54 protein-coding genes and 3 tRNA genes are annotated in these 57404 nt (G+C 54.9%); 41 read left to right on the top strand and 16 right to left on the bottom strand.

Annotated features, from left to right (window positions below; all coding sequences use genetic code 11):
- Positions 1-323 precede the first annotated feature (323 nt).
- Positions 324-383: a protein YpfM gene (ypfM, locus tag FDW88_RS02270; RefSeq protein WP_001386977.1), complete on the top strand. Its 60-nt coding sequence runs from the start codon at positions 324-326 to the stop codon at positions 381-383.
- Between the two features lie 76 nt (positions 384-459).
- Here the strand turns inward: ypfM and acrD are convergent, their stop codons facing one another.
- Both acrD and narQ read right to left on the bottom strand, forming a co-directional pair.
- Positions 460-3573 (bottom strand): multidrug efflux RND transporter permease AcrD, encoded by a 3114-nt coding sequence (gene acrD / locus FDW88_RS02265; protein ID WP_096756209.1) that lies wholly within the window; start codon positions 3571-3573, stop codon positions 460-462.
- Between the two features lie 184 nt (positions 3574-3757).
- Entirely contained in the window at positions 3758-5455 is a 1698-nt protein-coding gene (gene narQ, locus FDW88_RS02260) for a nitrate/nitrite two-component system sensor histidine kinase NarQ (RefSeq protein ID WP_096756210.1), read from the bottom strand.
- A 261-nt stretch (positions 5456-5716) separates the two neighbouring features.
- On the opposite strand from narQ, the gene aegA reads away from it, so the two are divergent.
- The 3 genes from aegA (at position 5717) to FDW88_RS02245 (ending at position 9595) form a co-directional block, all read left to right on the top strand.
- On the top strand, positions 5717-7696 hold the full coding sequence (gene aegA, locus FDW88_RS02255) for a formate-dependent uric acid utilization protein AegA (RefSeq protein WP_137361932.1): 1980 nt from the start codon (positions 5717-5719) through the stop codon (positions 7694-7696).
- Between the two features lie 156 nt (positions 7697-7852).
- A complete protein-coding gene (nudK, locus tag FDW88_RS02250; protein WP_137361931.1) occupies positions 7853-8431 on the top strand; it encodes a GDP-mannose pyrophosphatase NudK in 579 nt (192 codons plus the stop codon).
- 120 nt (positions 8432-8551) lie between these two features.
- Complete coding sequence (locus FDW88_RS02245; protein WP_137361930.1) at positions 8552-9595, top strand: DUF1176 domain-containing protein; 1044 nt, start codon at positions 8552-8554, stop codon at positions 9593-9595.
- Here the strand turns inward: FDW88_RS02245 and tkt are convergent.
- Positions 9585-11579: a transketolase gene (gene tkt, locus FDW88_RS02240; RefSeq protein ID WP_115257812.1), complete on the bottom strand. Its 1995-nt coding sequence runs from the start codon at positions 11577-11579 to the stop codon at positions 9585-9587. The two genes, FDW88_RS02245 and tkt, sit on opposite strands and share 11 nt — an antisense overlap.
- 279 nt (positions 11580-11858) lie before the next feature.
- Between tkt and maeB the strand changes: the two genes are divergently transcribed.
- From maeB to eutR, 18 genes are all read left to right on the top strand, one after another.
- Entirely contained in the window at positions 11859-14138 is a 2280-nt protein-coding gene (gene maeB, locus FDW88_RS02235; protein ID WP_096756215.1) for an NADP-dependent oxaloacetate-decarboxylating malate dehydrogenase, read from the top strand.
- A 138-nt stretch (positions 14139-14276) separates the two neighbouring features.
- Positions 14277-14612, top strand: a complete 336-nt coding sequence (gene eutS, locus FDW88_RS02230) for an ethanolamine utilization microcompartment protein EutS (protein ID WP_096756222.1) — start codon at positions 14277-14279, stop codon at positions 14610-14612.
- 12 nt (positions 14613-14624) lie between these two features.
- Positions 14625-15104, top strand: a complete 480-nt coding sequence (gene eutP, locus FDW88_RS02225; protein ID WP_096756223.1) for an ethanolamine utilization acetate kinase EutP — start codon at positions 14625-14627, stop codon at positions 15102-15104.
- On the top strand, positions 15082-15795 hold the full coding sequence (gene eutQ / locus FDW88_RS02220; protein ID WP_137361929.1) for an ethanolamine utilization acetate kinase EutQ: 714 nt from the start codon (positions 15082-15084) through the stop codon (positions 15793-15795). The genes eutP and eutQ overlap by 23 nt, the downstream gene beginning before the upstream one ends.
- A gap of 9 nt (positions 15796-15804) precedes the next feature.
- Positions 15805-16608: an ethanolamine utilization cob(I)yrinic acid a,c-diamide adenosyltransferase EutT gene (eutT, locus tag FDW88_RS02215; RefSeq protein ID WP_137361928.1), complete on the top strand. Its 804-nt coding sequence runs from the start codon at positions 15805-15807 to the stop codon at positions 16606-16608.
- A complete protein-coding gene (gene pta, locus FDW88_RS02210) occupies positions 16605-17621 on the top strand; it encodes a phosphate acetyltransferase (protein ID WP_096756226.1) in 1017 nt (338 codons plus the stop codon). The genes eutT and pta overlap by 4 nt, the downstream gene beginning before the upstream one ends.
- A gap of 38 nt (positions 17622-17659) precedes the next feature.
- The gene (eutM, locus tag FDW88_RS02205) at positions 17660-17953 is read left to right on the top strand and encodes an ethanolamine utilization microcompartment protein EutM (RefSeq protein WP_005121908.1); all 294 of its coding nucleotides are present in this window, start codon (positions 17660-17662) and stop codon (positions 17951-17953) included.
- A gap of 121 nt (positions 17954-18074) precedes the next feature.
- Entirely contained in the window at positions 18075-18362 is a 288-nt protein-coding gene (gene eutN / locus FDW88_RS02200; protein ID WP_096756227.1) for an ethanolamine utilization microcompartment protein EutN, read from the top strand.
- An 11-nt stretch (positions 18363-18373) separates the two neighbouring features.
- Positions 18374-19777 carry an aldehyde dehydrogenase family protein gene (locus FDW88_RS02195; protein WP_096756228.1) on the top strand — a complete coding sequence of 468 codons (1404 nt, stop codon included), beginning with the start codon at positions 18374-18376 and terminating at the stop codon, positions 19775-19777.
- A gap of 12 nt (positions 19778-19789) precedes the next feature.
- On the top strand, positions 19790-20629 hold the full coding sequence (gene eutJ, locus FDW88_RS02190; RefSeq protein WP_096756229.1) for an ethanolamine utilization protein EutJ: 840 nt from the start codon (positions 19790-19792) through the stop codon (positions 20627-20629).
- Complete coding sequence (eutG, locus tag FDW88_RS02185) at positions 20619-21806, top strand: ethanolamine utilization ethanol dehydrogenase EutG (protein ID WP_115257818.1); 1188 nt, start codon at positions 20619-20621, stop codon at positions 21804-21806. The genes eutJ and eutG overlap by 11 nt, the downstream gene beginning before the upstream one ends.
- A gap of 27 nt (positions 21807-21833) precedes the next feature.
- A complete protein-coding gene (eutH, locus tag FDW88_RS02180; protein WP_096756231.1) occupies positions 21834-23081 on the top strand; it encodes an ethanolamine utilization protein EutH in 1248 nt (415 codons plus the stop codon).
- On the top strand, positions 23078-24481 hold the full coding sequence (gene eutA / locus FDW88_RS02175) for an ethanolamine ammonia-lyase reactivating factor EutA (RefSeq protein WP_115257819.1): 1404 nt from the start codon (positions 23078-23080) through the stop codon (positions 24479-24481). Before eutH ends, eutA begins: the two co-directional genes overlap by 4 nt.
- Before the next feature lie 11 nt (positions 24482-24492).
- Complete coding sequence (eutB, locus tag FDW88_RS02170; protein ID WP_096756233.1) at positions 24493-25854, top strand: ethanolamine ammonia-lyase subunit alpha; 1362 nt, start codon at positions 24493-24495, stop codon at positions 25852-25854.
- A gap of 20 nt (positions 25855-25874) precedes the next feature.
- Positions 25875-26771, top strand: a complete 897-nt coding sequence (gene eutC, locus FDW88_RS02165; protein WP_096756234.1) for an ethanolamine ammonia-lyase subunit EutC — start codon at positions 25875-25877, stop codon at positions 26769-26771.
- Positions 26772-26780: 9 nt separating this feature from the next.
- Positions 26781-27440 (top strand): ethanolamine utilization microcompartment protein EutL, encoded by a 660-nt coding sequence (eutL, locus tag FDW88_RS02160; protein WP_096756235.1) that lies wholly within the window; start codon positions 26781-26783, stop codon positions 27438-27440.
- An 11-nt stretch (positions 27441-27451) separates the two neighbouring features.
- On the top strand, positions 27452-27997 hold the full coding sequence (gene eutK, locus FDW88_RS02155) for an ethanolamine utilization microcompartment protein EutK (RefSeq protein WP_096756236.1): 546 nt from the start codon (positions 27452-27454) through the stop codon (positions 27995-27997).
- 48 nt (positions 27998-28045) lie between these two features.
- Positions 28046-29098 (top strand): HTH-type transcriptional regulator EutR, encoded by a 1053-nt coding sequence (gene eutR / locus FDW88_RS02150; RefSeq protein WP_096756237.1) that lies wholly within the window; start codon positions 28046-28048, stop codon positions 29096-29098.
- An 87-nt stretch (positions 29099-29185) separates the two neighbouring features.
- Here the strand turns inward: eutR and hemF are convergent, their stop codons facing one another.
- The gene (hemF, locus tag FDW88_RS02145; RefSeq protein ID WP_137361927.1) at positions 29186-30103 is read right to left on the bottom strand and encodes an oxygen-dependent coproporphyrinogen oxidase; all 918 of its coding nucleotides are present in this window, start codon (positions 30101-30103) and stop codon (positions 29186-29188) included.
- Between the two features lie 2 nt (positions 30104-30105).
- Entirely contained in the window at positions 30106-30975 is an 870-nt protein-coding gene (gene amiA, locus FDW88_RS02140) for an N-acetylmuramoyl-L-alanine amidase AmiA (protein ID WP_115257823.1), read from the bottom strand.
- A 212-nt stretch (positions 30976-31187) separates the two neighbouring features.
- Here amiA and FDW88_RS02135 point away from each other — a divergent pair, with 212 nt between their 5' ends.
- The 10 genes from FDW88_RS02135 to cysM all read left to right on the top strand — a co-directional run bounded on the left by FDW88_RS02135 (position 31188) and on the right by cysM (position 39671).
- Positions 31188-31613 carry a GNAT family acetyltransferase gene (locus tag FDW88_RS02135; protein WP_096756240.1) on the top strand — a complete coding sequence of 142 codons (426 nt, stop codon included), beginning with the start codon at positions 31188-31190 and terminating at the stop codon, positions 31611-31613.
- Complete coding sequence (locus tag FDW88_RS02130; RefSeq protein ID WP_115257824.1) at positions 31600-32049, top strand: DUF2919 domain-containing protein; 450 nt, start codon at positions 31600-31602, stop codon at positions 32047-32049. Before FDW88_RS02135 ends, FDW88_RS02130 begins: the two co-directional genes overlap by 14 nt.
- 60 nt (positions 32050-32109) lie before the next feature.
- Positions 32110-32685 carry an RpoE-regulated lipoprotein gene (locus FDW88_RS02125; protein WP_096756242.1) on the top strand — a complete coding sequence of 192 codons (576 nt, stop codon included), beginning with the start codon at positions 32110-32112 and terminating at the stop codon, positions 32683-32685.
- 93 nt (positions 32686-32778) lie between these two features.
- Positions 32779-33678: a porphyrinogen peroxidase gene (gene yfeX / locus FDW88_RS02120; RefSeq protein WP_096756243.1), complete on the top strand. Its 900-nt coding sequence runs from the start codon at positions 32779-32781 to the stop codon at positions 33676-33678.
- Positions 33679-33876: 198 nt separating this feature from the next.
- Positions 33877-34674, top strand: a complete 798-nt coding sequence (ucpA, locus tag FDW88_RS02115; RefSeq protein ID WP_137361926.1) for an SDR family oxidoreductase UcpA — start codon at positions 33877-33879, stop codon at positions 34672-34674.
- A gap of 157 nt (positions 34675-34831) precedes the next feature.
- The gene (cysP, locus tag FDW88_RS02110) at positions 34832-35845 is read left to right on the top strand and encodes a thiosulfate/sulfate ABC transporter substrate-binding protein CysP (protein ID WP_137361925.1); all 1014 of its coding nucleotides are present in this window, start codon (positions 34832-34834) and stop codon (positions 35843-35845) included.
- Complete coding sequence (gene cysT, locus FDW88_RS02105; protein WP_096756246.1) at positions 35846-36679, top strand: sulfate/thiosulfate ABC transporter permease CysT; 834 nt, start codon at positions 35846-35848, stop codon at positions 36677-36679. It begins immediately after the preceding gene.
- The gene (gene cysW, locus FDW88_RS02100) at positions 36679-37554 is read left to right on the top strand and encodes a sulfate/thiosulfate ABC transporter permease CysW (RefSeq protein ID WP_115257826.1); all 876 of its coding nucleotides are present in this window, start codon (positions 36679-36681) and stop codon (positions 37552-37554) included. The genes cysT and cysW overlap by 1 nt, the downstream gene beginning before the upstream one ends.
- On the top strand, positions 37544-38641 hold the full coding sequence (gene cysA, locus FDW88_RS02095) for a sulfate/thiosulfate ABC transporter ATP-binding protein CysA (RefSeq protein WP_137361924.1): 1098 nt from the start codon (positions 37544-37546) through the stop codon (positions 38639-38641). Before cysW ends, cysA begins: the two co-directional genes overlap by 11 nt.
- Positions 38642-38759: 118 nt before the next feature.
- Positions 38760-39671, top strand: a complete 912-nt coding sequence (cysM, locus tag FDW88_RS02090; RefSeq protein ID WP_137361923.1) for a cysteine synthase CysM — start codon at positions 38760-38762, stop codon at positions 39669-39671.
- A 91-nt stretch (positions 39672-39762) separates the two neighbouring features.
- Here cysM and FDW88_RS02085 read toward each other — a convergent pair whose 3' ends face one another.
- Both FDW88_RS02085 and ptsJ read right to left on the bottom strand, forming a co-directional pair.
- The gene (locus FDW88_RS02085) at positions 39763-40479 is read right to left on the bottom strand and encodes a type 1 glutamine amidotransferase (RefSeq protein WP_135911643.1); all 717 of its coding nucleotides are present in this window, start codon (positions 40477-40479) and stop codon (positions 39763-39765) included.
- Positions 40480-40492: 13 nt separating this feature from the next.
- A complete protein-coding gene (gene ptsJ / locus FDW88_RS02080) occupies positions 40493-41785 on the bottom strand; it encodes a transcriptional regulator PtsJ (RefSeq protein ID WP_137361922.1) in 1293 nt (430 codons plus the stop codon).
- Positions 41786-41867: 82 nt separating this feature from the next.
- On the opposite strand from ptsJ, the gene pdxK reads away from it, so the two are divergent.
- Positions 41868-42734, top strand: coding sequence for a pyridoxine/pyridoxal/pyridoxamine kinase (gene pdxK, locus FDW88_RS02075; protein WP_135911645.1), 867 nt, complete (start codon positions 41868-41870; stop codon positions 42732-42734).
- Entirely contained in the window at positions 42731-42970 is a 240-nt protein-coding gene (locus tag FDW88_RS02070; RefSeq protein ID WP_137361921.1) for a cytoplasmic protein, read from the top strand. Before pdxK ends, FDW88_RS02070 begins: the two co-directional genes overlap by 4 nt.
- Before the next feature lie 138 nt (positions 42971-43108).
- Here the strand turns inward: FDW88_RS02070 and crr are convergent, their stop codons facing one another.
- From crr to cysZ, 5 genes are all read right to left on the bottom strand, one after another.
- On the bottom strand, positions 43109-43618 hold the full coding sequence (gene crr / locus FDW88_RS02060; protein ID WP_049841435.1) for a PTS glucose transporter subunit IIA: 510 nt from the start codon (positions 43616-43618) through the stop codon (positions 43109-43111).
- A 40-nt stretch (positions 43619-43658) separates the two neighbouring features.
- A complete protein-coding gene (ptsI, locus tag FDW88_RS02055; protein ID WP_096756254.1) occupies positions 43659-45386 on the bottom strand; it encodes a phosphoenolpyruvate-protein phosphotransferase PtsI in 1728 nt (575 codons plus the stop codon).
- A gap of 45 nt (positions 45387-45431) precedes the next feature.
- Positions 45432-45689: a phosphocarrier protein Hpr gene (ptsH, locus tag FDW88_RS02050; RefSeq protein WP_002913505.1), complete on the bottom strand. Its 258-nt coding sequence runs from the start codon at positions 45687-45689 to the stop codon at positions 45432-45434.
- A 383-nt stretch (positions 45690-46072) separates the two neighbouring features.
- On the bottom strand, positions 46073-47044 hold the full coding sequence (cysK, locus tag FDW88_RS02045; RefSeq protein WP_096756255.1) for a cysteine synthase A: 972 nt from the start codon (positions 47042-47044) through the stop codon (positions 46073-46075).
- A 163-nt stretch (positions 47045-47207) separates the two neighbouring features.
- Positions 47208-47969, bottom strand: a complete 762-nt coding sequence (cysZ, locus tag FDW88_RS02040) for a sulfate transporter CysZ (RefSeq protein WP_115257834.1) — start codon at positions 47967-47969, stop codon at positions 47208-47210.
- Positions 47970-48199: 230 nt separating this feature from the next.
- Here cysZ and zipA point away from each other — a divergent pair, with 230 nt between their 5' ends.
- The 3 genes from zipA (at position 48200) to FDW88_RS02025 (ending at position 51496) form a co-directional block, all read left to right on the top strand.
- On the top strand, positions 48200-49189 hold the full coding sequence (gene zipA / locus FDW88_RS02035; protein ID WP_135911648.1) for a cell division protein ZipA: 990 nt from the start codon (positions 48200-48202) through the stop codon (positions 49187-49189).
- Positions 49190-49260: 71 nt separating this feature from the next.
- Positions 49261-51276, top strand: a complete 2016-nt coding sequence (ligA, locus tag FDW88_RS02030; protein WP_137361920.1) for an NAD-dependent DNA ligase LigA — start codon at positions 49261-49263, stop codon at positions 51274-51276.
- A 1-nt stretch (position 51277) separates the two neighbouring features.
- Entirely contained in the window at positions 51278-51496 is a 219-nt protein-coding gene (locus FDW88_RS02025) for a DUF3820 family protein (protein WP_045445890.1), read from the top strand.
- Here FDW88_RS02025 and FDW88_RS02020 read toward each other — a convergent pair.
- Positions 51493-52491, bottom strand: a complete 999-nt coding sequence (locus FDW88_RS02020) for a bile acid:sodium symporter family protein (RefSeq protein WP_137361919.1) — start codon at positions 52489-52491, stop codon at positions 51493-51495. The two genes, FDW88_RS02025 and FDW88_RS02020, sit on opposite strands and share 4 nt — an antisense overlap.
- 89 nt (positions 52492-52580) lie before the next feature.
- On the opposite strand from FDW88_RS02020, the gene FDW88_RS02015 reads away from it, so the two are divergent.
- The 4 genes from FDW88_RS02015 to FDW88_RS02000 all read left to right on the top strand — a co-directional run bounded on the left by FDW88_RS02015 (position 52581) and on the right by FDW88_RS02000 (position 56822).
- On the top strand, positions 52581-53507 hold the full coding sequence (locus FDW88_RS02015) for a LysR family transcriptional regulator (protein WP_115257838.1): 927 nt from the start codon (positions 52581-52583) through the stop codon (positions 53505-53507).
- 181 nt (positions 53508-53688) lie between these two features.
- Positions 53689-54522, top strand: coding sequence for a xanthosine phosphorylase (gene xapA, locus FDW88_RS02010; protein WP_137361918.1), 834 nt, complete (start codon positions 53689-53691; stop codon positions 54520-54522).
- Positions 54523-54581: 59 nt separating this feature from the next.
- Complete coding sequence (locus tag FDW88_RS02005; protein ID WP_137361917.1) at positions 54582-55838, top strand: nucleoside permease; 1257 nt, start codon at positions 54582-54584, stop codon at positions 55836-55838.
- Positions 55839-55937: 99 nt separating this feature from the next.
- The gene (locus FDW88_RS02000) at positions 55938-56822 is read left to right on the top strand and encodes a LysR family transcriptional regulator (protein ID WP_137361916.1); all 885 of its coding nucleotides are present in this window, start codon (positions 55938-55940) and stop codon (positions 56820-56822) included.
- Positions 56823-56991: 169 nt separating this feature from the next.
- Here the strand turns inward: FDW88_RS02000 and FDW88_RS01995 are convergent.
- The 3 genes from FDW88_RS01995 to FDW88_RS01985 form a co-directional block, all read right to left on the bottom strand.
- A tRNA-Val gene (locus FDW88_RS01995) sits at positions 56992-57067 on the bottom strand.
- 46 nt (positions 57068-57113) lie between these two features.
- Positions 57114-57189, bottom strand: a tRNA-Val gene (locus FDW88_RS01990).
- Between the two features lie 46 nt (positions 57190-57235).
- A tRNA-Val gene (locus FDW88_RS01985) sits at positions 57236-57311 on the bottom strand.
- Positions 57312-57404 lie beyond the last annotated feature (93 nt).

Below are 57404 nucleotides of genomic sequence, written 5' to 3'. Positions count from 1 at the left end.
GTCACTCAATCGTTATAGAAAAATATAACATTGTTGAACAACAGTGAATAATGATTCCTGAAAGTTCCAGAATCAGGGATGGCGTAAAATTCAGAATTTACTGCTTTGCATCTGACTGTTTTTCCATCAGACTTTATCAAAGTCGTAGATTATGTATGAATATTTCAAAATATTGCCGTAAGTCACATAAAATTTATGGGTATAGCGCATAGTGATGACATACACCCCACACACGGGAGGATGCAATCACAACCATTGGTTAAATTGTCTTCTTTTAATGATGATGATTTCGTAGAATGCCCATAATAATAAGAGAGGTTGTTATGATTGAACGTGAACTGGGGAACTGGAAAGATTTTATCGAAGTCATGCTTCGTAAATAAATTTCTGGCAGACATCCTGATCCCGCAAGGGATAAAAAAAGGCGACTCATAATAAGTCGCCTTTTTTGTGCCCTGATTATTCCGGGCGTGGCTTCAACGGGAAGCGCCTGCGTACCAGCACAAAAAACAGCGGCACGAAGTAAATGGCCAAAATGGTGGCGGATATCATCCCGCCCATCACGCCGGTCCCTACCGCATGCTGACCGCCGGAGCCTGCGCCGCTGCTGATGGTCATCGGCAGCACCCCGAAGATAAACGCCAGTGAGGTCATTAAAATTGGACGTAAACGCTGACGACAGGCGTGCAGTGTGGCGTCGAGCAAATCGTGTCCTTTTTCATTCATTTCATTGGCGAACTCAACAATTAATATCGCGTTTTTCGCCGACAGCCCGATAACCGTTAATAGCCCGACCTGGAAATAAACGTCGTTTTCCAGACCGCGCATCCAGGTCGCCAGCAGCGCGCCAATCACCCCCAACGGCACTACCAGCATGACGGAGAATGGTACCGACCAGCTTTCGTACAGTGCCGCCAGACACAGGAACACCACCAGCAGCGAAATAGCGTACAGGGCAGGGGCCTGAGAGCCCGAGAGCCGTTCCTGATAAGACATCGCCGTCCATTCGAGGCCAAATCCGGTCGGAAGCTGATGCACCAGCGATTCCATCACGTCCATTGCCGTCCCGGTACTGACGCCGGGCGCGGCTTCGCCGACGATCTCGACGGCAGAGTAGCCGTTGTAGCGTTCCAGACGCGGTGAACCGGTTTCCCAGCGCGAGGTGGCAAACGCCGAGAACGGCACCATACCACCGCTATTGTTGCGCACGTACCACAGGTTGATGTCGTCAGGGAGCATGCGATATTTCGCCGCCGCCTGCACGTAGACTTTTTTCACACGGCCGCGGTCCATAAAGTCATTGACGTAACTGGAGCCCCAGGCCGTTTGCAGCGTGTCGTTAATATCATCGATAGAAACCCCCAACGCCTGTGCTTTGCGCTGATCGATATCAATTTGCAGCTGCGGGCTGTCGTCGAGGCCATTATGACGTACGCGGGTGAGAGAGGTGTCCTTCCCGGCAAGTTCTATCAGTTTGTCCCGTGCGGCCATTAACGCGTCATGACCCGCACCGGCGTGATCCTGCAACTCCATATCAAAACCGGCAGAGCTACCCAGGCCGCTGATGGCCGGAGGGCTGCTGGCAAATACGCGCGCCTCTTTAATCTGGTTAAACGCTTTGGTGGCGCGTTCGATAATGGCAAATGAGGTGCCGGTGGTGGCGTCACGATCGTCCCAGTCTTTTAAGCGGACAAACATGCGCGCTACGTTCTGCCCGTTCCCACCAGGGCCAGAGCCGACTGTTGAGAAGACCGACATGATGTTGTCTTTTTCATGGGTGAAATAATACTTCTCGACTTCTTCCACCACTTTTAACGTCTGCTGCTGCGTGGAACCGCTGGGCAGCTGCACCGAGGTGGTAAACATGCCGCGGTCTTCCAGCGGCAGGAACGAGGTTGGCAGGCGCAGGAACAGGAATACCATGCCGCCGAGCAGTAAGCCGTAGATCAGGATCCAGCGCAGGCTGCGATGTAAAATTCGGGCAACGCCTTTTTCATAGCGTTCAGCATTGCGGTTAAACATGCGGTTAAACCAGCCGAAGAACCCGGTCTGACCGTGATGTTCGCCCTTATGCAGCGGCTTGAGCAATGTGGCGCACAGGGCCGGGGTCAGGATCATCGCCACCAGCACCGACAGCACCATTGCCGAGACGATGGTTATCGAGAATTGGCGGTAAATCGCCCCGGTGGTGCCACCGAAGAAGGCCATCGGGATAAATACCGCGGACAGCACCATGGCGATACCCACCAGCGCACCCTGGATCTGCCCCATCGATTTCCGCGTGGCTTCACGCGGCGAGAGGCCTTCCTCGCTCATGATGCGCTCGACGTTCTCCACCACCACAATGGCGTCATCGACCAGCAAGCCGATGGCCAGCACCATCGCAAACATCGTCAGCGTGTTGACGCTGTAGCCAAAGGCGTAGAGCACGGAGAAGGTGCCCATTAACACCACCGGGACGGCGATGGTCGGGATAAGCGTCGCACGGAAGTTTTGCAGGAACAGATACATGACGAGGAAGACCAGCGCGATGGCTTCCAGTAGCGTTTTTACCACGTCGATAATCGACGCTTTGACGAAGGAGGTGGTTTCATACGCCACCTTGTATTCCAGTCCGTGCGGGAAATATTGCGACAGCTCATTCAGGCGATTGATAACCAGATTCGCCGTCGCCATTTCATTGGCGCCAGAGGCTAATTTAACCCCCAGACCGGAGGCCGGATTGCCGTTAAAGCGGCTGAGGTAATCGTATTTCTCTGCGCCCATTTCGACTGTGGCGACGTCGCCCAGTTTGACGTCGGAACCGTCCTGATTCACGCGCAGCGTAATCGCGCGGAAATCGTCCGGCGTTTGTAGCAATGACTGAGCATTGATCGTCGCATTCAGAGCCTGTTTGTCCACCGAAGGCGTACCGCCAAGTTGGCCGACTGCAATTTGCGCATTTTGCGACTCGATAGCGTCGGTGACGTCTTTGGCGGTCATCTGGAAGCTGTTCAGCTTGGCCGGGTCGAGCCAGATACGCATGGAGTATTGAGAGCCGTAGGCGTCAATATCCCCCACGCCGTTAATACGGCTGAGCGGGTCCTGAATATTACTCGCCACGTAGTCGGCAATATCCTGCTTGTCCATTGAGCCGTCGGTGGAGACAAAGGCGATAGTCAGGATATTGGTATCCCCGGTTTTACGTACCGTCACCCCCTGATCCTGTACCGCCTGCGGCAGCTTACGCATCGCCGACTGCAGTTGGTTTTGTACCTGCTGTACGGCTTCGTCAGGATCGGTCCCTGCCACAAAACTTAGCGTCACCGACGCCTGGCCGGTCCCGCTGCTTTGCGACGACATATACATCAGGTTATCGAGACCGGTCATGTTCTGTTCGATAACCTGGGTCACGGTGTTTTCCAGCGTTTGTGCCGACGCGCCTGGATAGTTCGCGGTGACGCGCACGTTCGGCGGCGCCAGATCGGGATATTGCTCAACGGGCAGCGAAAAAATAGCCAGGGTTCCTGTGAGACACAACAGGATAGCTAACACCCAGGCAAAAATGGGGCGATCGATAAAAAAATTCGCCATTAAAAGGGGACCTCGTGTTTCTGCGTATATTTGTGGGTATGACCTGCTTCACTGTAGCGGCAAGGTACGAGCCAAACGTGGAGAAAAAAAGAAGATAATGTAAATTATCATACGCGTTTACAGCGTACCTTTCGTGCCAACGCCGTCTGGACTGGGTGCAGACCAGACGGCGCATTGCTGTTCTTTACGTTAGCTGACTTTCTGTCTCTGCCGATCGAAAACTAATGCTGACCAGCGTTCCGCCCCCGGAGGGTTGCGAGAAGGTCAGTGTACCGCTGAGTCTTTCTGCTCGCTCACGCATAATATTCAAACCATAGTGTCCCGCGGGTTCTTGCGGGTCACCGATACCGACGCCGTTATCGCGGATATACACGGTATGATTCCCATCCGGCGCGGTCACGCAGCTGACGGCAATTTCGCTCGCACTGGCGTGTTTAATGGCGTTCAACACTGCTTCACGAACGATCTGCAACAGGTGCACCTGCATTTGCGCATCCAGTGCCAGCGTCGGTAACCGGCAATCGAGCGTCAGTTTAGCCGAAGTTTGGTTTTGCAGCGTTTCCAGCATTTCGTGCAGGGCAGAAGGCAGATCGGCCTGCTGTAAGGTCAGGCGGAAGGTGGTGAGCAGCTCGCGCAACTGGCGATACGCATCATTCAACGCCTGGGAGAAATCGGCCATGATGCCCTGCGCCGGGGCATTATCTTCCGGAATCGAACGCTTCAGTAGCGTTAACTGAATGCGCAAATAAGACAGTACCTGCGCCAGCGAGTCGTGGAGTTCACGCGCGATGGTCGCTCGCTCTTCCATTAACAACAGCTGCTGAAAATGTTTTTGCGCCTGATTGAAGTACAGCCCGCGTCCCAGCATGGTTGACACGCTATTAAGCAGCGGTGTGGACGCACTCACGTTAGGGCTTTGCCAGTGTAGTTCTCCATAGACGGTCTCCTGCATGGTGACCGGCAGGATCTGCATCGGCAGTTCGGGGCTTTTAGTCCCTTCGCTGATCCGCCAGTTATCACCGACGGTGAGTTCCAGGAAATATGCAGCGTCGTGCTCGCGAACGATCTGTAAAATATGGCGGAAGCAGTGCACGTCAATTTGGCTGGTATTCAGCGCCTGAGAGCACTGATACAGCACTTCCAGGCGGCGATTGGCTTCGTGAAGGTCGTGTGTTTTCTCCGCCACGGAGGCTTCCAGCGAGCGGTACAGTTTATGCAGTTCACTCGACATCTGGCTAAACGTCTTCGCCAGCAGCCCCAGTTCGTTGGGCAAGCCGGTATCCAGTTGGGGGATATCAAACTGACCGTGTTCAATCTGCTGGCTGGCCATCACCAGGTTATTGAGTGGACGTACTACCTGCTGGCGAATACGCCGCAAAGTAAAGAACACCAGGGTGAATATGCCGATCCCGCCCGCCAGCGATATGCCAAACACCAGCATCACTTTGCGCTCAGCATAATGCTGCAACGCCAGCACGAAGAGGTCGATTTGATTGACATAGTTGTTGATATTGGCCTGATACCAGGGCAAATCGCCGCTTATCAGTCGGGTGTTCATTTCCAGCCAGTTCGCATGCAGACGTCCATAGCGACTTTTTACTGCCTCTGGAACATACCAGGCGTTCAGATTTTGTAATGCCGGCGCGTTTAACGCCTGCTGGAAAAGCTGGCGATGGGCGTTGAGTTGTGGGCTTTGGCTTTGCAGGTCATACCCCAGCCGATAACTTTGCATACGCAGGGAACCGGCAATATTAATTGCCTCCGCGTCGCGCAAACTGCTGGTGAGCGTAAGCAGCGCAATGCCCGTAGAGAGAATTGACAGCAGCACGATGTAGAAAAAAGCCTTGGCTAAACTGGCCGAGACAGGACGCTTTACCGTCACTCGCACATCCTCACACAATGCGCCTCGCGCCTGGTTGCAGCCCGAACGACTCAGTGTATTTGTTAAATGTTAATAAAATCGCCATGAAACAGGATGGTAACTGAAACACAATTTCATATGCGATGAAATAAATTGATCTGCCACAGGTTCTGGATAAATAGTTGTACTTTCTGGGCAAATGGACATTGCCGCTCACTTCAGGGTCGGTTAATAACAGTCATATAAAGAATAAGGTTTTTGCAACCAAAAAAGAAGGAAGCCATGAATCGTTTTATTATGGTCAACAGCCAACAGTGCCTGGGATGCCACGCCTGTGAGGTCGCCTGTGTCATGGCGCATAACGATGAGCGGCATGTCCTGAGCCAACGGCATTTTCAGCCGCGCATTACCGTCATCAAACATCAACACCAGCGCAGTGCGGTGACTTGCCGCCACTGTGAAGACGCGCCCTGTGCCAGAAGCTGTCCGAATGGCGCAATCAGTCATGACAATGACAGCGTGCAGGTGAACGCGAAAAAGTGTATTGGCTGTAAATCCTGCGTTGTTGCCTGTCCTTTTGGCACGATGCAGATCGTACTGACTCCCGTGGCGAAAGGAAAGGTGAAAGCGACCGCGCATAAGTGCGATTTGTGTCAGGGGCGGGAAGAAGGACCGGCCTGCGTTGAGAACTGTCCGGCGCAGGCGCTACAGCAGGTGACTGAAAGCTCACTTGCCGGTCTTTCAAAAGCACGCAGGCTGCGCGCAGCCAGTCAGGAGTGTCAACCCTGGCATGCGATTGCCAGCGGAGTGACGCAGCATGTCACCAGTAAAGTTGAACAAATGCGGGCCACGCCCCCGCGCGGTGAGCCCGATAAACTGCCGATTGAAGCCCGTAAAACCAGCTTTGATGAAATTTATTTGCCGTTCCGCACGGCGCAGGCTGAACGGGAAGCCTCCCGCTGCCTGAAGTGTGGCGAGCACAGTATTTGCGAGTGGACGTGCCCGCTGCACAACCATATTCCACAGTGGATCGAACTGGTGAAAGCCGGAAACATTGACGCAGCGGTTGAGCTTTCGCACCAGACCAACTGTCTGCCGGAAATTACCGGACGCGTCTGTCCGCAGGACCGGCTCTGCGAAGGGGCTTGTACGGTACGTGATGAACACGGTGCGGTCACCATTGGCAATATTGAACGTTACATCTCCGATCGCGCGTTGAGCAAAGGGTGGAGACCGGACCTAAGTCATGTACAGAAAGTCGATAAACGCGTCGCCATTATCGGTGCGGGTCCGGCGGGGCTGGCTTGTGCGGATGTGTTAGCCCGCAACGGCGTTAGCACCACCGTCTTCGATCGCCATCCTGAAATTGGCGGCTTACTGACGTTTGGTATTCCGGCCTTCAAACTGGATAAATCATTGCTGGTGCGCCGTCGTGAAATCTTCAGTGCCATGGGTATTCATTTCGAACTGAACTGCGAAGTCGGCAAGGACGTGACGCTGGCCGCGTTGCTGGAAGACTACGATGCGGTGTTTGTGGGCGTCGGGACCTATCGTTCGATGAAAGCGGATCTGCCGAATGAAGACGCCCCCGGTGTGTATGACGCGCTACCGTTCCTGATTGCCAATACCAAGCAGGTGATGGGACTGGATGAACTGCCAGAGGAGCCGTTTATTGACACCGCCGGACTGAACGTCGTGGTCCTCGGTGGCGGCGATACGGCCATGGACTGCGTGCGTACCGCGCTGCGCCACGGGGCAAGCCAGGTCACCTGCGCTTACCGTCGGGATGAAGCCAACATGCCCGGCTCGAAAAAAGAGGTCAAAAATGCCCGAGAAGAGGGGGCTAACTTTGAATTTAACGTCCAGCCGGTTAAGCTGGTGCTGAATGCTGAAGGGCGCGTCAGCGGCGTGCGTTTCTTACGCACCCAACTCGGTGAACCTGATGCGCAGGGGCGGCAGCGTCCGGTTCCCATCGCCGGGAGTGAATTTGTGATGCCTGCCGATGCGGTGATCATGGCGTTTGGTTTTCATCCGCACGGCATGCCATGGCTGGAGGCGCACGGCGTGAAGGTTGATAGCTGGGGGCGGATCGCTGCGGACGTTGAGAGCGCTTACCGTTATCAAACCACGAACCCGAAGATTTTTGCCGGGGGGGATGCGGTGCGCGGAGCCGATCTGGTGGTGACGGCCATGGCGGAAGGGCGTCATGCCGCACAGGGGATCGTCGACTGGCTGGGTATAAAATCAGTTAAATCTCACTAATCAGCGGGTAGGCCGGATAAAACGCGTTAGCGTTGCCATCCGGCAATGTGCCGTATGTAGGTCTGATGGCGCTTCGCTTATCAGGCCTACATTGTTCTAAGACAAACCCGGTTTCACGGCGTAGTATTATTGCTCACTTCTCTCCGTGGAGCCGGTATGTCGCAAAAAATTACCCTCATCAAAGACAAAGTCCTTTCCGATAACTACTTCATCCTGCGCAATATCACCTATGAACTGACCCATAGCAACGGCGAGGTCATCCGCCACAAACGCGAGGTTTACGATCGCGGTAACGGGGCCACCATCCTGCTGTATAACCCGGAGAAAAAGACCGTGGTGTTGATCCGCCAGTTTCGCGTCGCGACCTGGGTCAACGGTAACGAAAGCGGACAGCTAATAGAAACCTGCGCCGGACTGCTGGACAACGACGAGCCGGAAGCCTGCATTCGCAAAGAGGCGATAGAAGAGACCGGCTATGAAGTGGGTGAGGTGCGTAAACTGTTTGAGTTGTACATGTCGCCGGGCGGCGTGACCGAATTAATCCACTTTTTTATCGCACATTACAGTGACAGCCAGCGGGCGAATGCTGGCGGCGGCGTTGAAGATGAAGATATTGAGGTTCTGGAACTCCCCTTCATGCAGGCGCTGGAGATGATCAAAACCGGTGAGATCCGAGATGGTAAAACGGTGCTATTGCTGAACTATTTGCAGTCGTCACATCTCATGGACTCATGATCGGGATTTATATTTCTTTACAAAATAACGGCCAATCCGACGATTCTGATTGAGCCTCATCAATCGCGCAAGGAAGATACGGCTCAGGTTGTTGGTTTTGACTTCGGGGTTGTACCGTCCATGCGCTATCGCGTTATTTTCATCTTTCTGCTCGGTTTGCTGCCGGTCCGCTTTTTGTGGGCGGCTCCTGCGCAGCAGGCATTTTCCGACTGGCAGGTGACCTGCAATAACCAGAATTTTTGCGTGGCGCGCAATACCGGTGAACATCACGGCCTGGTGATGACCCTAAGCCGCAGCGCCGGGGCACATACCGACGCGGTGTTGCGCATCGAACTGGGGGGACTGGACTCCCCCGATGCCAAAGAGGCAGATATTGCGCCGCGTTTGCTGCTCGACGGCGCACCGCTGCCGTTGACCGGTGAACACTGGAATATTACGCCCTGGCATCTGATGACTGACGATCCTGTCACCATTAGCGCCTTTTTACAGACCGTGCAAAACGCGCAGGCTATTACCCTGCAAAAAGGGGGGCAAACCCTGTCGCTGGCAGGACTGAAAGCCGCGCTGTTGTTTATTGACGCACAGCAAAAACGTGTAGGCAGTGAAACCGCCTGGATACAAAAAGGTGACGAGCCGCCGCTCAGCGTGCCGCCGGCACCCGCCCTGAAAGGTGTGGCTATCGTGAATCCCACGCCAACGCCGCTGTCTGAACAAGAACGCAACGACCTGCTGGATTACGGGAACTGGCGGATAAACGGGTTGCGTTGTTCGCTCGACCCGATGCGTCGCGAGGTGCGGGTGTCTGCGTTAACGGACGACAAAGCGCTGCTGATGATCGGCTGTGAGGCCGGGGCATATAACACCATCGATTTGGCATGGATTGTGTCCCGCAGCAAACCGCTGACCTCCCGCTCCGTGCGGTTGAGTCTGCCGTTTAAAACGGATGCAGAAAGCAATGATATGGAGTTGACCAATGCTGCGTTCGATGAAAAATCGCGCGAGCTGATTACGCTCGCCAAGGGCCGAGGTTTGTCGGACTGCGGTATCCAGACGCGCTGGCGTTTTGACGGCCAGCGTTTTCGTCTGGTGCGTTATGCGCAGGAGCCAAGCTGTGATAACTGGCATGGCCCCGACGCCTGGCCCACATTGTGGATCACCCGTTAAGCACCTTATGTGCTTTTTCGACAATGTTCTCCACCGTAAAGCCGAAAAACGGGAATAATTTGTCCGCCGGGGCGGATTCCCCATAGCCGGTCATGCCGACAATCGCGCCTTTCAGACCGACATATTTGTACCAGTAATCGGCAATGCCCGCTTCGACCGCCACGCGCGCGCTGACGTTTGCTGGCAGGACCGATTCACGGTATGCCTCGTCCTGGGCGTCGAAGATATCCGTTGAGGGCAGGGAGACTACGCGAACGTTACGCCCTTCACCCGTCAATTTCTCCGCCGCCAGCAGGGTGATCTCCATCTCTGACCCGGTAGCAATCAGGATAATATCCGGCTTCCCGCCGCCGTCTTTCAGCACGTAGCCGCCGCGGGCAATCTCTTTGACCTGCTCAGGCGTGCGTTCAACCTGTGCCAGGTTCTGCCTGGAAAGGATCAGCGCCGTGGGACCGTTATGGCGCTCAACGGCCAGTTTCCAGCCTACTGCCGCTTCGACCTGATCGCACGGACGCCAGGTGCTGAAGTTGGGCGTCAGGCGCAGGCTGGCGAGCTGCTCTACCGCCTGGTGAGTCGGACCGTCTTCCCCCAGACCAATCGAGTCGTGGGTATAGACCATGATCTGTCGGGCCTTCATTAATGCTGCCATGCGTGCGGCGTTACGGGCGTATTCGACAAACATCAGGAAGGTGGCGGTATACGGGACAAAACCGCCATGATGGGCGATGCCGTTGGCAATGGCGGTCATGCCAAATTCACGCACGCCGTAGTGAATGTAATTCCCGGCCGGGTCGTCTTTCAGCGAGGTTGAGCCTTTCCAGATAGTCAGGTTGCTGGGGGCGAGATCGGCAGAGCCGCCAAGCAGTTCGGGCAGCATCGGGCCATAGACGTTGAGGGTGTTTTGCGATGCCTTACGGGTGGCAATTTTTGCCGGATTAGCCTGCAATTCGCGAATGTATTTCTCGGTACTCTTTTCCCACTCTTTTGGTAGCCCACCACGCATCCGGCGGGTAAACTCTGCTGCCAGTTCAGGATGTGCTTGCTGGTACGCGGAGAAGGTCGTATTCCAATCCTGCTGGGCTTTTTCGCCTTTTTCCCGCGCGTCCCAGGCCCGATAAATCTCTTTGGGGATGTGAAAGGCGGGATGATGCCAGCCCAGCTTCTGGCGGGTCAACGCCACTTCTTCTTCACCCAGTGCCGCGCCGTGCGCCTCTTCTTTCCCGGCCTTATTCGGCGAGCCAAAGCCAATTACCGTCCGGCAGATAATGAGTGATGGCTTATCGGTCACGCTTTGGGCTTCCAGAATGGCTTTCTTGACCGCTTCAGGATCGTGCCCGTCTATCTCGTGTACCACATGCCAGTGATACGCTTCAAAGCGCTTCGCGGTATCGTCGGTAAACCAGCCTTTGGTTTCGCCATCAATAGAGATGCCGTTGTGGTCGTAAAAGCCGATCAGCTTGCCCAGTCCCAGCGTCCCCGCCAGCGAACAGACTTCGTGGGAAATCCCTTCCATCAGGCAGCCGTCGCCCATAAAAACATAGGTGAAATGGCTGACAATCTCATGGCCCGGCTGATTAAACTGCGCGGCCAGCGTTCGTTCGGCCACCGCCAGCCCGACGGCGTTCGCCAGGCCCTGACCCAATGGCCCGGTGGTGGTTTCCACGCCCGGCGTGTAACCCAGTTCCGGGTGCCCGGGCGTTTTTGAATGCAGCTGGCGGAAGTTCTTTAACTCGTCCAACGGCAGGTCGTAACCGGAAAGATGCAGCAGGCTGTAAAGCAGCATTGAGGCGTGACCGTTGGACAAAATAAACCGGTCACGATCGTACCAGTGAGGATCGCTCGGGTTATGGCGGAGAAAATCGTTCCACAGCACTTCGGCAATATCGGCCATGCCCATCGGTGCGCCGGGATGTCCGGAGTTGGCTTTCTGGACCGCATCCATACTCAGCGCACGAATGGCATTGGCAAGCTCTTTACGGGTCATAGGAAATACTCCTTGAAAAGTAAAGTGTTAGAGCGTGTGTTAATTCACACTTTTGGAGAATTTGCAGGCGTTGTCAGCAAAAAGCATAGCAGACAGGCATGGTATTGCTGGCTTAAGCAGGTAACATGGCTGTTATAAATTGATAACAAATTCTTTCTTTGAGTAGTGAGAGTTTGGCGACCTTCAAAGTTTGCGCCGCTAACTGAGGTGATAATGTGCGGCTCTGCAAAAGGGTTACCTGCGCCACTTTATTGATCGATACGTGAAAGGAACAACAAGATGGATGACCAGTTAAGACAAAGCGCCCTCGATTTCCACGAGTTTCCAGTACCCGGCAAAATTCAGGTTTCGCCAACCAAACCCCTTGCCACCCAACGTGACCTGGCGCTGGCCTATTCACCCGGTGTTGCCGCCCCGTGTCTGGAGATTGAAAAAGACCCGCTGGCAGCCTACAAATACACCGCGCGCGGCAACCTGGTGGCGGTGATTTCCAACGGTACTGCGGTACTGGGGCTGGGCAACATTGGTGCGCTGGCCGGCAAACCGGTGATGGAAGGGAAAGGCGTTCTGTTTAAGAAATTTGCCGGGATTGACGTGTTCGATATTGAAGTCGACGAACTCGATCCGGATAAATTTATTAACGTGGTGGCGGCCCTTGAGCCGACGTTTGGCGGCATCAACCTCGAAGATATCAAAGCGCCGGAATGCTTCTACATAGAGCAAAAACTGCGTGAGCGCATGAATATTCCGGTATTTCATGACGACCAGCACGGCACGGCTATCATCAGCACCGCTGCGATCCTCAACGGTCTGCGGGTGGTGGAGAAGAATATCTCTGATGTGCGTATGGTGGTGTCCGGTGCGGGGGCGGCGGCGATTGCCTGTATGAACCTGCTGGTGGCGCTGGGCATGCAGAAGCACAACATTGTGGTCTGCGACTCCAAAGGTGTGATTTACAAAGATCGCGAACCAAATATGGCTGAAACCAAAGCAGCCTACGCGGTGGAAGATGACGGCAAGCGTACACTGGATGACGTGATTGACGGGGCCGACATCTTCCTTGGCTGTTCCGGCCCGAAAGTGCTGAGCCAGGAGATGGTCAAGAAAATGGCGCGTGCGCCGATGATTCTGGCGCTGGCCAACCCGGAACCGGAAATTCTGCCGCCGCTGGCGAAAGAAGTGCGTTCCGATGCCATTATTTGTACCGGTCGCTCCGACTACCCGAACCAGGTCAACAACGTCCTGTGCTTCCCGTTCATCTTCCGCGGTGCGCTGGACGTGGGTGCCACTGCAATCAACGAAGAGATGAAGCTGGCGGCGGTACATGCTATTGCGGAACTGGCGCATGCTGAGCAGAGCGAAGTGGTGGCCTCCGCCTATGGCGATCAGGACCTGAGCTTTGGCCCGGAATACATCATTCCTAAGCCGTTTGACCCGCGTCTGATTGTCAAAATTGCACCGGCGGTGGCGAAAGCGGCCATGGACTCCGGCGTGGCAACGCGCCCGATTGCCGACTTTGATGCGTACATCGATAAGCTGAGTGAGTTTGTCTACAAAACCAATCTGTTCATGAAGCCGATTTTCTCGCTGGCACGCAAAGCGCCGAAGCGCGTGGTGCTGACGGAAGGGGAAGAGGCGCGCGTGCTGCATGCGACCCAGGAATTGATCACCTTAGGTCTGGCGAAGCCGATCCTGATTGGCCGTCCGAGCGTGATCGAAATGCGCATCCAGAAACTGGGGCTGCAGATCAAAGCCGGTGTTGATTTTGAGATCGTCAACAACGAATCCGATCCGCGCTTCAAAGAGTACTGGAGTGAGTATTATCAGATCATGAAGCGCCGGGGGATCACCCAGGAGCAGGCGCAGCGTGCGGTGATTGCCAACACCACGGTGATTGGTGCGATCATGGTGCAACGCGGTGAAGCGGATGCGATGATCTGCGGCACGATTGGCGACTATCACGAGCATTTCAGCGTGGTGAAAGCGGTATTTGGTCACCGCGACGGTGTGCATACGGCGGGGGCGATGAACGCGCTGTTGCTGCCAAGCGGCAACACCTTTATCGCCGATACCTACGTTAACGATGACCCGACGCCGGATCAGCTGGCGGAAATCGCCGTGATGGCGGCCGAAACCGTACGGCGTTTTGGTATCGAACCGAAGGTGGCATTGTTGTCGCACTCCAACTTTGGCTCTTCCAACTGTCCGTCGGCCAGCAAAATGCGCGCAGCGCTGGAGCTTATCAAGGCGCGTGCGCCAGAACTGATGATCGACGGTGAGATGCACGGTGATGCCGCGCTGGTAGAAAGCATTCGTAACGATCGGATGCCGGACAGTCCGCTGAAAGGCTCCGCCAATATTCTGGTGATGCCGAATATGGAAGCGGCGCGTATTAGTTACAACTTACTACGCGTGTCCAGCTCTGAAGGCGTAACGGTCGGCCCGGTGCTGATGGGTGTGGCGAAACCGGTTCATGTATTAACGCCGATCGCCTCTGTTCGTCGTATCGTGAATATGGTGGCGCTGGCGGTTGTAGAAGCGCAAACACAACCGCTGTAATTTCACTTTCTCCCGCGCCTTTTTATTTTCCCTTTCTTAGTGATCTCCCTCACCTTTTAAACCTGGTTGCCGAATTTTGTTATTTACTCTGACGAAAAATTGCCACGATGGGGTCAGTTTTAGCAGAGGCGGTGAGCAATGGAAAAAGAACGCATCATCCAGGAATTTGTGCCGGGGAAACAGGTCACGCTGGCGCATCTGATAGCGCACCCCGGTGAAGAGTTGGCGAAAAAGATCGGCGTTCCCGAGTCTGGCGCTATCGGCATCATGACCTTAACGCCGGGTGAAACGGCGATGATTGCCGGTGACTTAGCCATGAAAGCGGCGGATGTACATATCGGCTTTCTCGATAGATTCAGCGGCGCGCTGGTGATCTACGGCTCTGTAGGTGCAGTGGAAGAGGCGTTGCTCCAGACGGTGAGCGGTCTGGGCCGGTTATTAAATTTCACTTTGTGCAACCTGACAAAAAGTTAATCAGAGGCGGCGATGAAACGTATTGCGTTTGTCGGTACGGTGGGGGCGGGAAAAACCACGCTCTTTAATGCGCTCCAGGGGAATTATTCCCTCGCCAGAAAAACACAGGCTGTCGAGTTTAATGAAAACGGCGATATCGACACTCCGGGAGAATATTTTAGCCATCCGCGCTGGTATCACGCCTTAATTACCACGCTGCAGGATGTTGATACGTTGATTTATATACACGCGGCAAATGATTTAGAAAGTCGCTTACCTGCCGGGCTGTTGGATATCGGCGCCAGTAAACGACAAATCGCCGTTATCAGCAAAACGGATGTGCCGGATGCCAATGTCGCCGCAACGCGACAATTACTTCGCGGGATAGGGTTTCAGGAGCCGATTTTTGAGCTCAATAGCCATGACCCAAGCAGTGTGCAGCACCTGGTGGATTATCTGACTGAGCTCAGCCAAAAGGAGGAAAGGGCAGGTGAAAAAACTCATCACAGCTAACGATATTCGTGCGGCCCACGCACGCGGTGAACAGGACGTATCGGTTGTTCTGCGCGCCAGTATCATCACCCCGGAAGCACGCGAAGTTGCGGCGCTGCTGGGCGTCACTATCACTGAATGCGATGAATCCGCGCCGGCAGCCGTATCAACGTCTACGGCAGCACCAGCTGCGGCGGATGACGGCAAAACGGAAAGCCAGCGTATTCGCGAAACCATCATTGCGCAGTTACCGGAAGGACAGTTTACCGAAAGCCTGGTCGCGCAGCTGATGGACAAAGTGATGAAGGAGAAACAGTCGCTGGAGCAGGGCGGAATGCAGCCCAGCTTTGCCTCGGTGACCGGCAAAGGTGGCGTCAAAGTCATTGACGGCAGCAGCGTCAAGTTTGGCCGTTTTGATGGCGCCCAGCCGCACTGTGTCGGCTTAACCGACTTAGTTACTGACCAGGACGGGAGCAGCATGGCCGCCGGGTTTATGCAGTGGGATAACGCATTTTTCCCATGGACGCTGAACTACGACGAAATTGACATGATTCTGGAAGGCGAGCTGCACGTTCGTCATGAAGGCGAAACCATGATTGCGAAGGCCGGGGATGTGATGTTTATCCCGAAAGGTTCCAGCATTGAGTTTGGTACGCCGACGACGGTGAAGTTCCTGTATGTGGCCTGGCCTGCGAACTGGCAGTCCTGCTAAGGCGGATGTATGAAGGATTTCATTACCGAAGCATGGCTCAGAGCGAATCATACGCTTAGCGAAGGGGCTGAAATTCATCTCCCCGCTGATGCTCGCCTGACGCCGTCTGCCCGGGAGTTGCTGGACAGTCGTCGACTGCGCATTAAGTTTATCGATGAGCAGGGAAGCCTGTTTATCGACGACGAGCAGCAGCAACCGCAGCCGGTGCATGGTTTAACCAGCAGCGATGCACACCCGCAGGCAAGCTGCGAGCTGTGTCATCAACCGGTGGCGAAGAAACCTGACACGCTGACGCATCTGACAGCGGACAAAATGGTCGCCAAAAGTGACCCGCGCCTGGGATTTCGCGCGGCGCTGGACAGCACCATTGCGCTGGCCGTGTGGTTACAGATTGAGCTGGCCGAACCGTGGCAGCCGTGGCTGGCGGATATCCGCTCGCGCTTAGGCAACATTATGCGCGCCGACGCCATGGACGAACCTCTGGATGCGCAGGCCATTGTTGGCTTAAGCGACGGAGATTTACACCGGCTCTCGCATCAACCGCTGCGCTACCTGGACCACGACCATCTGGTGCCGGAAGCCAGCCACGGTCGTGATGCTGCACTGCTTAATTTGCTGCGCACCAAAGTCCGTGAAACGGAAACGGTGGCGGCGCAGGTGTTTATCACCCGTGGTTTTGATGTGTTGCGACCAGACATCCTGCAGGCGCTAAATCGTCTTTCGAGTACGGTTTACGTAATGATGATTTTGAGCGTGGCGAAGCATCCACTGAGCGTCAGCCAAATCCAACAGCGATTAGGGGAGAAGTCATGATCATTGAACGCGCTCGCCAACTCGCCAAACGTTCACCTGCTCGGGTGGTGTTCCCGGATGCACTGGATGTCCGAGTGCTGAAAGCGGCGAACTACCTGCATCAGCACGGTCTGGCTCGCCCTATTCTCGTCGCCAGCCCATTTGCATTGCGCCAGTTTGCCCTCAGTCACCGCGTGGCAATGGACGGTATTCAGGTTGTCGATCCGCAAAGCAATGTGCAAATGCGTGAAGAATTTGCCCTGCGATGGCTGGCCCGTGCGGGCGAAAAAACGCCGCCGGATGCGCGGGAAAAACTCAACGATCCGCTGATGTTTGCCGCCGCGATGGTCAGTGCCGGTAAAGCCGATGTCTGTATTGCCGGCAACCTGTCGTCAACGGCAAACGTGCTGCGCGCAGGGTTGCGCATCATTGGCTTACAGCCGGGTTGCAAAACGCTGTCGTCGATTTTCCTGATGCTGCCGCAGTATCTCGGACCGTCATTAGGATTTGCCGACTGTAGCGTTGTGCCGCAGCCGACCGCCGCACAGCTGGCGGATATTGCCATCGCCAGCGCGGAAACCTGGCAGGCGATTACCGGTGAAGAGCCGCGAGTGGCCATGCTGTCGTTTTCAAGTAATGGCAGTGCCCGTCATCCCAACGTCGCTAACGTGCAGCAGGCGACGGACATCGTTCGTGAACGCGCGCCGCAGCTTACCGTCGACGGTGAACTGCAGTTTGATGCCGCTTTTGTACCGGATGTCGCCGCGCAAAAAGCGCCCGCCAGTCCGCTACAGGGCAATGCCAATGTGATGGTTTTCCCGTCGCTGGAGGCAGGCAATATTGGTTATAAAATCGCCCAGCGCCTGGGAGGGTATCGTGCAGTCGGCCCCTTAATTCAGGGACTTGCCGCACCGCTTCACGACCTCTCTCGCGGCTGTAGCGTGCAGGAAATTATCGAACTGGCGTTGGTGGCAGCTGTGCCGCGCCAGACTGAAATGAGTCGTGAAAGCGCCTCGCAAACACTGGTTGTTTAGGTCCCGTTCTGGACCCCTTCTACTAAGAGGAAAACACAATGGAAGCATTAGGAATGATCGAAACCCGGGGCCTGGTTGCACTGATTGAGGCTTCTGACGCAATGGTTAAAGCGGCACGCGTGAAGCTGGTTGGCGTGAAGCAGATCGGTGGCGGCCTGTGTACTGCCATGGTTCGTGGTGATGTGGCCGCTTGCAAAGCAGCTACGGATGCCGGAGCTGCTGCTGCGCAGCGTATTGGCGAACTGGTTTCTGTACACGTTATCCCGCGTCCGCATGGCGATCTGGAAGAAGTATTCCCGATCAGCTTCAAAGGCGACAGCAACGATATGTAAGTCGTCCATGTGACGCCACTGGATTGTTAAGAGAAAGCTGGCGTCACCCTCTCTCCTTTTCACATTACCTTCTGCGGAGGGTAGGGGGAGGTTTTACCTGAAATATGCCACGGAGGCGGGTATGAAACTGGCAATCGTCACAGGACAAATTGTTTGTACCGTACGCCATCAGGGGCTCGCGCACGACAAGTTGCTGATGGTGGAAATGATTGATGCTCAGGGAAATCCCGACGGGCAGTGTGCTGTTGCTACCGACAGCATCGGGGCGGGAACCGGAGAGTGGGTGCTGCTGGTCAGTGGAAGCTCTGCCCGCCAGGCGCACAGTAGTGACTCATCGCCTGTCGATCTGTGCGTGATTGGCATTGTCGATGAAGTGGTGGCAGGTGGTCAGGTGATCTTCCATAAATAAGGCAGAAAATCATGAATCAACAGGATATTGAACAGGTCGTGAAAGCGGTGCTGCTGAAAATGAAAGACAGCAGCCAACCCGTCAGTGCCGTTCAAGAAATGGGCGTATTTGCCTCCCTGGATGACGCAGTGGCGGCAGCAAAACTGGCACAGCAGGAGCTGAAAAGCGTCGCTATGCGCCAGTTGGCCATTCACGCCATTCGTGAAGCAGGCGAAAAACACGCCAGAGAATTAGCGGAATTTGCCGTCAGTGAAACCGGCATGGGACGCGTTGAAGATAAATTTGCCAAAAACGTGGCGCAGGCACGCGGCACGCCGGGCGTGGAATGCCTGTCTCCACAGGTACTGACCGGCGATAACGGCCTGACGCTGATTGAAAATGCGCCGTGGGGCGTGGTGGCATCGGTAACGCCGTCCACCAACCCGGCCGCGACCGTCATTAATAACGCCATCAGCCTGATCGCGGCGGGTAACAGCGTGGTCTTTGCGCCGCATCCTGCTGCAAAAGGCGTTTCTCAGCGTGCGATCGGTCTGCTTAACCAGGCGGTAGTCGCTGCGGGTGGTCCGGCAAACCTGCTGGTGACCGTTGCCAATCCGGATATCGAAACCGCTCAGCGTCTGTTCAAGTACCCAGGCATCGGCTTGCTGGTGGTGACCGGCGGCGAAGCGGTGGTGGAATCTGCGCGTAAGCACACCAACAAACGTCTGATTGCCGCAGGTGCGGGTAACCCGCCGGTGGTGGTGGATGAAACCGCCGATCTGGCGCGCGCCGCGCAGTCCATCGTTAAAGGTGCGTCGTTTGATAACAACATCATCTGCGCCGATGAAAAAGTCCTGATCGTCGTGGATAGCGTTGCCGACGAGCTGATGCGTCTGATGGAAGGTCAGCACGCGGTCAAGCTCACCGCAGCTCAGGCTGAGCAATTGCAGCCGGTGTTGATGAAAAACGTCGATGAACGCGGTAAAGGCACGGTTAGCCGTGACTGGGTCGGGCGCGATGCGGCCAAAATCGCCGCGGCGATCGGCCTGAATGTCCCGGAGCAAACCCGCTTGTTGTTCGTCGAAACCTCAGCCACACATCCGTTTGCGGTAACTGAACTGATGATGCCGGTGCTGCCGGTGGTGCGGGTGGCTAACGTTGACGAAGCCATTGCGCTGGCGGTCACGCTTGAAGGTGGTTGCCACCATACGGCGGCGATGCACTCACGCAACATCGATAACATGAACCGTATGGCTAACGCCATCGACACCAGCATTTTCGTCAAGAACGGACCGTGCATTGCCGGTCTTGGGCTTGGCGGTGAAGGCTGGACCACCATGACCATTACTACGCCAACCGGGGAAGGGGTGACCAGTGCGCGCACGTTTGTCCGCCTGCGTCGCTGTGTATTGGTGGATGCGTTTCGCATCGTATAAGGAGTGAAAGAGATGGCGCATGACGAACAACTGTGGCTCACACCCAGACTGCAAAAAGCAGCAACGCTGTGTAACCAGACGCCGGCCGCGAGTGATTCACCGCTGTGGCTCGGCGTTGATTTGGGGACCTGTGATGTGGTGTCGATGGTTGTCGACAGTGAAGGACAGCCGGTTGCGGTTTGTCTGGACTGGGCCGACGTCGTGCGTGACGGCATCGTCTGGGATTTTTTCGGTGCCGTGACCATTGTTCGTCGCCATCTCGATACGCTCGAACAACAACTGGGTTGCCGCTTTACCCACGCGGCAACCTCGTTCCCGCCAGGAACGGACCCGCGTATCTCCATTAACGTGCTGGAGTCTGCCGGACTTGAGGTTAGCCATGTGCTGGATGAGCCCACCGCCGTGGCGGATCTACTTCAGCTGGATAACGCAGGCGTGGTGGATATCGGCGGTGGGACGACCGGTATTGCCATCGTGAAGCAGGGCAAAGTGACCTATTCCGCCGACGAAGCGACCGGTGGGCATCACATTTCTCTGACGCTGGCTGGGAATCGTCGTATTCAACTGGAAGAAGCCGAGCAGTACAAGCGCAGCAACGGCAAGGAAATCTGGCCGGTAGTGAAGCCGGTTTACGAAAAGATGGCGGAAATTGTCGCCCACCATATTGCCGGGCAGGGCGTCATGGATTTATGGCTGGCCGGTGGGTCCTGTATGCAGCCGGGGGTTGATGAGCTGTTCCGTAAGCGTTTCCCGGAGCTGCAGGTGCATTTACCGCAGCACAGTCTGTTTATGACCCCGCTGGCGATTGCCAATAGCGGAAAAGTAAAAGCGGAAGGAATCTATGCAAGCTGAATTGCAGACCGCGCTCTTTCAGGCATTCGATGCCCTGAATCTACAACGCGTAAAAACGTTCAGCGTTCCACCGGTCACGCTATGCGGACTGGGAGCGCTCAGCACCTGCGGACAGGAAGCGCAAACGCGCGGGCTGACGCACATGTTCGTTATGGTAGATAGCTTCCTGCATGAAGCGGGAATGACCGCCTCACTGGAACGCAGCCTGGCGATGAAAGGCGTGGCGATGACGCTGTGGCCGTGCCCGGTCGGTGAGCCGTGCATCACTGACGTTTGCGCGGCGGTCGCACAGTTGCGCGAGTCAAAATGTGACGGCGTTGTGGCCTTCGGCGGCGGCTCGGTACTGGATGCCGCCAAAGCCGTCGCGTTGCTGGTAACCAACCCAACGCAGACACTGGCTGATATGACGGAAAACAGCGTGCTGCGTCCTCGTTTACCGCTGATTGCCGTGCCAACCACCGCCGGGACCGGGTCAGAAACCACCAACGTCACGGTGATTATCGATGCCGCTACCGGACTGAAAAAAGTGCTGGCCCACGCCACGCTGATGCCGGACGTCGCCATTCTCGATGCGGCGGTAACGGAAGGCGTACCGCCGCACGTGACGGCAATGACTGGCATCGATGCACTCACCCACGCTGTTGAAGCCTACAGCGCGCTGAACGCGACACCGTTTACCGACAGCCTGGCAATTGGCGCGATTGCGATGATCGGCAAGTCGCTGCCTAAAGCGGTGGGTTACGGCCATGACCTGGCGGCGCGCGAAAGCATGTTACTGGCTTCCTGTATGGCGGGGATGGCTTTTTCCAGCGCAGGTTTGGGCTTGTGTCATGCGATGGCTCACCAGCCAGGTGCTGCGCTGCACATCCCGCACGGGCAGGCTAATGCCATGCTGCTTCCTACGGTAATGGGCTTTAACCGCATGGTGTGCCGTGAACGCTTTAGCCATATCGGCAGAGCGTTAACCAATAAGAAATCAGACGATCGTGACGCTATCAGCGCGGTAATTGAGCTGATCGCTGAAGTGGGCCAGACCAAACGGCTCGCTGACGTGGGCGCGAAACCTGAGCATTACAGTACCTGGGCGCAAGCCGCATTGAACGATATTTGTATACGCAGCAACCCACGAACCGCCACGCAGGAACAGATTATCGACCTGTACGCGGCGGCACAATAAATACACATATGACAGGGAGTGAAGGCTATGGGAATTAACGAAATCATCATGTACATCATGATGTTCTTTATGCTGATTGCCGCCGTGGACAGGATCCTGTCGCAGTTCGGTGGTTCAGCGCGTTACCTCGGTAAGTTTGGTAAGAGCATTGAGGGATCGGGCGGTCAGTTTGAAGAAGGTTTTATGGCGATGGGCGCACTGGGTCTGGCGATGGTCGGTATGACTGCGCTGGCACCGGTACTGGCGCATGTGCTCGGACCGGTAATTATTCCGCTGTATGAAATGCTGGGCGCGAACCCGTCAATGTTTGCCGGAACGCTGCTGGCGTGTGATATGGGCGGCTTCTTCCTGGCGAAAGAACTGGCGGGTGGCGATGTGGCCGCATGGCTGTACTCTGGCCTGATCCTCGGGGCAATGATGGGGCCGACGCTGGTCTTCTCCATCCCGGTTGCGCTGGGAATTATTGAACCGTCAGACCGTCGTTATCTGGCTCTGGGCGTACTGGCCGGTATCGTGACCATTCCGGTTGGCTGTATCGCTGGCGGCCTGGTGGCAATGTACTCCGGGGTTGAAATCAACGGGCAACCGGTGGAGTTCACCTTCGCGCTGATTCTGATGAACATGATTCCGGTGCTGATCGTCGCCATCCTGGTGGCGCTGGGGCTGAAATTTATCCCGGAAAAAATGATTAACGGCTTCCAGATCTTCGCCAAGTTCCTGGTGGCGCTGATCACTATCGGCCTGGCGGCGGCGGTCATTAAGTTCCTGCTTGGCTGGGAGCTGATCCCGGGTCTCGATCCTATCTTCATGTCTGCGGGTGATAAGCCCGGCGAAGTGATGCGCGCCATCGAAGTGATCGGTTCTATCTCCTGCGTGCTGCTGGGTGCCTACCCGATGGTACTGCTGCTGACCCGCTGGTTTGAAAAACCGCTAATGAGTGTCGGCAACCTGCTGAAAATCAACAATATCGCCGCTGCGGGTATGGTGGCAACTCTGGCGAACAACATCCCGATGTTCGGCATGATGAAAAATATGGATACCCGCGGCAAAGTGATCAACTGCGCGTTCGCGGTCTCTGCAGCCTTCGCTCTGGGTGACCACTTAGGTTTTGCCGCCGCGAACATGAACGCCATGATCTTCCCGATGATTGTCGGCAAGTTGATTGGTGGTGTGACGGCGATTGGCGTAGCGATGATGCTGGTGCCAAAAGACGAAAATGTTCCGGCCGTTGTTGACGCGGAAACTGCAGAAGCAAAAGCGGAGGCGCAATCGTGAATACTCGCCAGCTACTGAGCGTCGGTATCGATATCGGCACCACCACCACTCAGGTGATCTTCTCCCGCCTTGAGCTGGTTAACCGTGCGGCAGTGTCGCAGGTGCCGCGCTACGAATTTATCAAACGCGAAATTAGCTGGCAAAGCCCGGTCTTCTTCACACCCGTCGATAAGCAGGGCGGGTTGAAAGAGGCTGAACTTAAAGCGCTGATCCTGGCCCAGTATCAGGCGGCGGGTATTGCGCCGGAAACGGTTGATTCCGGCGCGATCATCATTACCGGAGAAAGCGCGAAAACCCGCAACGCCCGTCCGGCGGTGATGACGCTCTCCCAGTCGCTGGGTGACTTCGTGGTGGCCAGTGCCGGTCCGCACCTGGAATCGGTGATTGCCGGTCACGGTGCCGGTGCACAAACGCTGTCTGAGCAGCGTCTGTGCAGCGTGCTGAATATCGACATCGGCGGCGGGACGTCAAACTACGTACTGTTTGATGCCGGAAAGGTCAGCGGCTCTGCGTGCCTGAACGTCGGGGGACGACTGCTGGAAACTGACGGTCAGGGGCGCGTGGTCCATGCGCACCAGCCGGGACAGATGATCGTCGACGAGGTGTTTGGTGCCGGTACCGACGCCCGAACGCTCAATGCCGCACAGCTTGTCCAGGTCGCGCGGCGAATGGCGAATCTGATCGTGGAAGTGATTGACGGCACGCCTTCTGCCCTGGCGCAGGCGCTGATGCAAACCGGTTTACTGCCTGCGGGCGTGAAACCGGATGTGATTACGCTTTCCGGAGGAGTGGGCGAGTGCTACCGCAACCAGCCTGCCGATCCGTTCTGTTTTTCTGACATTGGACCGCTGCTGGCGACAGCGCTGCATGAACATCCGCGCTTGCGTGAGATGAACGTGCAGTTCCCGGCGCAAACCGTGCGCGCCACGGTGATTGGCGCCGGGGCGCATACGCTGTCGCTGTCGGGCAGCACCATCTGGCTGGAAGGCGTGGCACTTCCGCTGCGCAATCTGCCGGTGGCGATCCCGGTTGACGACGCTGATTTGGTGGCGGCCTGGCAGCTGGCGCTGGTGCAGCTCGATCTTGATCCGAAAACAGACGCCTATGTGCTGGCGCTGCCCGGGTCGCTGCCGGTGCGCTACGCCGCGCTATTAACGGTCATCGACGCGCTGCTGGCCTTTGTCGCGCGTTATCCGAATCCGCATCCCCTGCTGGTGGTAGCCGAGCAGGATTTTGGTAAAGCCCTGGGCATGCTGTTACGCCCACAGTTACAGCAACACCCGCTGGCGGTCATCGATGAGGTGATTGTCCGGGCGGGGGACTATATCGACATTGGTACGCCTCTTTTTGGCGGATCGGTTGTGCCGGTGACGGTGAAATCACTCGCATTTCCTTCCTGAGGGAACGACTTATGAAACTAAAGACCACATTGTTCGGCAATGTTTATCAGTTTAAGGATGTAAAAGAGGTGCTGGCCAAAGCCAACGAACTGCGTTCGGGGGATGTGCTGGCAGGTGTCGCCGCGACAAGCTCACAGGAGCGCGTGGCGGCCAAACAGGTGTTGTCGGAAATGACGGTGGCGGATATTCGCAACAACCCGGTGATTTCCTATGAAGAGGACTGCGTCACGCGTCTGATTCAGGATGACGTCAACGAAACAGCCTATAACCGCATCAAAAACTGGAGTATCAGTGAGTTGCGCGAGTACGTGTTGAGTGATGAAACCTCTGTCGATGACATTGCGTTTATGCGCAAAGGGTTAACGTCAGAAGTGGTTGCTGGGGTGGCAAAAATTTGCTCCAACGCGGACCTGATCTACGGCGGCAAAAAAATGCCGGTGATCAAAAAAGCCAACACCACGATCGGCTTGCCGGGCACCTTCAGCTGCCGTTTGCAGCCGAACGACACCCGTGACGATGTGCAGAGTATTGCCGCGCAAATCTACGAAGGGCTTTCTTTCGGTGCGGGCGATGCGGTGATCGGCGTTAACCCGGTAACCGATGACGTGGAGAACTTAAGCCGCGTACTCGACACCGTGTATGGCGTGATCGACAAATACAACATTCCTACTCAGGGCTGCGTGCTGGCGCACGTTACTACCCAGATCGAAGCGATTCGTCGCGGCGCGCCGGGCGGGCTGATTTTCCAGAGTATCTGCGGTAGCGAGAAAGGCTTGAAAGAGTTCGGCGTTGAGCTGGCGATGCTGGACGAGGCGCGTGCAGTGGGCGCTGAATTCAACCGTATCGCCGGGGAAAACTGCCTGTACTTTGAGACCGGGCAGGGGTCTGCGCTTTCTGCTGGCGCTAACTTCGGTGCCGATCAGGTGACGATGGAAGCGCGTAACTACGGGCTGGCACGCCACTACGATCCGTTCCTGGTGAATACCGTTGTCGGCTTTATCGGGCCAGAGTATCTCTACAATGACCGCCAGATTATTCGCGCCGGTTTAGAAGATCACTTCATGGGCAAGCTGAGCGGCATTTCGATGGGCTGTGACTGTTGTTACACCAACCATGCCGATGCTGACCAGAACCTCAATGAAAACCTGATGATTCTGCTCGCCACCGCAGGCTGCAACTACATCATGGGCATGCCGCTCGGTGACGACATCATGCTCAACTATCAGACCACCGCGTTCCACGACACCGCGACTGTGCGCCAGTTGCTGAACCTGCGTCCGTCGCCGGAGTTTGAACGCTGGCTGGAAAACATGGGCATTATGGCAAACGGTCGCCTGACCAAACGGGCGGGCGATCCGTCACTGTTCTTCTGATGACGCGGGGATGACACACGATGGATCAAAAACAGATTGAAGAAATTGTACGCAGCGTAATGGCGTCAATGGGTGAGTCACAACCGCAGGCTCAAGCGCCGTCAGCGGAAGTGAAATGCAGCACCACGCAGTGCGCCGCACCAACGGGCGAAAGCTGTGCCATGGATTTAGGATCGCCGGAAGCGAAAGCGTGGATTGGCGTTGAAAACCCGCACCGCGCAGAAGTGTTGACGGAGCTGCGTCGCAGCACCGCTGCACGTGTCTGTACCGGTCGTGCTGGCCCGCGTCCGCGTACCCAGGCGCTGCTGCGCTTCCTGGCTGACCACTCACGCTCGAAAGATACCGTGCTGAAAGAGGTGCCGGAAGAGTGGGTGAAAGCACAAGGCTTGCTGGAAGTGCGCTCGGAAATCAGTGACAAAAATCTGTACCTGACCCGCCCGGACATGGGCCGTCGTCTGAGTGCGGAAGCGATTGAAGCGCTGAAATCCCAGTGCGTGGCGAACCCGGATGTCCAGGTGATTGTCTCTGATGGCCTGTCTACGGATGCCATCACTGCCAACTACGAAGAGATTCTGCCGCCATTGTTGTCTGGATTAAAACAGGCTGGGCTGAAGGTTGGCACGCCGTTCTTTGTCCGCTATGGCCGCGTGAAAATCGAAGATCAGATTGGCGAGCTGCTGGGTGCGAAAGCGGTGATCCTGCTGGTCGGTGAACGTCCGGGCTTAGGCCAGTCGGAAAGTCTTTCCTGCTACGCCGTCTATTCACCGCGCGTGGCGACTACCGTTGAGGCCGACAGAACCTGTATTTCCAACATTCACCAGGGCGGTACGCCACCGGTCGAAGCGGCTGCGGTAATCGTGGATTTGGCCAAACGCATGCTGGAGCAAAAAGCGTCCGGCATCAACATGACCCGTTAAGGAGGCATCATGCCAGCATTAGATTTGATTAGACCTTCAGTCACCGCCATGCGCGTGATTGCCTCGGTAAATGACGGTTTTGCCCGCGAACTTAAATTACCGCCACATATACGTAGCCTCGGACTCATCACAGCAGACTCTGATGACGTGGCGTATATTGCCGCAGACGAAGCGACAAAACAGGCAATGGTCGAAGTGGTTTATGGCCGCTCGCTGTATGCCGGTGCGGCGCACGGACCTTCTCCAACGGCAGGTGAAGTGTTGATTATGCTCGGTGGACCTAACCCGGCGGAAGTTCGCGCGGGTCTGGATGCGATGGTGGCCAATATTGAAAATGGCGCCGCGTTCCAGTGGGCCAATGATGCAGAAAATACGGCTTTCCTGGCACACGTGGTATCGCGTACCGGTTCATACCTTTCTGCTACGGCGGGATGCGTACTGGGCGATCCGATGGCTTATCTGGTGGCTCCGCCATTAGAAGCAACCTACGGGATTGATGCTGCGCTGAAATCTGCCGATGTACAGATTGTTACCTACGTGCCGCCACCGTCAGAAACCAACTACTCGGCGGCGTTTTTAACCGGTAGCCAGGCCGCCTGTAAAGCAGCCTGTAACGCCTTCGCTGATGCTGTTCTGGATATTGCCCGTAATCCTGTCCAGCGCGCGTAAGAGAGGTTGCAATGATCAATTCACTGGGATTACTGGAAGTGGATGGCATGGTGGCTGCTGTAGACGCGGCGGATGCCATGCTGAAAGCCGCGAACGTGCGTCTGCTTAGCCACCAGGTGCTCGATCCTGGCAGGCTAACGCTGGTGGTGGAAGGCGATCTGGCGGCGTGTCGTGCAGCGCTGGATGCCGGTTGTGCTGCTGCTGCGCGTACAGGACGTGTTATCAGCCGCAAGGAGATAGGACGGCCGGATGATGACACCCAGTGGCTGATCGGCGGTTTTACGCGCCAGCCGAAAAAACCAGAACCGAAGAAATCAGAACCGAAGCCGGAAGTGACATCAGACGTGAAAACAGAGAAGACGCAGGAAGCACCGGTGTCCTCTGAATCCTCTGACGAATTACTGGCGCTGTTAACATCGGTCCGTCAGGGAATGACGGCAGGGGAAGTGGCCGCGCACTTTGGTTGGTCACTTGATAAAGCCAGAATTGCGCTGGAACAGCTCTTTTCTGCCGGAGCGTTGCGTAAACGCAGTAGTCGCTATCGCTTAAAAAATTAACCTGTCGGAGGGCCGGGGGCTTCAGCGAAGCTTCCGGCTTCAAAGGTCATGAAAAAGAAACGTACTGCAAACCTGCACCATCTTTATCATGAAGTATTACCCGAAGACGTTAAACTTACGCCGAAAGTGGAAGTGGACAATGTTCATCAGCGGCGAACAACGGATGTGTATGAGCACGCGCTGACCATTACCGCCTGGCAGCAGATCTACGACCAGCTGCATCCAGGTAAATTTCATGGCGAGTTCACTGAAATCCTGCTTGATGATATTCAGGTGTTCCGTGAATACACCGGTCTGGCGCTGCGTCAGTCCTGTCTCGTCTGGCCAAATTCATTCTGGTTTGGCATTCCGGCTACGCGCGGCGAACAGGGGTTTATTGGCACCCAATGTCTGGGTAGCGCTGAAATTGCGACCCGTCCGGGCGGGACGGAATTTGAGCTGAGTACGCCGGATGACTACACCATTCTTGGCGTCGTGATCTCTGAAGAGGCGATCGCTCGTCAGGCTAACTTCCTGCACAACCCGGAAAGGGTGCTGCATATGCTGCGCAACCAGTCGGCGCTGGAAGTAAAAGAACAACACAAAGCAGCGTTGTGGGGCTTTGTGCAACAGGCGCTGGCGACGTTTAGCGAGAATCCTGAGAATCTTCACCAGCCTGCGGTGCGCAAAGTGTTAGGGGATAATCTGCTGTTGGCGATGGGTACCATGTTGGATGAAGCCCAACCGATCATCACCGCCGAGAGTATCAGCCATCAGAGTTACCGTCGGTTGCTGTCGCGTGCGCGCGAATATGTGCTGGAAAATATGTCGGAGCCGCTGACCGTGCTCGACCTGTGCAATCAGTTGCATGTCAGCCGAAGAACCTTGCAAAATGCCTTCCATGCGATCCTGGGGATCGGGCCGAATGCCTGGTTAAAACGCATTCGTTTGAACGCAGTCCGCCGTGAGCTTATCAGCCCGTGGTCGCAGAGTACGACGGTAAAAGATGCCGCGATGCAGTGGGGATTCTGGCATTTAGGGCAGTTTGCCACCGATTACCAGCAACTGTTTGCCGAGAAACCTTCGCTCACGCTGCATCAGCGTATGCGTCAGTGGGCGTGATGAGATTATTGAGTCGGATGCGACGCTTCGCGTTTTATCCGACCTACGGGACGGTGCCATTATTGAAGTTGTAGGCCGGATAAGGCGTTAGTCGCCATCAGGCAATGACACCCAGTCGCGCACCTGAATAAACTCGCTAAGGGCGGCTTCCGGGCTGTTCGCTTCCGGCTGCCAGTCATACTCCCAGCGCACCAGCGGCGGCATCGACATCAAAATGGATTCCGTACGCCCGCCAGTCTGTAGACCAAACAGCGTGCCGCGATCCCACACCAGGTTAAATTCCACGTAGCGTCCACGACGATAAAGCTGGAAGTTGCGCTCGCGCTCACCCCAACTCATCGCTTTGCGCCGCTCAACGATCGGCAGATACGCGTCGGTATAGCCTGTGCCAACTGCTCGCATAAAATCGAAACAGTGGTCGAAGTCCGGGGTATTTAAATCATCGAAAAACAGTCCGCCGATGCCGCGCTGTTCGTTGCGATGCTTAAGGAAAAAGTAGTCATCGCACCAATTTTTGTAACGCGGGTAAACGTCATCGCCAAACGGCTGGCACAGCTCCAGCGCCGTACGGTGCCAGTGAACGGCGTCCTCTTCAAAGCCGTAGTAGGGCGTTAAATCAAAGCCACCGCCAAACCACCACACCGGATCGGCACCGGGTTTTTCGGCGATAAAAAACCGCACGTTGGCATGACTGGTGGGAATGTACGGGTTGAGCGGGTGCACCACCAGTGACACGCCCATCGCTTCAAAACTGCGCCCGGCCAGTTCTGGTCGATGTGCTGTCGCCGAGGCTGGCATCGCGTCACCATGGACATGGGAGAAATTCACGCCCGCTTGTTCAAAAATCCCACCGTTACGCAGCACCCGGCTGCGTCCGCCGCCACCTGCTTCGCGCTGCCAGCTATCTTCAACAAATTCAGCGCCGTCTACGGCAGACAGTTGCTGGCAAATATCATCCTGCAGGCTGAGCAGGAACTGTTTAACGCGCTGGGCATCGGGCTTCATGATTAACGTTTCTTCGAGTGGGCTTTCTGGTTATCAAACCAGTGGAAATAGCTGATAACGCCATTGGCGATAGCGGTGGCAATTTTCTGCCGAAATGCCGTGGTGCCCAGCAGGCGTTCTTCTTCCGGGTTGGTAATAAATGAGGTTTCTACCAGCACCGAAGGAATGGACGGCGATTTTAGTACCACGAAGGCGGCCTGTTCTGTACTGCGGCTGTGCAGACGGTGTACTGGCTTGATCTTCTTCAGGATATGCGACCCTAAGGTCAGGCTATTTTTAATGGTGTCGGTCTGAACCAGATCGAACAGCACTTGCTGCAACAAATGATCTTTGTCGGTGGCTTTTTTCCCGGCGACTTCATCCGCGCGGTTTTCACGATCGGACAGATACTTTGCCATGGCGCTACTGGCGCCGCGGTTAGACAGAGCAAAGACCGACGCCCCCGCCGCGCTGGGGTTAGTAAAACCGTCAGCGTGGATAGACATAAACAGGTCGGCACCGTGCTTGTGGGCGATCTCGACGCGGTCGTAAAGAGGAATAAAGGTATCGCCGGAGCGGGTCAGCCGGGCATCGATCCCCTGGCTACGCAGGATGGAGCGCACGTTTTTGGCAATCGCCAGTACCACGTGTTTTTCCTTCGAACCGTTGCGACCAATTGCCCCGGTATCAATGCCACCGTGACCCGGATCGAGAACCACAACGCGCTTTGCGCCTGATTTTTTCGCTTTCGGTTTACTGTGACCATTGTTGGTTTTTAGCGCTTCTTCTTTAGCGATAGCTGGCGACATACCTGACAGCGTCAGGGCAGCCAGCCCGGCTTTCAGCACCTGGCGGCGCGATGTGAGAGTTTTTAGTGGTTTAAAAGTGCTCATACGGCCTGAGTTGTAATAAATAAGTTCCAGATGTTATATCGTATCGCGTAGTCCGTTGCGACGGATCGGGATAATAATTGTTTTACTTTTCATTTCAATACGTGACAGTTGCCTATTATGCCATTTTTTACGCCGCTTCGCGTCAGATATTGGCTTAATCAGTTGTTCACGCCATAATCACTATTTTTAGGGCTAAAAAGGGTCTCAATACCATGGAGATACGCGTATTTCGCCAGGAAGATTTCGAAGAGGTTATCACCCTCTGGGAGCGCTGCGACCTGCTGCGTCCATGGAACGATCCGGAAATGGATATTGAGCGCAAGGTGAATCACGACGTCAGCTTGTTCCTGGTCGCCGAGGTGAACGGTGAAGTCGTTGGCACGGTGATGGGGGGTTACGACGGTCATCGCGGCTCAGCGTACTATCTTGGCGTACACCCTGAATTTCGTGCTCGTGGCATTGCGAATGCACTGCTCAGTCGGCTGGAGAAAAAGCTCATTGCCCGCGGATGTCCGAAGATTCAAATTATGGTGCGTGACGACAATGACATCGTGCTGGGCATGTATGAACGTCTGGGATATGAACATGCTGACGTACTCAATCTGGGCAAGCGCTTGATTGAAGATGAAGAGTACTGAGTTTCATCCCGCCGACTATGACGGTCACGGGCGTCTGCGCCTCCCTGTTTTGTTCTGGTGCGTGCTGCTGCTTCAGGCGCGCACGTGGGTGCTGTTTGTGATTGCGGGATCTTCTCGCGAGCAGGGCAACACCTTACTGAATTTGTTTTACCCCGATCACGATGCGTTCTGGCTGGGATTGCTCCCAGGCGTTCCGGCAGTGCTGGCGTTTTTACTCAGCGGGCGGCGTTTTGCATTTCCTGCGCTGTGGCGCTGGCTGCGCGGATTACTGATTTTGGCCCAGTTGGCGTTGCTTTGCTGGCAGCCACTGCTGTGGTTGGGGGGCGATCCGGTCAATGGCGTTGGGCTGGCGCTGCTGGTAGCCGATGTTGTCGCCCTGGTCTGGCTACTGACTAACCCGCGTTTACGTGCCTGTTTTGCCATCGAAAAAGAATAACGGCACTTTTTTATGAAGCCGGACTCCAAGCAACGTTAATTAATAAAGAAAGGATGTGAGATGAAATCGCTGCGTTTGATGTTATGCGCGATGCCGCTGGTACTGACTGGCTGCTCGACGCTCTCGTCGGTGAACTGGTCCGCCGCAAATCCGTGGAACTGGTTTGGTTCTTCGACGGAAGTCACCGAGCAGGGGGTGGGACAACTCACTGCTGCGACGCCGCTGGATGAGAAAGCCATTGCCGATGCGCTGGACGGAGATTATCGCCTGCGCAGCGGGATGAAAACCGACAACGGCAATGTGGTGCGCTTTTTTGAAGCAATGAAAGAAGATAAGTTGGCGATGGTGATCAATGGCGATGGGGGGACCATCAGCCGTATTGATGTACTGGACGGCGATATTTCGTCAGCGTCCGGTGCAGAAATCGGTACACCGTTTAGTGACCTTTACACCAAAGCGTTCGGGAATTGCCAGAAAGCGACCGGCGATGATAGTGCAGGTGTTGAGTGTAAAGCTGAGGGAAGTCAGCATATTAGCTACATTTTTTCCGGTGAGTGGAGCGGTCCTGAAGGCATAATGCCGTCTGACGATACGCTGAAAGACTGGAAAGTAAGCAAAATTATCTGGCGGCGTTAATTTGCGTCTGAACAAATCGACAGACTAAAAAAACAGGTAGAATAACGCCCATCAATGCCACGAGGTCGTGGCATCTTTTTTTCAGGAGGAACAATGTCTCAGGTTCAGAGTGGCATTTTGCCAGAACATTGCCGTGCGGCGATTTGGATTGAAGCCAATGTAAAAGGCGACGTTGAGGCTTTGCGCGCTGCCAGCAAAACATTTGCTGATAAGTTGGCGACCTTTGAAGCAAAATTCCCGGATGCACATCTGGGCGCGGTTGTGGCTTTCGGTAACAAAACCTGGCGCACGCTGAGCGGCGGCGTAGGGGCTGAAGAGTTAAAGGACTTTATCCCTTACGGTAAAGGTCTGGCCCCGGCAACGCAGTATGACGTGCTGATCCACATTCTTTCTCTGCGTCATGACGTGAATTTCTCTGTTGCGCAGGCGGCCATGGACGCCTTTGGTGATTGCATCGACGTGAAAGAAGAGATCCACGGTTTCCGTTGGGTCGAAGAGCGTGATCTGAGCGGCTTCGTTGATGGTACGGAAAACCCGGCCGGGGAAGAGACGCGTCGTGACGTTGCGGTTATCAAAGATGGCGTGGATGCGGGTGGTAGCTATGTGTTCGTGCAGCGCTGGGAGCACAACCTGAAGCAGCTGAACCGCATGAGCATCCACGATCAGGAAATGATGATTGGTCGCACCAAAGAAGCTAACGAAGAGATCGACGGCGACGATCGCCCGGCCACCTCTCACCTGAGCCGCGTAGATTTGAAAGAAGATGGTAAAGGGCTGAAAATTGTCCGCCAGAGCCTGCCATACGGTACCGCCAGCGGTACGCACGGTCTGTACTTCTGCGCTTACTGCGCGCGCCTGCACAATATTGAGCAGCAACTGCTGAGCATGTTCGGCGACACCGACGGTAAACGTGACGCCATGCTGCGCTTCACCAAGCCGGTGACCGGCGGCTATTATTTTGCGCCATCGCTGGACCGCTTAATGGCGCTGTGAGAGTGAGTTGCCGGATGGTGGCATAACGCCTTCTCCGGCCTACACACTGGCGTAAAATACATCTCCCCGCACCGTCGGGGATTTTTTTTACCTGAAATTAACCTGATTTAGTGAGCCATTTCGCAGCACTGATTTGTTAATGCTGTATCTTCTGCGTGAATGAAGCGGATGCTTCATATTCAAAAGGAGAATATTGAAATGGGAAAACTCACGGGCAAAACAGCATTGATTACGGGCGCATCTCAGGGCATTGGCGAAGGGATCGCCAGAACATTTGCCCGCCACGGTGCGAACCTGATCTTGCTGGATATCTCCGATGAGATTGAAAAACTGGCGGATGAGCTTGTTGGACGCGGTCACCGTTGTACGGCAGTTCATGCGGACGTCAGAGATTTTGCTTCTGTCACGGCGGCGGTAAAACGCGCGAAGAACATTGAGGGCAAAATTGATATTCTTGTCAACAACGCAGGCGTATGCCGCCTCGGCAGCTTCCTTGAAATGAGCGATGAAGATCGCGACTTCCATATTGATATCAACATCAAAGGTGTCTGGAACGTGACGAAAGCCGTTCTGCCGGAGATGGTTGCTCGCAAGGATGGGCGCATCGTGATGATGTCATCCGTCACCGGCGATATGGTCGCCGATCCGGGCGAAACGGCCTATGCACTGTCAAAAGCCGCGATTATCGGCTTAACCAAATCGCTGGCGGTGGAATACGCGCAATCCGGCATCCGCGTTAATGCTATTTGCCCCGGCTATGTCCGCACGCCAATGGCGGAAAACATCGCGCGTCAGTCTAACCCGGATGATCCGGAATCAGTGTTGACTGAAATGGCAAAAGCCATTCCGCTGCGTCGCCTGGCGTGTCCGCTTGAAGTCGGTGAACTGGCGGCGTTCCTGGCGTCTGATGAGTCCAGCTACTTAACCGGCACGCAGAACGTGATCGATGGCGGCAGTACCCTGCCAGAAAGCGTTAGCGTTAGCGTCGGCGTCTGAGTGATGCCTGTCTCCTCCCCGCGAACAGGGGAGGAGTTACCTCTTATTCTCTTTTCAACTTTCAAATCATCAAACGGTATATAAAACCGTTACTCCTTTTACTCCCGTTATAAATATGATGGCCATAAGAAAGTCATTAAATTTATAAGGGTGCGCAATGGCCGTTAACTTACTGAAAAAAAGAACTCTGACGCTGGCGGCGCTGCTGCTGGTCGGTCAGGCGCAGGCAACAGAACTGCTGAACAGTTCCTATGATGTGTCTCGCGAGCTGTTTGCCGCCCTTAACCCGTCGTTTGAACAGCAATTGGCGCAGGATAACGGCGGTGACAAGCTGACGATTAAACAATCTCATGCCGGGTCATCAAAACAGGCGCTGGCGATTCTGCAGGGGCTGAAAGCCGACGTCGTCACCTATAACCAGGTCACTGACGTGCAGATTCTGCATGACAAAGGAAAGCTGATTCCGGCCGACTGGCAAAGCCGTCTGCCAAATAACAGCTCGCCGTTCTATTCCACAATGGGCTTCCTGGTGCGCAAAGGTAACCCGAAAAACATCCATGACTGGAATGACCTGGTGCGTTCTGACGTCAAACTGATCTTCCCAAACCCGAAAACCTCCGGTAACGCGCGCTATACCTATCTGGCGGCGTGGGGTGCGGCGGCAAAAGCGGACGGCGGCGATAAAGCTAAAACCGAACAGTTCATGACCCAGTTCCTGAAAAATGTTGAAGTCTTTGATACCGGCGGTCGCGGTGCCACCACCACCTTTGCGGAACGTGGGCTGGGCGATGTGCTGATCAGCTTCGAATCGGAAGTGAACAATATTCGTAAGCAGTATGAAGCGCAGGGTTTCGAGGTCGTTATTCCTAAGACCAATATCCTCGCCGAGTTCCCGGTGGCGTGGGTCGATAAAAACGTGCAGGCCAATGGCACTGAGAAAGCGGCGAAAGCCTACCTGAACTGGCTGTACAGCCCGCAGGCGCAGACCATCATCACGGATTACTACTACCGTGTGAATAACCCGCAGGTGATGGACAAGCTGAAAGATAAATTCCCGCAGACCGAGTTGTTCCGCGTGGAAGATCAGTTTGGCGCATGGCCTGAGGTGATGAAAACGCACTTTGTCAGCGGCGGTGAGCTGGACAAACTGTTGGCGGCGGGGCGTAAGTAAATGTTTGCTGTTTCCTCCCGACGCGTGCTGCCCGGCTTTACCTTAAGCCTGGGCACCAGCTTACTGTTTGTCTGCCTGATATTGCTGCTGCCGCTCAGTGCGCTGGTGATGCAACTGGCGCAAATGAGCTGGGCGCAATACTGGGAAGTGATTACCAATCCGCAGGTGGTGGCAGCCTATAAGGTAACGCTGCTGTCCGCGTTTGTAGCCTCGATCTTTAACGGCGTGTTCGGCCTGCTGATGGCGTGGATCTTAACCCGCTATCGCTTTCCAGGTCGCACGCTGCTGGATGCGTTAATGGACCTGCCGTTTGCGCTGCCTACGGCAGTGGCGGGCCTGACGCTGGCCTCGCTGTTTTCGGTTAACGGTTTTTACGGCGAGTGGCTGGCGAAACTGGATATTAAAGTAACCTACACCTGGCTCGGTATTGCGGTCGCCATGGCGTTTACCAGCATTCCGTTCGTAGTGCGTACCGTACAGCCGGTGCTGGAAGAGTTAGGCCCGGAGTATGAAGAAGCTGCGGAAACGCTCGGCGCCACGCGCTTGCAGAGCTTTCGTAAAGTGGTGCTGCCGGAATTATCTCCGGCGCTGGTTGCCGGGATCGCACTTTCGTTCACCCGCAGCCTGGGGGAATTTGGTGCGGTTATCTTCATCGCCGGGAACATCGCCTGGAAAACGGAAGTCACTTCGCTGATGATTTTTGTCCGCTTGCAGGAGTTTGACTATCCCGCCGCCAGCGCGATTGCGTCGGTGATCCTCGGGGCATCGCTGTTGCTGCTGTTTTCGATTAACACCCTGCAGAGTCGCTTTGGTCGACGCGTGGTAGGTCACTGATGGCAGAGATTACCCAATTGAAACGCTATGGCGCGCCCCGCATCAACTGGGGGAAATGGTTTCTGATCGGCACGGGTATGCTGGTCTCCGCGTTCATTTTGCTGGTGCCGATGATTTATATCTTCGTGCAGGCGTTCAGCAAGGGATTAATGCCGGTATTACAGAACCTGGCCGACCCGGACATGCTGCACGCCATTTGGCTAACGGTGCTGATTGCGCTGATCGCGGTACCGGTGAACCTGGTGTTTGGCGTGCTGCTGGCGTGGCTGGTCACGCGCTTTAACTTCCCCGGTCGCCAGTTGCTGCTGACGTTGCTGGATATCCCGTTTGCCGTGTCGCCAGTGGTCGCCGGTCTGGTCTATCTGCTGTTTTATGGTTCCAACGGCCCTCTCGGCGGCTGGCTGGATGAGCACAACCTGCAGGTGATGTTCGCCTGGCCGGGAATGGTGCTGGTCACGGTCTTCGTCACCTGTCCGTTTGTGGTGCGTGAGCTGGTACCGGTGATGTTGAGCCAGGGCAGCAATGAAGACGAGGCGGCTATTCTACTTGGCGCATCCGGCTGGCAGATGTTCCGCCGCGTGACCTTGCCAAACATTCGCTGGGCGCTGCTGTACGGCGTGGTGCTGACCAACGCCCGCGCGATTGGCGAGTTTGGCGCGGTATCGGTGGTGTCCGGCTCGATTCGCGGCGAAACCCTGTCGCTACCTTTGCAGATTGAATTACTGGAGCAGGACTACAACACAGTCGGCTCCTTTACCGCTGCGGCGTTATTAACGCTGATGGCGATTGTTACCCTGTTTTTGAAGAGCATGTTGCAATGGCGTCTGGAGAACCAGGAAAAACGCGCGCAGCAGGAGGAAAATCATGAGCATTGAGATTGCCAATATTAAGAAGTCTTTTGGTCGCACCCAGGTGCTGAACGATATCTCACTGGATATTCCTTCAGGTCAAATGGTCGCGCTGCTGGGGCCGTCCGGTTCAGGCAAAACTACGCTGCTGCGCATTATTGCCGGGCTGGAGCATCAGTCCAGCGGGCATATTCGCTTTCACGGTACGGACGTCAGTCGTCTGCACGCTCGCGAGCGTAAGGTGGGGTTTGTATTCCAGCACTACGCGCTGTTCCGGCATATGACCGTCTTCGACAATATCGCCTTTGGTCTGACGGTACTACCACGTCGCGAGCGTCCGAATGCGGCGGCGATCAAAGTAAAAGTCACCAAACTGTTGGAAATGGTACAGTTGGCCCATCTGGCAGAACGCTTCCCGGCGCAGCTTTCCGGTGGTCAAAAACAGCGCGTGGCGCTGGCGCGTGCGCTGGCGGTAGAGCCGCAGATCCTGCTGCTCGACGAACCATTTGGCGCGCTTGATGCCCAGGTGCGTAAAGAATTGCGTCGCTGGCTGCGTCAGTTGCATGAAGAACTGAAATTCACCAGCGTGTTCGTTACCCACGATCAGGAAGAAGCGACGGAAGTGGCGGATCGCGTGGTGGTGATGAGCCAGGGTCATATCGAGCAGGCCGATGCGCCGGATCAGGTATGGCGTGAACCGGCCACCCGCTTTGTGCTGGAGTTTATGGGCGAAGTGAACCGCCTGCAGGGCACCGTACGCGGTGGGCAGTTCCACGTTGGCGCGCATCGCTGGCCGCTGGGATATACGCCCGCGTATCAGGGACCGGTCGATCTGTTCCTGCGTCCGTGGGAAGTCGATGTGAGCCGCCGTACCAGCCTCGATTCGCCGTTGCCGGTACAGGTGCTGGAAGCCAGTCCGAAAGGTCACTACACCCAATTAGTTGTCCAGCCACTGGGGTGGTATAGCGAGCCGCTGACGGTGGTGATGCAGGGCGATAACCCCCCAAACCGCGGTGAACGTCTGTTTGTGGGACTGCAAAATGCGCGTTTGTATAACGGTGAACAGCGGATTGAAACGCGTGAAACCGAACTTGCTCTGGCACAATCCGCCTGATAGGTTAATTCGCAAAGTTATCGCCCGGTGGCGCTATGCTTACCGGGCCTACGGGCTAAATCATGACCTGTAGGCCGGGTAAGCGTAGCGCCACCCGGCATTTTATTGAGCAGAAAACGTGAACACATTAGAACAAACAATTGGCAATACGCCTCTGGTAAAACTGCAACGTCTGGCGCCGGATAACGGCAGTGAAATTTGGATCAAGCTGGAAGGCAATAACCCGGCAGGGTCGGTAAAAGATCGTGCCGCGTTGTCGATGATTGTCGAAGCGGAAAAACGTGGAGAAATTAAGCCTGGTGATGTGCTGATCGAGGCGACCAGCGGCAATACCGGGATCGCGCTGGCGATGATTGCTGCGCTGAAAGGCTATCGTATGAAGCTGTTGATGCCGGACAACATGAGTCAGGAGCGTCGTGCCGCGATGCGCGCCTACGGTGCTGAGCTGATTCTGGTTAGCAAAGAGCAGGGCATGGAAGGGGCGCGCGACTTAGCCCTGGAGATGGCTCAGCGCGGTGAGGGCACGCTACTCGATCAGTTTAACAACCCTGATAATCCGTATGCGCATTACACCACCACCGGGCCGGAGATCTGGCAGCAAACCTCAGGCCGTATCACTCATTTCGTTTCCAGTATGGGCACCACCGGCACCATTACCGGCGTGTCACGTTTTCTACGCGAGCAGGATAAACCCGTGACCATCGTCGGATTACAACCGGAAGAGGGCAGCAGTATTCCGGGGATACGTCGCTGGCCCGCGGAATATATGCCGGGGATTTTTAACGCCTCGCTGGTGGATGAAGTACTGGATATTCATCAGGACGACGCTGAGAAAACCATGCGTGAGCTGGCGGTCCGCGAGGGTATTTTTTGTGGCGTGAGTTCCGGCGGCGCGGTAGCCGGTGCGCGCCGTATAGCAGAGCAAAACCCTGGTGCGGTTGTGGTGGCGATCGTTTGCGATCGCGGCGATCGCTATCTCTCGACCGGCGTGTTCGGTGAAGAGCATTTCAACCAGGGATTAGGGATCTAATTTGTTTGCCTGATAAGCGTAGCGCCATCAGGCAAACATACGACACGATCGCCGGATGATGACGTAAAGCGTGTTATCCGGCCTGCAATGTTCAATCGTTACGTTTTTCTACCAGCAGATCAAGGAACTGCCACAGTTTCTCGTTCATCTGCTGGTAGTTCCATTCACGCATTTCTGTAACGGATCGAATAAACGGTTTACCTTTGGCATCCGCCAGTTCCTGCTCTGAGTGCTGGATCAGCCCTTCAACCGCTTCGGCAGTGAACTCCATATGGCACTGGAAACCATAGACAAAATTACCGTACTGCACAATTTGTCGTGGGCAACCCTCGCTGGTGGCAAGAACCGTAGCCTGATCGGTTAACCCCGGCATATCGTTATGCCAGTGCCCGACCATCAGCGGTGAACCGAAGTGGGCGATCAGCGGATGCGTTTTACCTGCGTCGGTCAACGTAATGGGGTAATGACCAACCTCTTTTTCCGGGCTTTGACACACTCTCGCTCCCAGAGCCTCACCGATCAGCTGCGAACCGAGACAAATACCGACCACAATCTTACGCGCCGCAATCGCCTGGTTGATCAGGTGCTGTTCAGCCTGAGCATCAAAATATGGGCACTCTGCCAGCGTGGTACGCGGTGATTGCGGGCCACCGAAGACCACCAGCATATCGAAACCGTCGGTACTGGCGGGAACGGACTCTCCGGCGTAAACGCGCGACCAGCTGATGGCGTAACCGCGTTCTTCGGCCCATGGCAGATATGCGCCAGCAGATTCAAATGACTCATGAATAACAAAATGAACTCGCATGTATTCTCTCCGGTTAGCGCTTCAGCGCCTGATGAATATCAGCCGCCAGCCTGGTAATGTCGTGGTCGTCTAATGTTGACAGCGTAATGCGCAGGCCGTGTGACGGCGCATTGATGCCAAATACTTCGCCTTCTCGTACCAGCCAGCCGGCTTTCGCCAGCGCGAAAGCGAGCGACTGGCTGTGGGTCTGTAGCGGCAGCCACAGATTCAGACCATCGCCAGCGGCAAGTTCAATGCCCTGTTGCTGAAGGGCCTGGCTTAGCTTTTGTTGCTGAGAGGCGTAAAACTGCTGAGTCTGCACCAACGTGCGCTGATAGTTCTCATCACTCAGACAGGCGCAGGCCAAATCCTGCAACAGGTGGCTGACCCACTGACTGCCGGCGTTAAGCCGCAGACGCAGTTTTGCCGAGGTATCGGGATCGCTGGCAACGATGGCGAGGCGTAGATCCGGGCCTAATGTTTTTGACATCGAACGGATGACTGCCCAGTGTTTTGTCTGCGGCGCAATCACCGGATACAACGGGGATGCGGACAGCAGGGCAAAGTGATCGTCGATAATCACCAGCGTTTGCGGGTAACGTGACAGGATATCCTGCAACCGGGCGGAGCGGATAGCACTGAGGCTACAGCCGGTTGGATTGTGCGCGCGCGGGGTGATGATCACCGCCCGCGCTCCTTTCTGTAGCGCCAGCTCCAGCATGTCTGGCTGCATGCCTTCGCTGTCCACGCTGACCGGGCTTGCTGAGTACCCGGCATAACGCAGCATATTGATGCTGCTTAAAAAACAGGGATCTTCGACGGCGACGCTATCACCCGGCAGCAAATGGGCGCACAGTAGCCGTTCGATGGCATCAATGGCGCCGCTGGTAATATCAATTTCACCTGGGCCGGGCAGGACATCCTGCATCCATTGCGTCGCCCACGTCTTAAGCCCAGGGGAGACGACCTCGTCGCCATATAAGCGGGGGTGTTTATTTATTTTCGCGAAATAGTGACTCAGGTCGGGGAGGCGTGAAGGCGCAGGATTGCCGCCGGAAAGGTCGGTTAGCGGTGTATCCGGATTCCCCCCTTCCAGCGCAACGGGCGAGGATACGCCCTTGATTACCGTGCCGTTACGTCCCTGGCTAAGTGCCAGTCCGGTAGTGACCAGGCGTTTATAGGTCGCTGCGACAGTATTGCGATTAACGTTTAATACCGTTGCCAGATCCCTGACCGGCGGCAGCGTATCTCCTGCGACAAGTGCGCCTGTAGTGATATGTTGACGAATACTGTCAAAAATTTCGTTAGCGGTTTTTCCGTCGATCATTATTGACCTATGACAAAATGAATTTTAGCATATGACGATAATAGTGAGGCATCAGCCCGCTGTCCAGCGAGAGGAGAGGTTTATGGAGCAGGAGAGTGAAATACAGTCAGTGCTCTTCGACGACAAGCATCGGGCGTTACAAACCGATATCGTCGCCGTCCAGTCACAGGTGGTGTATGGCAGCGTAGGCAACAGTATTGCCGTGCCGGCCATTAAAGCGCATGGGTTACGGGTGACGGCGGTACCGACGGTGCTGTTCAGTAACACCCCACATTATGAAACCTTTTATGGCGGGATTATCCCCGGCGACTGGTTTAATGGTTATCTCACTGCTTTACATGAGCGCGATGCCTTACGTGAACTCAAGGCGGTAACGACCGGCTATATGGGAAGCGCAGAGCAGATAGCGCTGCTCGCACGGTGGCTGGAAACCGTTCGCGCCGCGCATCCAGAGCTGTGTATTCTGGTCGATCCGGTGATGGGTGATATCGACAGCGGGATGTACGTGAAGGCCGAGATTCCGGAGGCGTACCGCACGCACCTGCTCCCGCTGGCGCAGGGCGTGACGCCGAACGTGTTTGAACTGCAAATGCTGAGTGGAAAACCGTGTCGCACGCTCGATGAGGCGATTTTGGCGGCAAAATCTCTGCTCACCGACACGCTGAAATGGGTGGTAATCACCAGTGCACCAGCTGATGTCGAGGAGGTGATCAACGTGGCGGTGGTGACGGCTGAAACGGTTGAGGTGTTAGCCCACCCGCGGGTGAAAACGGACCTCAAGGGAACCGGCGATCTGTTTTGCGCTGAACTGATAAGCGGTATCGTTGCAGGAAAAGCGCTTACCGCCGCCACACATGATGCTGCGCAGCGTGTGCTGGAAGTGATGACCTGGACCCACCTGTGCGGGTGTGATGAATTAATTCTGCCACCGGCAGGGGAGGCGCGATGAAGAGTTATCGGTTGGTGGTTCGCCAGCATGGACGTTTAGTGGGGCATTTCGATACCAGCGGCACCGAGGCGCTGGAAGATATCTGCGTGGCGCGCGCGATATTTGGTATTGCCGGCGGATATGACTGTGAACTGCTGGTGGCGGATTCAGAAAGACGGATGCTGGAAAGCGGGCCTGAAGGGATGAAAATTTTGATGCGAGAAGCGTGTTACCGCCCGATGACCTCGCAGATTTAATGCCGGATAGTGGCGTGAACGTCTTATCCGGCCTACGGTGAGAGTTTCTTTGTAGGCCGGATAAGCGCAGCGCCATCCGGTAAAGTGCTGCCTGATTGCCGGATGGCAGCGTAAACGCCTCATCCGGCCTACGCAGAATTACTTCTTGATGCGGATAACCGGGGTTTCGCCCACGGTCACGCTACCGGACAGTTTGATCAGTTCTTTGATTTCGTCCATGTTGGAGATAACAACCGGCGTCAGGGTAGACTTGGCTTTTTCTTCCAGCAGTGCCAGATCGAATTCAATAACCGGGTCGCCCACTTTAACGCGTTGACCTTCTTCAGCAATACGCTTGAAGCCTTCGCCTTTCAGTTCAACGGTATCAATACCGAAGTGAACGAACAGCTCAATGCCGCTATCAGATTCGATAGAGAACGCATGGTTGGTTTCAAAGATTTTGCCGATGGTGCCGTCTACAGGGGCAACCATTTTGTTACCGGTTGGTTTGATAGCGATGCCATCACCAACGATTTTTTCAGCAAAAACTACATCCGGCACGTCTTCGATGTTGACGATCTCGCCAGAGAGCGGAGCTATAATCTCAATAGTTCCGGTGTCTTTCTTATCATCAGAAACCAGAGATTTCAGTTTATCGAACAAACCCATGATCTTCTCCTAAGCAGTAAATTGGGCCGCATCTCGTGGATTAGCAGATTGTTTTTTCTTCAATGAACTTGTTAACCAGCGTCATTAACTCGTCCGTTGTCGGTTGAGCAAGAGCCTGCTCTGCTAACACCTTCGCATCTTCGAAGTTCGTGTTACGGATAATCTTCTTAATGCGCGGGATAGAAATGGCGCTCATAGAGAATTCGTCCAGACCCATCCCCAGCAACAGAAGTGTAGCACGTTCGTCGCCTGCAAGCTCACCACACATGCCGGTCCATTTGCCTTCAGCATGAGAAGCATCAATAACTTGCTTGATCAGCGTCAGAACAGATGGCGACATCGGTTGGTAAAGGTGGGAAATCATATCATTACCACGGTCAACTGCCAGGGTGTACTGCGTTAAATCATTGGTGCCGATACTAAAGAAGTCAACTTCTTTGGCTAAATGACGTGCAATGGTTGCCGCAGCCGGTGTTTCCACCATCACGCCAATCTCAATGGTTTCGTCAAATGCTTTGCCTTCGTCACGCAGTTCCTGTTTGTAGATTTCGATCTCTTTGCGCAGTGCGCGTACTTCTTCAACAGAGATGATCATCGGGAACATGATGCGCAGTTTGCCGAAAGCAGAAGCACGCAGGATGGCACGAACCTGGTCACGCAGGATCTCTTTACGGTCCAATGCGATACGAATAGCACGCCAGCCCAGGAACGGGTTTTCTTCTTTCGGGAAGTTCATGTACGGCAGCTCTTTATCGCCGCCAATGTCCATGGTACGCACGATGACCGCCTGCGAGCCACAGGCTTCAGCAACGGCTTTATACGCAGCAAACTGTTCTTCTTCAGTTGGCAGCGAGTCACGGTCCATAAACAGGAATTCGGTACGATACAGACCCACGCCTTCAGCGCCATTACGCTCAGCGCCTTCAACGTCACGCACGGTACCGATGTTGGCGCACACTTCAACCTGATGACCGTCCAGCGTGATAGCTGGCAGATCTTTCAGCTTAGCGAGTTCCGCTTTCTCGGTAGCAACTTGCTCCTGAACGGCGCGCAGTTGCTCAATAACGTCGTTGGTTGGATTGACGTAAACCAGATTGTTTACGGCATCCAGAATCAGATAGTCGTCGTTTTTCACCTGAGAGGTGACGCTGCCGGTACCCACGATGGCAGGCAGTTCCAGAGAACGCGCCATGATTGAGGTATGGGAAGTACGTCCACCCGCGTCAGTGATGAAACCCAGCACCTTATTCAGGTTCAGCTGTGCGGTTTCTGACGGTGTCAGATCGGCGGCAACCAGGATAACTTCGTCCTGAATAGCGCTCAGGTCAATAATTGCCAGACCCAGGATGTTACGCAGCAGGCGTTTACCGATGTCACGTACGTCAGCCGCACGTTCTTTCAGGTATTCATCATCCAGCTCTTCCAGAGCGGTGGCCTGACCTTCGATAATTTCATGCGCAGCTGCGTCAGCCGTCATGTGCTTATCTTTAATCAGGGCTATGATTTCCTGCTCCAGCTCCTCATCTTCGAGCAGCATGATATGCCCTTCAAAGATGGCTTCTTTTTCTTCACCGAACGTTTCACCAGCTTTGGTTTTGATCGCTTCCAGTTGCGCAGATGCCTTGGCACGACCGCTCAGAAAACGTTCAACTTCCTGATCAACCTTGTCGGCAGAAATTTTTTTCCGGTCAATGACGATTTCGTCTTCTTTCAGCAGCAGTGCTTTGCCGAAAGCGATACCCGGGGATGCTAAAATGCCTGAAATCATAACCCTACCTTACTTGTGACTGATATTGAAAAGAACTCGTTGAACTTACTCGAGTTCAGCCATCAGTTTAACCAGATGCTCAACTGCTTTCTGCTCGTCTTCGCCTTCTGCGGAAAGGGTAACAACGGTGCCCTGAGTCAGGCCCAGAGTCTGCAGTTTAAACAGGCTTTTGGCGCTAGCGCTTTTGCCGTTGGAAGTCACAGTAATTTCAGACGTAAAGCCTTTTGCTTCTTTAACGAACTGAGCAGCAGGGCGAGTATGCAGACCGTTCGGAGCGGTAATGGTAACTTCTTGCTGGAACATTATATTTCCCCAACTTATAGGTTTAGTGTTGTGGAACTAAAGTCTAGCCTGGCGGCTCAACTTTAGCCTGTATTGTTAGCGTCGACCTAAACAGGTCGCGACACAAAAGGAGTTCGGTGCAATCCGTTGCGGGCAACTTCTTGCCACTGACGTTTCTTTCGTCATTAAACATTATGCCGCGAAAGGAAGAATTGAACCAAATCATTAAATCGATTCAGCTCGCGCTTTTCCTGTAACGATTAATTTCGCGCATCAAAATAATTAGTTTGGTTAAATACCAGTTCCGGCGGGTTGAATCAATGCCAGGTGGGGCGAAACTTTGAAGCAGGCCACAAAAAAGCACCCAAAAGGGTGCTTTTTTACGCGTTTTTAACATGCTGGCATTACTGTTGCAGTTCTTTCTCAGTAAAGAGATCGGCAAACAGTGCAGTGCTCAGATAACGCTCACCCGATGACGGTAGAATAACCACTATATTCTTATTGGTAAAGCTTTCATCTTCCTGGAGTTTAAGCGCGGCAGCAACTGCGGCTCCTGAAGAGATACCTGCCAGAATACCTTCTTCTTCCATCAAGCGACGCGCGGTAGAGATAGCCTCGTCGTTAGTGATGGCGACCACTTTATCAATCAGTTTCAGATCGAGGTTGCCCGGAATGAAACCAGCGCCAATGCCCTGAATTTTATGTGGGCCGGGCTTGAGTTCTTCACCCGCCAGCGCCTGAGCGATGACCGGAGAATCTGTCGGTTCCACGGCAACGGTGATCAAATCCGTTTTGCCTTTGGTCCCTTTGATATAACGGGAAACGCCGGTCAGCGTACCGCCGGTGCCAACGCCGGAGATAAACACATCCACCTGACCATCGGTGTCTTCCCAGATTTCCGGGCCGGTGGTTTTTTCGTGAATTTCCGGGTTAGCCGGGTTACTGAATTGCTGAAGCAGCAGGAATTTTTCCGGATTGCTGGCAACAATTTCTTCTGCTTTCTGAATCGCGCCCTTCATGCCTTTTGCGCCTTCAGTTAGCACCAGATTTGCACCCAGCGCTTTCAGCAGCTTACGACGCTCAATGCTCATCGTTTCCGGCATCGTCAGGGTCAGCTTGTAACCGCGCGCGGCAGCAACGTAGGCCAGGGCAATACCGGTGTTACCGCTGGTCGGTTCAACCAGTTCAATACCCGGTTTCAGCACACCACGTTTTTCGGCATCCCAAATCATATTGGCACCGATACGGCATTTGACGCTAAAGCTCGGGTTGCGTGATTCTACCTTCGCCAGAATGCGTCCGTTACCGATACGGTTCAGTCGAACCAGCGGCGTATGACCGATAGTCAGCGAGTTGTCTTCAAAAATCTTACTCATGGCCTGTCCTTAACTGTATGAAATTGGGATACCGCATCAGCATACCTGTTGAGAAAGTATGGGGAAGTAAGGAAATCGCATATCTATATGCTGATGAGAAATAATGCCTTGCAGTATGGAATAAGAGCGGGCATAAGACGGCCCGCATTTACACATTTTTGCATTACTTCCATAACGCGTGCTTAGCACGATAGCAATCTACCCACATCGCGGTGGCACCGCAAACGGCAACCGGCATGATAAACATGTTAAGCACCGGGATCAGGGTGAACAGGCTGGTCAGCGCGCCAAACTGCATATTGGTGACTTTGCGCGTGCGCAGGGCGGTACGCATCTCTTTGAACGGCACTTTGTGGTTATCAAACGGGTAATCACAATATTGGATAGCCAGCATCCACGCGCTAAACAGGAACCACAGTACTGGCGCAACGGTCTGTCCAATGCCGGGGATAAAATAGAGCAGCAGCAGTACGACTGCGCGCGGAAGGTACCAGGCCAGTTTTTGCCATTCACGTTTCATAATACGCGGAACATCTTTCATAATACCGAGCACGCCGGTGTCGGGTGGCGTTGCGCCGGTCAGTCGCGCTTCCAGTTGTTCAGCCAGTAAGCCGTTAAACGGTGCCGCGATCCAGTTGGCAAGCGTGGAGAAAAAATAGCCAAATACCAGCAGCACGGAGAATGTCACAATGGGCCACAGCAAATAACTGAGCCACTGTAGCCAGTCCGGAACATGACTCATTAGAGCGGGTATCCAGCTATCCAGTTGGCTAAATAACCACCAGAACGCGCCCCCCATCAGCAAAATGTTCACCAGCAACGGCAGGAGAACAAAGCGACGGATCCCCGGTTGGCTGATGAGCTTCCATCCCTGAGAAAAATAATAAAAACCGCTGCGTGGTACACTTGCAGATGATGAAACCATAGTCGGGACATGCTCCTTGTGGTCTAAGTCCAGGTCAACTTCGCGTATATTACCGGGTTGTTGAGCGTTAGGCTGTTCAGAAATGTTCGAAAAAACAGCAAAAAGCACGATTTTATTCATCTTTATGCTGTGAAAGCCAAGAGTACACTTGCACTAGACGTAATCGGCAAATACTCTTAGTGAGTAAATGTTTGCCGTGGTGGCAAGGTGTTAGAACAACAGAGAATATAATGATGCAGGATTTGCGTCTGATATTAATCATTGTTGGCGCGATCGCCATAATCGCTTTACTGGTACATGGTTTCTGGACTAGCCGTAAAGAACGGTCTTCTATATTCCGCGATCGCCCACTGAAACGCATGAAGTCTAAACGTGATGACGAGGATTCTATCGACGATAACGTCGAGGAAGACGAAGGCGTGGGCGAAGTCCGCGTACATCGTGTGAATCATGCTCCCGGCAGCGGTCAGGAACATGGTGTTCCTCCTCAGTCGCCGCAACACCAGTACCAGCCGCCTTATGCGTCTGCTCAGCCGCGTCAACCCGCGCAGCAGCCCGCTCAAGCGCCGGTACCGCCGCCGCATGTTCAGCCTGTGCAGCAGCCTGTACAACCGGTGTCGCATCAGCCTGTACCACAGCAGCCGATGCAGCACCAGCCGGTCGCGCCGCAAGTTCAGCAGCCGGTGCAGCATGCGCCACAGCCTGCTCCGCAGGCCTTCCAGCCAGCCGAGCCTGTCGTTGAGCAACCGCAGCCAGAGCCGGTCGTTGAGCCAGCGCCCGTTGTGGAAAAACCGCAGCCTAAAGAAACGGTCATTATTATGAACGTGGCGGCACATCATGGCAGCGAACTCAATGGCGAAGTGCTGCTCAACAGCATTCAGCAGGCAGGCTTTAAATTTGGCGATATGAATATTTTCCATCGTCATCTGAGCCCCGATGGCAGCGGCCCGTCACTGTTCAGTCTGGCCAATATGGTGAATCCGGGGACATTCGACCCTGAGATGACCGGCGATTTCACTACGCCTGGCGTGACTATCTTTATGCAGGTGCCGTCCTACGGGGACGAGCTGCAAAACTTTAAGCTGATGCTGCAGTCAGCGCAGCACATCGCCGATGAAGTGGGTGGTGTGGTGCTCGACGATCAACGTCGCATGATGACGCCGCAGAAACTGCGCGAGTATCAGGACCGCATCCGCGACGTTATAGAATCTCACGCCTGATTGCCCTCTGGCGTGACATCTCCTTTCTGAACCCCCGCCTGTCGGGGGTTTTTTATCATTGATGGTGCGATATGGAATCAATCGAACAACAACTGACAGAACTGCGAACCACGCTTCGCCATCATGAGTATCTTTACCATGTGATGGACGCACCGGACATTCCCGATGCGGAATATGATCGCCTGATGCGCGAACTGCGTGAACTGGAAGCTCAGCACCCGGATCTGATTACGCCCGACTCGCCGACGCAACGCGTCGGTGCGGCTCCGCTGGCGTCCTTCAGTCAGATACGTCATGAAGTGCCGATGTTGTCGCTGGACAACGTATTTGATGAAGAGAGTTTTCTCGCGTTCAATAAACGCGTACAGGACCGACTGAAGAGTACGGATAAGCTGACTTGGTGCTGTGAACTAAAGCTGGACGGTCTGGCGGTAAGCATTCTGTATGAAAACGGCGTGCTGGTCAGCGCGGCAACGCGCGGTGATGGCACGACCGGTGAAGACATTACCTCGAATGTGCGTACCATTCGCGCGGTCCCGCTCAAGCTGCGCGGCGACAATATTCCAACGCGTCTGGAAGTACGTGGCGAAGTTTTTTTGCCGCAGGCGGGTTTTGAAAAAATCAATGAAGACGCGCGTCGTACTGGCAATAAAGTGTTTGCTAACCCACGTAACGCGGCAGCCGGTTCATTACGCCAGCTCGATCCGCGTATCACGGCGAAGCGACCGCTGACCTTCTTCTGCTATGGCGTCGGCGTGCTGGAAGGGGGTGAACTGCCGGATACCCATTTGGATCGTTTGCTGCAATTCAAAGCGTGGGGACTTCCGGTCAGCGACAGGGTCACGCTGTGCGACTCTCCGGAGGAAGTACTTGCTTACTATCATCAGGTTGAAGCAGACCGACCAACGCTCGGCTTCGACATTGACGGCGTGGTGATTAAGGTCAACTCGCTGGCGCTGCAGGAGCAACTGGGCTTTGTGGCCCGTGCGCCGCGCTGGGCGGTGGCGTTTAAGTTCCCGGCGCAGGAACAGATGACCTTTGTGCGCGATGTTGAGTTTCAGGTCGGACGTACCGGGGCGATTACGCCCGTCGCTCGCCTTGAACCGGTACAGGTAGCGGGGGTGCTGGTCAGTAACGCCACGCTGCACAACGCCGATGAAATCGATCGTCTGGGTTTACGCATTGGTGACAAGGTGGTGATTCGCCGCGCGGGTGATGTGATCCCGCAAGTGGTGAACGTGGTGCTTTCCGAGCGCCCCGAAGAGACGCGTGAAATCGTCTTCCCAACCCATTGCCCGGTGTGTGGTTCTGACGTTGAGCGTGTGGAAGGTGAAGTCGTTACCCGCTGCACCGGTGGTCTCATTTGCGGTGCACAGCGTAAAGAATCCCTCAAGCATTTTGTTTCGCGTCGGGCGCTGGATGTGGACGGCATGGGCGATAAGATTATCGATCAGCTGGTCGAGAAAGAGTATGTCCATATGCCAGCCGATCTGTTCCAGTTAACAGCCGGTAAGTTGACGGGGCTGGATCGCATGGGGCCGAAGTCGGCACAAAACGTGGTCAATGCGCTGGAAAAAGCCAAACAAACCACGTTTGCCCGCTTTCTCTATGCGTTGGGTATCCGTGAAGTGGGCGAAGCCACGGCCGCAGGTCTGGCAAGCTATTTCGGTACGTTGGATGCGCTGGAAGCGGCGTCTATTGAGGAGCTACAAAAAGTCCCTGACGTCGGCATTGTGGTTGCCACTCACGTGTTTAACTTCTTTGCCGAAGAGAGCAACCGTGAGGTCATTGGCCAGCTACTGGCACAGGGCATTCACTGGCCTGCGCCGGTGGTCATCAACGCTGAAGAGATCGACAGCCCGTTTGCCGGGAAAACGGTGGTACTGACGGGAAGCCTGAGCCAGATGTCGCGCGATGACGCCAAAGCCCGGTTGACCGAACTGGGGGCGAAAGTGGCGGGCAGCGTGTCGAAGAAAACCGATCTGGTGATTGCCGGTGAAGCCGCAGGCTCCAAGCTTGCCAAAGCACAGGAGCTGGGCATTGCTGTGATTGATGAAGCGGAGATGATCCGCTTACTGGGCGCCTGAGATGGAAAAAGAGCAACTGATTGACATCGCTAATACCGTCATGCCCTTTGGCAAATACAAAGGGCGTCGGTTGATTGATGTGCCGGAAGAGTATCTGCTGTGGTTTGCCCGTAAGGATGAATTTCCACCGGGCAAACTAGGCGAGCTGATGCAAATTACGTTGCTGATTAAAACTGAGGGGCTGACGCAGCTGGTACAGCCCCTAAAACGTCCGCTTTAAGCCTTTGCGGCGCGGCCTTCCTGCTGCGCCTGCAAGGCGTCAGTTTGTCGCTTATAGCGACGAGCCAGCACTGCGCAGACCATCAGCTGGATTTGATGGAATATCATCAACGGCAGCACCATCATGCCGATCACCGACGTCGGGAACAGAATGTTTGCCATGGGGATCCCGTTCGCCAGGCTCTTTTTCGACCCGCAGAATACAATGGTGATTTCATCGGCCTTATTGAAACCGCATTTACGCGCCACAAAGACATTTATCCCGATCACAATAGCCAGCAGTACGACGCTGACTACCACGATAAACAACAGTGAACCTACCCCGACTTTGTGCCAGATCCCATTCACCACGGCTTCGCTGAAGGCAGAATAAACCACCAGCAGAATCGAAGACTGGTCCGTTTTAGCGATCCATTTTTTATGTTGTGACACCCAGTTACCAATCCACGGGCGTGAAAGATGCCCCAGCACGAACGGCAGCAGCAGTTGCAGCATAATTTTACCCACCTGCTCAAGGCTGCCTTCTGCGCCATGCATATTCATCACCAGACCGACCAACAACGGTGAGAGAAAAATACCCAACAGGCTGGAGGCGGAGGCAGAGCACACGGCGGCGGCCACGTTACCACCGGCCAGCGAGGTGAAGGCAATCGCCGACTGCACCGTGGCAGGCAAAATGCACAGATACAGGAAACCCGTGTACAGCATCGGATCGACGTTAACCGGTGCCCACCAGGCAAACAGCACGCCCAGCACCGGGAAGACGACAAAGGTGCTGCACATCACCCACAGATGCAACCGCCAGTGGCTACCGCCGGCAATAATGGCTTCTCGTGAGAGTTTGGCCCCATGCATAAAGAACAGCAGGGCAATCGCTGCGGTGGTTAACCCTTCAAAGAAAGGGACAAATCCACCCTCGGCGGGAAAAAAAGAAGCCAGTAACACAACGGTAATCAGCGTCAACGTGAACGGATCGAGGATACGAAAAAGTTTCATAAAAGCTCCTGGAATTCGGTCGTACTAGTTTGCGTTTTTCTGTTTGAGAAATAAAATTGATTTATTGCATCCATATATGAATTAAATCGATGAATTACTCTCTGCGTCAACTGCGTATTTTTGTCACCGTCGCTCGGGCCAAAAGCTTTAGTCGGGCGGGGGATATCATCGGCTTAAGCCAGTCGGCGGTGAGCCACAGCGTAAAAGAGCTGGAAGGGCAGACGGGCGTGCGTCTGTTGGACAGGACCACACGAGAGGTGGTGCTTACCGACGCCGGACAACAGCTGGCAGCACGCCTTGAGCGTATCCTGGATGAGCTGCACAGCACGCTGCGCGAAGCCGGGCAGGTTGGCACGCAGCTCACCGGTACAGTTCGTGTCGCGGCCAGCCAGACCATCTCTGCCCATCTTATTCCCCAGTGTATTGCCCAGAGTAATGCGCTTTATCCTGCGATCGATTTTGTCCTGCATGACAGGCCGCAGCAGTGGGTACTGGAAAGTATTCGTCAGGGGGAAGTGGATTTCGGCATTGTTATCGATCCGGGTGCGGCAACGGACCTGCAGTGTGAAGCGGTGCTGTCGGAACCCTTCCTGCTGCTGTGTCGGGAGGATCATCCTTTAGCCGAGCGGGAGTGGGTTAATTGGCAGGATCTCCTGCACGAACGTCTGGTGTTGCAGGATTACGCCTCTGGTAGCCGACCGCTGATTGATGCGGCACTGGCCCATTTCTCCATTGATGCCAACATTGTGCAGGAGATAGGCCACCCGGCAACGCTCTTTCCGATGGTCGAAGCGGGGATTGGTATCAGCGTACTGCCCGCGCTGGCGCTCCCCCTGCCGCAGGGCAGCCATTTGCAGGTCAAACGTCTGACGCCGGTGGTTGAACGACAGCTGATGCTGGCTCGACGTAAAAATCGCTCTTTATCGACCGCCGCTCAGGCATTGTGGGACGTCGTGCGCACACAGGCCAGTGAATTAACCGCCGGTCGTGCGCGGGATCCGCTGTATCAGTTATAAGCCCCCTCCATGCCATTTCCGGCAGGAGAATAATGTGAAGTTGGGCGGGTTTAGCGCAACTCATCAATACCGATTTACTATCGTTCGACGGGAAAAACTGTATTGGTAATCGATTGCGTAGTCTCGTTATAACATCGGGGTACGCTACGTTATTTCGATTACTCAGTTTTAAGGACATCTCATGAGCCACACTCTTTTCTCTCAGAATCCCTGGTATAGCGCCGATATCATTCGTGGTTATAAACCTGACTTCACGCCACGCGTGGCGTTTATTCTCGGCTCCGGGCTGGGCGCGTTGGCCGAGCAAATCGAGGATGCGGTGGCGATCTCTTACGAGAAGCTGCCAGGGTTCCCGGTCAGCACCGTACATGGACATGCGGGGGAACTGGTGCTGGGGAATCTGGCTGGCGTTCCTGTGGTCTGCATGAAAGGGCGTGGGCACTTCTACGAAGGTCGCGGCATGACGGTGATGACCGATGCTATTCGTACCCTTAAACTGCTGGGCTGCGAACTGCTATTTTGCACCAACGCGGCGGGCTCTTTACGTCCTGAAGTCGGTCCGGGCAGCCTGGTGGCGCTCAGCGATCACATTAATACCATGCCAGGCACGCCAATGGTTGGACTCAACGATGAGCGTTTTGGCGAGCGTTTCTTCTCGCTGGCGAACGCCTACGATGCAGACTACCGTGCGATCCTGCAAACCGTAGCGAAAGAAGAGGGATTCCCGCTGAGCGAAGGCGTATTTGTCTCCTATCCGGGACCGAACTTTGAGACGGCGGCAGAAATTCGCATGATGCAGATTATTGGCGGTGATGTGGTTGGTATGTCGGTGGTCCCTGAAGTTATCGCTGCACGTCACTGTGAATTGAAGGTGGTTGCGGTTTCTGCCATCACCAACCTGGCAGAAGGGCTGGGGGATGTGAAGTTATCCCATGCCCAGACGTTGGCGGCGGCGGAACTCTCCCGACAGAACTTCATCAATTTGATCTGCGGCTTCTTGCGTAAGCTGGCCTGAATAAAAACGATAACTGACCCCGCTTGCGGGGTCTTACTTTTTTGGCAAGGAACGGAAAAATGGGTATCGCCTCACGCTTAAAGCTCATGTCGTTTTTGCAATATTTCATCTGGGGAAGCTGGTTGGTGACCCTGGGTTCTTACATGATCAACACCCTGCATTTTACCGGTGCCAACGTGGGTATGGTTTATAGCTCGAAAGGGCTGGCGGCGATTATTATGCCTGGCATCATGGGGATCATCGCTGATAAATGGTTGCGCGCCGAACGCGCCTACATGCTGTGTCACCTGGTGTGCGCGGGTGTGCTGCTGTATGCCACCACCGTGACCGATGCAGATACCATGTTCTGGGTGATGCTGATTAACGCCATGGCTTATATGCCGACGATTGCGTTGTCGAACAGCGTCTCATACTCCTGCCTGGCGCAATCCGGCCAGGATCCGGTCACGGCTTTCCCGCCGATTCGCGTGTTTGGCACGATTGGCTTTATTGTGGCTATGTGGACGGTAAGCCTGATGGGACTGGAACTGAGCAGCGCCCAGCTGTATATCGCCTCCGGCGCCTCATTACTGCTGGCGATGTACGCGTTTACCTTACCGAAAATCCCGGTTGCTGAGAAGAAAGTGGCAACGACGCTTGCTGGAAAGCTGGGACTGGATGCGTTTGTGCTGTTTAAAAATCCGCGTATGGCGATATTCTTTCTCTTTGCCATGATGCTGGGGGCGGTACTGCAAATCACCAACGTCTTTGGTAATCCGTTCCTGCATGATTTTGCCCGTAACCCTGAATTTGCTGGCAGCTTTGTCGTGAAGTATCCCTCTATTTTGCTGTCGGTGTCGCAGATGGCGGAAGTGGGCTTCATTCTCACCATTCCGTTCTTCCTCAAACGCTTTGGGATTAAAACGGTGATGCTGATGAGCATGCTGGCGTGGACGTTGCGTTTTGGTTTCTTTGCGTTTGGCGATCCGTCACCGTTTGGCTTTGTGCTGTTACTGATGTCGATGATCGTTTACGGTTGCGCGTTTGATTTCTTCAACATATCCGGATCGGTGTTCGTCGAGCAGGAAGTCAGTTCCAACATTCGCGCCAGCGCACAGGGGCTGTTTATGACCATGGTGAACGGCGTCGGGGCGTGGGTGGGTTCAATTCTGAGCGGCATGGCGGTGGACTATTTCTCCGTCGATGGCGTGAAGGACTGGCAAACCATCTGGTTGGTGTTTGCGGCTTATGCGCTGGCGTTGGCCGTCATTTTTGCGCTGTTCTTCAAATACAAGCATGAGCCGGAAAGGTCCGCGCAGAAATCGCTGGCACATTAATCCTTACCTGCGGTGGGCGAATGCTGCCCGCCGTTTTATGTTCTGTGATGCAATGTGGTAACTTTGCGCATTATCCTTCTCCGCTGGAGCGCATTACTCATGGAACGCACGCATCGTATCGATCTGAAGTTACTGCGTTATTTTCTGGCAGTCGCAGAAGAACTGCATTTTGGACGTGCGGCTGCTCGCCTGAATATGTCACAACCCCCGCTAAGTATTCATATCAAAGAGCTGGAACAGCAGCTCGGCACACTGTTGTTTATCCGGCATTCCCGTAGCGTGACCTTAACCCACGCCGGAAAAATTCTGATGGAAGAGTCACGCCGCCTGTTATCCAGCGCTAACCAGGCGCTGGCACGCGTGGAGCAGATTGGCCGCGGTGAGGCAGGGCGAGTCGAACTGGGCGTAATAGGCACGGCGATGTGGGGAAAAATGCGCCCGGTGATGCGGCGATTTTTGAAAGAGAACCCGAACGTTGAGGTTCTGTTTCGCGAAAACATGCCGGCAATGCAGATGACGCTGCTGGAGCGGCGTGAGCTGGATGCGGGGATTTGGCGGATGGCGACAGCACCCTCGCCCGGATTTACCAGCCTGCGCTTGCATGAGTCTTCATTTTTGGTGGCGATGCCGGAAGAACATCCGCTGAGCGCTCATGACGCCGTGCCGCTGGAAGCACTGCGTAATGAATATTTTGTCACGATGCCTTCCATTCATACTGACTGGGCATTTTTGCAGCGTGTGTGCCAGAGCGCCGGATTTTCACCGATGATTATTCGTGAGGTGAGGGAGCCACAAACGGTGCTGGCGATGATCAGTATGGGGATTGGTATTACGTTAATTGCAGATAGTTATGCGCAGATGAACTGGCCTGGCGTGGTATTCCGCCCGCTGGAAGAACGCATTCCTGCTGATTTATATATTGTGTATGACCAACAGCAGGCAACACCTGCGCTGGAGAAACTGGTTGGGGCATTGACGATGTGATGTGTGCCGGATGGCGACTGACATTTTATCCGGCCTACAACGACGTAGACCGTTGGCCTGATAAGCGCAGCGCATCAGGCAGAGAATGGCTGAATTGTTAAATTCTACGCATAGCAAAAAGGCGCCTTTAGGGCACCTTTTTACATAGAAAATCCAGCTGGCGAGAAAGTGGTGGGTGATGACGGGATCGAACCGCCGACCCCCTCCTTGTAAGGGAGGTGCTCTCCCAGCTGAGCTAATCACCCACTTCGGTACTTCATATTTTGACAGAAAATCCAGCTGGCGAGAAAGTGGTGGGTGATGACGGGATCGAACCGCCGACCCCCTCCTTGTAAGGGAGGTGCTCTCCCAGCTGAGCTAATCACCCACTTCGGTACTTCATATTTTGACAGAAAATCCAGCTGGCGAGAAAGTGGTGGGTGATGACGGGATCGAACCGCCGACCCCCTCCTTGTAAGGGAGGTGCTCTCCCAGCTGAGCTAATCACCCACTTCTCAATTTTCTGTTCTACACGGCGGAGACTACATAAAGTAGTTGGTGGGTGATGACGGGTTCGAACCGCCGACCCCCTCCTTGTAAGGG

Source organism: Citrobacter sp. wls829 (assembly GCF_005280825.1).
Classification (GTDB): Bacteria; Pseudomonadota; Gammaproteobacteria; order Enterobacterales; family Enterobacteriaceae; genus Citrobacter; species Citrobacter gillenii.
This window is presented reverse-complemented; position numbering and strand designations above follow the sequence as displayed.

Excerpts from the sequence above, each read along its gene's own strand:
- acrD (WP_096756209.1), bottom strand. The coding sequence starts at position 3,573 with ATGGCGAATTTTTTTATCGATCGCCCCATTTTTGCCTGGGTGTTAGCT.
- aegA (WP_137361932.1), top strand. The coding sequence starts at position 5,717 with ATGAATCGTTTTATTATGGTCAACAGCCAACAGTGCCTGGGATGCCAC.
- nudK (WP_137361931.1), top strand. The coding sequence starts at position 7,853 with ATGTCGCAAAAAATTACCCTCATCAAAGACAAAGTCCTTTCCGATAAC.
- FDW88_RS02245 (WP_137361930.1), top strand. The coding sequence starts at position 8,552 with ATGCGCTATCGCGTTATTTTCATCTTTCTGCTCGGTTTGCTGCCGGTC.
- tkt (WP_115257812.1), bottom strand. The coding sequence starts at position 11,579 with ATGACCCGTAAAGAGCTTGCCAATGCCATTCGTGCGCTGAGTATGGAT.
- maeB (WP_096756215.1), top strand. The coding sequence starts at position 11,859 with ATGGATGACCAGTTAAGACAAAGCGCCCTCGATTTCCACGAGTTTCCA.
- eutS (WP_096756222.1), top strand. The coding sequence starts at position 14,277 with ATGGAAAAAGAACGCATCATCCAGGAATTTGTGCCGGGGAAACAGGTC.
- eutP (WP_096756223.1), top strand. The coding sequence starts at position 14,625 with ATGAAACGTATTGCGTTTGTCGGTACGGTGGGGGCGGGAAAAACCACG.
- eutT (WP_137361928.1), top strand. The coding sequence starts at position 15,805 with ATGAAGGATTTCATTACCGAAGCATGGCTCAGAGCGAATCATACGCTT.
- pta (WP_096756226.1), top strand. The coding sequence starts at position 16,605 with ATGATCATTGAACGCGCTCGCCAACTCGCCAAACGTTCACCTGCTCGG.
- eutM (WP_005121908.1), top strand. The coding sequence starts at position 17,660 with ATGGAAGCATTAGGAATGATCGAAACCCGGGGCCTGGTTGCACTGATT.
- eutN (WP_096756227.1), top strand. The coding sequence starts at position 18,075 with ATGAAACTGGCAATCGTCACAGGACAAATTGTTTGTACCGTACGCCAT.
- FDW88_RS02195 (WP_096756228.1), top strand. The coding sequence starts at position 18,374 with ATGAATCAACAGGATATTGAACAGGTCGTGAAAGCGGTGCTGCTGAAA.
- eutJ (WP_096756229.1), top strand. The coding sequence starts at position 19,790 with ATGGCGCATGACGAACAACTGTGGCTCACACCCAGACTGCAAAAAGCA.
- eutG (WP_115257818.1), top strand. The coding sequence starts at position 20,619 with ATGCAAGCTGAATTGCAGACCGCGCTCTTTCAGGCATTCGATGCCCTG.
- eutH (WP_096756231.1), top strand. The coding sequence starts at position 21,834 with ATGGGAATTAACGAAATCATCATGTACATCATGATGTTCTTTATGCTG.
- eutB (WP_096756233.1), top strand. The coding sequence starts at position 24,493 with ATGAAACTAAAGACCACATTGTTCGGCAATGTTTATCAGTTTAAGGAT.
- eutC (WP_096756234.1), top strand. The coding sequence starts at position 25,875 with ATGGATCAAAAACAGATTGAAGAAATTGTACGCAGCGTAATGGCGTCA.
- eutL (WP_096756235.1), top strand. The coding sequence starts at position 26,781 with ATGCCAGCATTAGATTTGATTAGACCTTCAGTCACCGCCATGCGCGTG.
- eutK (WP_096756236.1), top strand. The coding sequence starts at position 27,452 with ATGATCAATTCACTGGGATTACTGGAAGTGGATGGCATGGTGGCTGCT.
- eutR (WP_096756237.1), top strand. The coding sequence starts at position 28,046 with ATGAAAAAGAAACGTACTGCAAACCTGCACCATCTTTATCATGAAGTA.
- hemF (WP_137361927.1), bottom strand. The coding sequence starts at position 30,103 with ATGAAGCCCGATGCCCAGCGCGTTAAACAGTTCCTGCTCAGCCTGCAG.
- amiA (WP_115257823.1), bottom strand. The coding sequence starts at position 30,975 with ATGAGCACTTTTAAACCACTAAAAACTCTCACATCGCGCCGCCAGGTG.
- FDW88_RS02135 (WP_096756240.1), top strand. The coding sequence starts at position 31,188 with ATGGAGATACGCGTATTTCGCCAGGAAGATTTCGAAGAGGTTATCACC.
- FDW88_RS02130 (WP_115257824.1), top strand. The coding sequence starts at position 31,600 with ATGAAGAGTACTGAGTTTCATCCCGCCGACTATGACGGTCACGGGCGT.
- FDW88_RS02125 (WP_096756242.1), top strand. The coding sequence starts at position 32,110 with ATGAAATCGCTGCGTTTGATGTTATGCGCGATGCCGCTGGTACTGACT.
- yfeX (WP_096756243.1), top strand. The coding sequence starts at position 32,779 with ATGTCTCAGGTTCAGAGTGGCATTTTGCCAGAACATTGCCGTGCGGCG.
- ucpA (WP_137361926.1), top strand. The coding sequence starts at position 33,877 with ATGGGAAAACTCACGGGCAAAACAGCATTGATTACGGGCGCATCTCAG.
- cysP (WP_137361925.1), top strand. The coding sequence starts at position 34,832 with ATGGCCGTTAACTTACTGAAAAAAAGAACTCTGACGCTGGCGGCGCTG.
- cysT (WP_096756246.1), top strand. The coding sequence starts at position 35,846 with ATGTTTGCTGTTTCCTCCCGACGCGTGCTGCCCGGCTTTACCTTAAGC.
- cysW (WP_115257826.1), top strand. The coding sequence starts at position 36,679 with ATGGCAGAGATTACCCAATTGAAACGCTATGGCGCGCCCCGCATCAAC.
- cysA (WP_137361924.1), top strand. The coding sequence starts at position 37,544 with ATGAGCATTGAGATTGCCAATATTAAGAAGTCTTTTGGTCGCACCCAG.
- FDW88_RS02085 (WP_135911643.1), bottom strand. The coding sequence starts at position 40,479 with ATGCGAGTTCATTTTGTTATTCATGAGTCATTTGAATCTGCTGGCGCA.
- ptsJ (WP_137361922.1), bottom strand. The coding sequence starts at position 41,785 with ATGATCGACGGAAAAACCGCTAACGAAATTTTTGACAGTATTCGTCAA.
- pdxK (WP_135911645.1), top strand. The coding sequence starts at position 41,868 with ATGGAGCAGGAGAGTGAAATACAGTCAGTGCTCTTCGACGACAAGCAT.
- FDW88_RS02070 (WP_137361921.1), top strand. The coding sequence starts at position 42,731 with ATGAAGAGTTATCGGTTGGTGGTTCGCCAGCATGGACGTTTAGTGGGG.
- crr (WP_049841435.1), bottom strand. The coding sequence starts at position 43,618 with ATGGGTTTGTTCGATAAACTGAAATCTCTGGTTTCTGATGATAAGAAA.
- ptsI (WP_096756254.1), bottom strand. The coding sequence starts at position 45,386 with ATGATTTCAGGCATTTTAGCATCCCCGGGTATCGCTTTCGGCAAAGCA.
- ptsH (WP_002913505.1), bottom strand. The coding sequence starts at position 45,689 with ATGTTCCAGCAAGAAGTTACCATTACCGCTCCGAACGGTCTGCATACT.
- cysK (WP_096756255.1), bottom strand. The coding sequence starts at position 47,044 with ATGAGTAAGATTTTTGAAGACAACTCGCTGACTATCGGTCATACGCCG.
- cysZ (WP_115257834.1), bottom strand. The coding sequence starts at position 47,969 with ATGGTTTCATCATCTGCAAGTGTACCACGCAGCGGTTTTTATTATTTT.
- zipA (WP_135911648.1), top strand. The coding sequence starts at position 48,200 with ATGATGCAGGATTTGCGTCTGATATTAATCATTGTTGGCGCGATCGCC.
- ligA (WP_137361920.1), top strand. The coding sequence starts at position 49,261 with ATGGAATCAATCGAACAACAACTGACAGAACTGCGAACCACGCTTCGC.
- FDW88_RS02025 (WP_045445890.1), top strand. The coding sequence starts at position 51,278 with ATGGAAAAAGAGCAACTGATTGACATCGCTAATACCGTCATGCCCTTT.
- FDW88_RS02020 (WP_137361919.1), bottom strand. The coding sequence starts at position 52,491 with ATGAAACTTTTTCGTATCCTCGATCCGTTCACGTTGACGCTGATTACC.
- FDW88_RS02015 (WP_115257838.1), top strand. The coding sequence starts at position 52,581 with ATGAATTACTCTCTGCGTCAACTGCGTATTTTTGTCACCGTCGCTCGG.
- xapA (WP_137361918.1), top strand. The coding sequence starts at position 53,689 with ATGAGCCACACTCTTTTCTCTCAGAATCCCTGGTATAGCGCCGATATC.
- FDW88_RS02005 (WP_137361917.1), top strand. The coding sequence starts at position 54,582 with ATGGGTATCGCCTCACGCTTAAAGCTCATGTCGTTTTTGCAATATTTC.
- FDW88_RS02000 (WP_137361916.1), top strand. The coding sequence starts at position 55,938 with ATGGAACGCACGCATCGTATCGATCTGAAGTTACTGCGTTATTTTCTG.